Annotated in this window: 48 protein-coding genes and 2 pseudogenes (2 of these 50 cut by a window edge); 28 read left to right on the top strand and 22 right to left on the bottom strand. The window is 68.1% G+C overall.

What is annotated here, in order from left to right; genetic code table 11:
* A protein-coding gene (locus QF027_RS14780; RefSeq protein ID WP_307074983.1) for a prolyl oligopeptidase family serine peptidase crosses the window boundary here: on the bottom strand, positions 1-1,252 show its 5' portion. The gene continues 722 nt to the left of window position 1, outside the view; the window shows 1,252 of its 1,974 coding nt (coding positions 1-1,252); the start codon lies at positions 1,250-1,252; its stop codon lies beyond the left edge, outside the window.
* Positions 1,253-1,450: 198 nt separating this feature from the next.
* Here QF027_RS14780 and ilvC point away from each other — a divergent pair, with 198 nt between their 5' ends.
* The 5 genes from ilvC (at position 1,451) to QF027_RS14755 (ending at position 5,715) form a co-directional block, all read left to right on the top strand.
* A complete protein-coding gene (gene ilvC, locus QF027_RS14775; protein WP_307074981.1) occupies positions 1,451-2,449 on the top strand; it encodes a ketol-acid reductoisomerase in 999 nt (332 codons plus the stop codon).
* 55 nt (positions 2,450-2,504) lie between these two features.
* The gene (locus QF027_RS14770; protein ID WP_373431005.1) at positions 2,505-3,248 is read left to right on the top strand and encodes a PIG-L deacetylase family protein; all 744 of its coding nucleotides are present in this window, start codon (positions 2,505-2,507) and stop codon (positions 3,246-3,248) included.
* A 169-nt stretch (positions 3,249-3,417) separates the two neighbouring features.
* Entirely contained in the window at positions 3,418-4,242 is an 825-nt protein-coding gene (locus QF027_RS14765) for a hypothetical protein (RefSeq protein WP_306982178.1), read from the top strand.
* A gap of 41 nt (positions 4,243-4,283) precedes the next feature.
* Positions 4,284-5,246 carry a Dyp-type peroxidase gene (locus tag QF027_RS14760; RefSeq protein ID WP_307074980.1) on the top strand — a complete coding sequence of 321 codons (963 nt, stop codon included), beginning with the start codon at positions 4,284-4,286 and terminating at the stop codon, positions 5,244-5,246.
* A gap of 40 nt (positions 5,247-5,286) precedes the next feature.
* Positions 5,287-5,715: a VOC family protein gene (locus tag QF027_RS14755; RefSeq protein WP_307082369.1), complete on the top strand. Its 429-nt coding sequence runs from the start codon at positions 5,287-5,289 to the stop codon at positions 5,713-5,715.
* Between the two features lie 220 nt (positions 5,716-5,935).
* On the opposite strand, the gene QF027_RS14750 is transcribed toward QF027_RS14755, so the two are convergent.
* From QF027_RS14750 to QF027_RS14720, 7 genes and pseudogenes are all read right to left on the bottom strand, one after another.
* The gene (locus tag QF027_RS14750) at positions 5,936-6,154 is read right to left on the bottom strand and encodes a hypothetical protein (RefSeq protein WP_306982182.1); all 219 of its coding nucleotides are present in this window, start codon (positions 6,152-6,154) and stop codon (positions 5,936-5,938) included.
* Positions 6,155-6,392: 238 nt separating this feature from the next.
* Positions 6,393-6,827 carry a cupin domain-containing protein gene (locus tag QF027_RS14745; RefSeq protein ID WP_306982184.1) on the bottom strand — a complete coding sequence of 145 codons (435 nt, stop codon included), beginning with the start codon at positions 6,825-6,827 and terminating at the stop codon, positions 6,393-6,395.
* Positions 6,828-6,943: 116 nt separating this feature from the next.
* Positions 6,944-8,077 carry a low temperature requirement protein A gene (locus QF027_RS14740; protein ID WP_307082368.1) on the bottom strand — a complete coding sequence of 378 codons (1,134 nt, stop codon included), beginning with the start codon at positions 8,075-8,077 and terminating at the stop codon, positions 6,944-6,946.
* A 68-nt stretch (positions 8,078-8,145) separates the two neighbouring features.
* On the bottom strand, positions 8,146-8,745 hold the full coding sequence (locus QF027_RS14735; protein ID WP_306982186.1) for a YceI family protein: 600 nt from the start codon (positions 8,743-8,745) through the stop codon (positions 8,146-8,148).
* A 165-nt stretch (positions 8,746-8,910) separates the two neighbouring features.
* Positions 8,911-10,611 (bottom strand): L-aspartate oxidase, encoded by a 1,701-nt coding sequence (locus QF027_RS14730; RefSeq protein WP_307082366.1) that lies wholly within the window; start codon positions 10,609-10,611, stop codon positions 8,911-8,913.
* 206 nt (positions 10,612-10,817) lie between these two features.
* A pseudogene (locus tag QF027_RS14725) lies at positions 10,818-11,447 on the bottom strand (sigma-70 family RNA polymerase sigma factor); the annotation flags it as partial.
* Positions 11,448-11,743: 296 nt separating this feature from the next.
* On the bottom strand, positions 11,744-12,637 hold the full coding sequence (locus QF027_RS14720; RefSeq protein WP_307074978.1) for a sigma factor: 894 nt from the start codon (positions 12,635-12,637) through the stop codon (positions 11,744-11,746).
* 520 nt (positions 12,638-13,157) lie between these two features.
* Here QF027_RS14720 and QF027_RS14715 point away from each other — a divergent pair.
* Positions 13,158-14,000, top strand: a complete 843-nt coding sequence (locus QF027_RS14715; protein WP_307074976.1) for an alpha/beta fold hydrolase — start codon at positions 13,158-13,160, stop codon at positions 13,998-14,000.
* A gap of 222 nt (positions 14,001-14,222) precedes the next feature.
* Here QF027_RS14715 and QF027_RS14710 read toward each other — a convergent pair whose 3' ends face one another.
* Positions 14,223-14,975, bottom strand: coding sequence for an SDR family oxidoreductase (locus QF027_RS14710; RefSeq protein ID WP_307074974.1), 753 nt, complete (start codon positions 14,973-14,975; stop codon positions 14,223-14,225).
* A 279-nt stretch (positions 14,976-15,254) separates the two neighbouring features.
* Between QF027_RS14710 and QF027_RS14705 the strand changes: the two genes are divergently transcribed.
* Positions 15,255-16,529 (top strand): PP2C family protein-serine/threonine phosphatase, encoded by a 1,275-nt coding sequence (locus QF027_RS14705; RefSeq protein WP_307074971.1) that lies wholly within the window; start codon positions 15,255-15,257, stop codon positions 16,527-16,529.
* Between the two features lie 358 nt (positions 16,530-16,887).
* Here QF027_RS14705 and aceE read toward each other — a convergent pair whose 3' ends face one another.
* The 5 genes from aceE to QF027_RS14680 all read right to left on the bottom strand — a co-directional run bounded on the left by aceE (position 16,888) and on the right by QF027_RS14680 (position 23,658).
* Positions 16,888-19,611, bottom strand: coding sequence for a pyruvate dehydrogenase (acetyl-transferring), homodimeric type (gene aceE / locus QF027_RS14700; RefSeq protein ID WP_307074969.1), 2,724 nt, complete (start codon positions 19,609-19,611; stop codon positions 16,888-16,890).
* A 311-nt stretch (positions 19,612-19,922) separates the two neighbouring features.
* Positions 19,923-20,417 (bottom strand): cupin domain-containing protein, encoded by a 495-nt coding sequence (locus tag QF027_RS14695; protein WP_306982193.1) that lies wholly within the window; start codon positions 20,415-20,417, stop codon positions 19,923-19,925.
* 126 nt (positions 20,418-20,543) lie between these two features.
* Positions 20,544-22,094: an MFS transporter gene (locus QF027_RS14690; RefSeq protein WP_307074967.1), complete on the bottom strand. Its 1,551-nt coding sequence runs from the start codon at positions 22,092-22,094 to the stop codon at positions 20,544-20,546.
* A gap of 14 nt (positions 22,095-22,108) precedes the next feature.
* Complete coding sequence (locus QF027_RS14685; protein ID WP_307074965.1) at positions 22,109-23,056, bottom strand: alpha/beta fold hydrolase; 948 nt, start codon at positions 23,054-23,056, stop codon at positions 22,109-22,111.
* Positions 23,057-23,187: 131 nt separating this feature from the next.
* A complete protein-coding gene (locus QF027_RS14680; RefSeq protein ID WP_306982198.1) occupies positions 23,188-23,658 on the bottom strand; it encodes a carboxymuconolactone decarboxylase family protein in 471 nt (156 codons plus the stop codon).
* A 218-nt stretch (positions 23,659-23,876) separates the two neighbouring features.
* Between QF027_RS14680 and QF027_RS14675 the strand changes: the two genes are divergently transcribed.
* The 3 genes from QF027_RS14675 (at position 23,877) to QF027_RS14665 (ending at position 26,570) form a co-directional block, all read left to right on the top strand.
* Positions 23,877-24,827: an alpha/beta hydrolase gene (locus tag QF027_RS14675; protein WP_307074964.1), complete on the top strand. Its 951-nt coding sequence runs from the start codon at positions 23,877-23,879 to the stop codon at positions 24,825-24,827.
* A gap of 78 nt (positions 24,828-24,905) precedes the next feature.
* A complete protein-coding gene (locus QF027_RS14670) occupies positions 24,906-25,625 on the top strand; it encodes an alpha/beta fold hydrolase (RefSeq protein WP_307074962.1) in 720 nt (239 codons plus the stop codon).
* A 186-nt stretch (positions 25,626-25,811) separates the two neighbouring features.
* Complete coding sequence (locus QF027_RS14665) at positions 25,812-26,570, top strand: SDR family oxidoreductase (protein WP_307074960.1); 759 nt, start codon at positions 25,812-25,814, stop codon at positions 26,568-26,570.
* A 180-nt stretch (positions 26,571-26,750) separates the two neighbouring features.
* Here QF027_RS14665 and QF027_RS14660 read toward each other — a convergent pair whose 3' ends face one another.
* Positions 26,751-27,812: a ferritin-like domain-containing protein gene (locus QF027_RS14660; RefSeq protein ID WP_307074958.1), complete on the bottom strand. Its 1,062-nt coding sequence runs from the start codon at positions 27,810-27,812 to the stop codon at positions 26,751-26,753.
* Positions 27,813-28,135: 323 nt separating this feature from the next.
* On the opposite strand from QF027_RS14660, the gene QF027_RS14655 reads away from it, so the two are divergent.
* Positions 28,136-28,591 (top strand): cupin domain-containing protein, encoded by a 456-nt coding sequence (locus tag QF027_RS14655; RefSeq protein WP_307074955.1) that lies wholly within the window; start codon positions 28,136-28,138, stop codon positions 28,589-28,591.
* 190 nt (positions 28,592-28,781) lie between these two features.
* Here the strand turns inward: QF027_RS14655 and QF027_RS14650 are convergent, their stop codons facing one another.
* Entirely contained in the window at positions 28,782-30,524 is a 1,743-nt protein-coding gene (locus tag QF027_RS14650) for an FAD-binding protein (protein ID WP_307074953.1), read from the bottom strand.
* A gap of 215 nt (positions 30,525-30,739) precedes the next feature.
* Here QF027_RS14650 and QF027_RS14645 point away from each other — a divergent pair, with 215 nt between their 5' ends.
* From QF027_RS14645 to QF027_RS14615, 7 genes are all read left to right on the top strand, one after another.
* Positions 30,740-33,559: a helix-turn-helix transcriptional regulator gene (locus QF027_RS14645; protein ID WP_307074951.1), complete on the top strand. Its 2,820-nt coding sequence runs from the start codon at positions 30,740-30,742 to the stop codon at positions 33,557-33,559.
* A 185-nt stretch (positions 33,560-33,744) separates the two neighbouring features.
* Positions 33,745-34,479: a sigma factor gene (locus tag QF027_RS14640; RefSeq protein WP_306982213.1), complete on the top strand. Its 735-nt coding sequence runs from the start codon at positions 33,745-33,747 to the stop codon at positions 34,477-34,479.
* 143 nt (positions 34,480-34,622) lie between these two features.
* Positions 34,623-35,108 (top strand): MarR family winged helix-turn-helix transcriptional regulator, encoded by a 486-nt coding sequence (locus QF027_RS14635; RefSeq protein WP_306982215.1) that lies wholly within the window; start codon positions 34,623-34,625, stop codon positions 35,106-35,108.
* A gap of 286 nt (positions 35,109-35,394) precedes the next feature.
* Positions 35,395-35,850, top strand: coding sequence for a cupin domain-containing protein (locus tag QF027_RS14630; protein ID WP_306982217.1), 456 nt, complete (start codon positions 35,395-35,397; stop codon positions 35,848-35,850).
* Between the two features lie 162 nt (positions 35,851-36,012).
* A complete protein-coding gene (locus tag QF027_RS14625; RefSeq protein WP_307074948.1) occupies positions 36,013-36,783 on the top strand; it encodes a DUF427 domain-containing protein in 771 nt (256 codons plus the stop codon).
* Positions 36,784-37,030: 247 nt separating this feature from the next.
* On the top strand, positions 37,031-39,802 hold the full coding sequence (locus tag QF027_RS14620) for a helix-turn-helix transcriptional regulator (RefSeq protein WP_307074945.1): 2,772 nt from the start codon (positions 37,031-37,033) through the stop codon (positions 39,800-39,802).
* A gap of 197 nt (positions 39,803-39,999) precedes the next feature.
* On the top strand, positions 40,000-40,713 hold the full coding sequence (locus QF027_RS14615) for a sigma-70 family RNA polymerase sigma factor (RefSeq protein WP_307074943.1): 714 nt from the start codon (positions 40,000-40,002) through the stop codon (positions 40,711-40,713).
* Between the two features lie 236 nt (positions 40,714-40,949).
* Here QF027_RS14615 and QF027_RS14610 read toward each other — a convergent pair whose 3' ends face one another.
* On the bottom strand, positions 40,950-43,694 hold the full coding sequence (locus tag QF027_RS14610) for an AAA family ATPase (protein WP_307074941.1): 2,745 nt from the start codon (positions 43,692-43,694) through the stop codon (positions 40,950-40,952).
* Between the two features lie 89 nt (positions 43,695-43,783).
* Positions 43,784-44,980, bottom strand: coding sequence for a hypothetical protein (locus QF027_RS14605; protein WP_307074939.1), 1,197 nt, complete (start codon positions 44,978-44,980; stop codon positions 43,784-43,786).
* A 298-nt stretch (positions 44,981-45,278) separates the two neighbouring features.
* On the opposite strand from QF027_RS14605, the gene QF027_RS14600 reads away from it, so the two are divergent.
* The 5 genes and pseudogenes from QF027_RS14600 (at position 45,279) to QF027_RS14580 (ending at position 49,508) form a co-directional block, all read left to right on the top strand.
* Positions 45,279-45,521, top strand: coding sequence for a DUF5133 domain-containing protein (locus tag QF027_RS14600; RefSeq protein ID WP_307074938.1), 243 nt, complete (start codon positions 45,279-45,281; stop codon positions 45,519-45,521).
* Between the two features lie 220 nt (positions 45,522-45,741).
* Complete coding sequence (locus tag QF027_RS14595; RefSeq protein ID WP_307074937.1) at positions 45,742-47,664, top strand: N-acetylmuramoyl-L-alanine amidase; 1,923 nt, start codon at positions 45,742-45,744, stop codon at positions 47,662-47,664.
* A 210-nt stretch (positions 47,665-47,874) separates the two neighbouring features.
* Positions 47,875-47,958: pseudogene (locus tag QF027_RS14590) on the top strand (bifunctional 5,10-methylene-tetrahydrofolate dehydrogenase/5,10-methylene-tetrahydrofolate cyclohydrolase); the annotation flags it as partial.
* A gap of 145 nt (positions 47,959-48,103) precedes the next feature.
* Positions 48,104-48,973, top strand: a complete 870-nt coding sequence (locus tag QF027_RS14585; RefSeq protein WP_307074935.1) for a helix-turn-helix transcriptional regulator — start codon at positions 48,104-48,106, stop codon at positions 48,971-48,973.
* A gap of 133 nt (positions 48,974-49,106) precedes the next feature.
* Positions 49,107-49,508, top strand: a complete 402-nt coding sequence (locus tag QF027_RS14580; protein ID WP_373432106.1) for a DUF3099 domain-containing protein — start codon at positions 49,107-49,109, stop codon at positions 49,506-49,508.
* A gap of 17 nt (positions 49,509-49,525) precedes the next feature.
* On the opposite strand, the gene QF027_RS14575 is transcribed toward QF027_RS14580, so the two are convergent.
* Complete coding sequence (locus QF027_RS14575; RefSeq protein ID WP_306982241.1) at positions 49,526-49,864, bottom strand: ArsR/SmtB family transcription factor; 339 nt, start codon at positions 49,862-49,864, stop codon at positions 49,526-49,528.
* A 62-nt stretch (positions 49,865-49,926) separates the two neighbouring features.
* On the opposite strand from QF027_RS14575, the gene QF027_RS14570 reads away from it, so the two are divergent.
* Complete coding sequence (locus tag QF027_RS14570; protein WP_306982243.1) at positions 49,927-50,697, top strand: SDR family NAD(P)-dependent oxidoreductase; 771 nt, start codon at positions 49,927-49,929, stop codon at positions 50,695-50,697.
* Positions 50,698-50,788: 91 nt separating this feature from the next.
* Here QF027_RS14570 and QF027_RS14565 read toward each other — a convergent pair whose 3' ends face one another.
* Complete coding sequence (locus tag QF027_RS14565) at positions 50,789-51,358, bottom strand: TetR/AcrR family transcriptional regulator (protein WP_307074932.1); 570 nt, start codon at positions 51,356-51,358, stop codon at positions 50,789-50,791.
* 56 nt (positions 51,359-51,414) lie between these two features.
* Complete coding sequence (locus QF027_RS14560; protein ID WP_307074930.1) at positions 51,415-51,867, bottom strand: universal stress protein; 453 nt, start codon at positions 51,865-51,867, stop codon at positions 51,415-51,417.
* A 144-nt stretch (positions 51,868-52,011) separates the two neighbouring features.
* Here QF027_RS14560 and QF027_RS14555 point away from each other — a divergent pair, with 144 nt between their 5' ends.
* On the top strand, positions 52,012-52,500 hold the full coding sequence (locus QF027_RS14555) for a 2-oxo acid dehydrogenase subunit E2 (protein ID WP_307082364.1): 489 nt from the start codon (positions 52,012-52,014) through the stop codon (positions 52,498-52,500).
* A 498-nt stretch (positions 52,501-52,998) separates the two neighbouring features.
* On the top strand, positions 52,999-54,213 hold the full coding sequence (locus QF027_RS14550) for a carboxypeptidase regulatory-like domain-containing protein (protein ID WP_307074928.1): 1,215 nt from the start codon (positions 52,999-53,001) through the stop codon (positions 54,211-54,213).
* Positions 54,214-54,664: 451 nt separating this feature from the next.
* Here QF027_RS14550 and QF027_RS14545 read toward each other — a convergent pair whose 3' ends face one another.
* Positions 54,665-55,231 carry a TetR/AcrR family transcriptional regulator gene (locus QF027_RS14545; protein ID WP_307074926.1) on the bottom strand — a complete coding sequence of 189 codons (567 nt, stop codon included), beginning with the start codon at positions 55,229-55,231 and terminating at the stop codon, positions 54,665-54,667.
* A gap of 553 nt (positions 55,232-55,784) precedes the next feature.
* Here QF027_RS14545 and QF027_RS14540 point away from each other — a divergent pair.
* Positions 55,785-56,576 (top strand): SDR family NAD(P)-dependent oxidoreductase, encoded by a 792-nt coding sequence (locus tag QF027_RS14540; RefSeq protein ID WP_307074924.1) that lies wholly within the window; start codon positions 55,785-55,787, stop codon positions 56,574-56,576.
* 336 nt (positions 56,577-56,912) lie between these two features.
* Positions 56,913-57,671, top strand: the 5' portion of a protein-coding gene (locus QF027_RS14535) for an alkene reductase (protein WP_307074922.1). Its footprint extends 312 nt past the window's final position; only the first 759 of its 1,071 coding nucleotides appear in the window; its start codon is at positions 56,913-56,915; its stop codon lies beyond the right edge, outside the window.

Genomic DNA, 57,671 nt, shown 5'->3' with positions numbered 1-57,671 from the left:
CGGCGTTGCGCGGGGAATGAACCTGCGCGTGAATGGCATGTCCCGCACGGCCCTTGAACACCCGAGGGACGGGTACCGGCAGGTACGCGGTGTCCACCGCCATCCTGGGCGTACGACTCATGGCGCGGGTGGCCAGGGAGTCCGCGTTCACCTCCATCACCTCGTAGGGAGCGAAGCGTCCCGCCGCGACCCCGACGATGCGGTTCCCGACGGCATCGATGTGGGGCAGCCACTCGTCCTTCGGTCCGGGCACGTCGACGTACTGCCCCCGTGCGGGGTCCAGGACGGCGAGCCGCTGGCCTCCCACACCATGGAGGACGGCGAGTCGTCCGTCGGCAAGTGGCCGGAACCACCGGAGCCCCAGGCGTTGCAGACCGGCGAACTCCTCCTCGGCCCGGTGCAGCGGACGCTTGTCACCCGTGTCCGGGTCCACCTCGTACAGGTTCCACCACCCGGTGCCCTCACAAGCCACGATCAACGTGCCGGCGGAAGACCACTCGGCCTGCGCCACCGGGTCGCCCGGCCCTCCGGTCAGCGTCCGGGCACGCCGCAAGGAGCCGTCGTCGGTCACCTCGGCGATACGCAGTTCCGCCGCGTCCCAGGGCATGTGGGGGTGGTTCCAGGCGAGCCATACGGCACGTCGTCCGTCGGGCGAGAGGTGCGCTTGGGAGACGAAACGATGGTCTGGGGCCGACAACTCCCGGACGGCAGAGCGGTTCGCGGCGGCCGCGCCATTGAGCGGTACGGCAGCATGGAGCCTTCGTACATCGCTGGGGCCGCCCCCTGTGAACTCCTCCATGACGCAACGGACTTCGCCGCGTACCGGATCGAGCACCGGCTCGGCCCAGCGGATGCCTCCGCCCACCGGTGAAACGGGGGTCAGCGCGACGGGCGCGGTGCTGCGCCCCTCGTGCAGACGACATGTGTACAGCCGCTGGTCGGCATGGTTGACGAAGACGACGAGCGTGTCCGCGCCGTCCTGGGCGGCGGCCCAGGGCCGGCCGCCGTATTCGATGACCCGACTGCGCACGTCCCACGGGGCGGGCAGAAGCGATTCCGTCGTACCGTCGGCTCGGCCGCGCACGAGTGCCGACCGGCCTTCCTCCTGGGGACGCGGCTCCACCCACCACGCCTCGCCGTCGACCAGGCCGACGTACGACGGCGCCGCGATCTGTCCTGCGGCAAGACCTGTCGTCGCGGCCGCGCTGTCGACGGGGGATCCCCATGACCCGAAGGGCGCGGGTGTTGTCACGGGATCACCTTTACTGGCACTGGGGGCGTCGCGTTCACAGACACCATGTTTTCCCTTCATCCCCAAGCGGGTGTGGGCTTCTTCGACGGCATGTCTTCCCTCGTGACATGTGAAGACGAGCCTCGAACCTACACGAGCTGTGACAACACACAGTGCGATAGTGTTTCGCTCCTACCCCCCAAGTGAAAGGTGATTGCCGTGGCCGAGCTGTTTTATGACGCCGACGCCGACCTGTCCGTCATCCAGGGCCGCAAGGTCGCGGTCATCGGTTACGGCAGCCAGGGCCATGCCCACGCGTTGTCGCTCCGTGACTCGGGTGTCGACGTGCGTGTCGGTCTGCACGAGGGCTCCAAGTCCAAGGCCAAGGCCGAGGAGCAGGGCCTGCGCGTGGTGACGCCGGCGGAGGCCGCCGCCGAGGCCGACGTCATCATGATCCTGGTGCCGGACCCCGTCCAGGGCCAGGTCTACGAGGAGTCCATCGCCCCGAACCTCAAGGACGGCGACGCGCTGTTCTTCGGCCACGGCTTCAACATCCGCTTCGGCTTCGTCCAGCCCCCGGCCGGGGTGGACGTGTGCATGGTGGCACCCAAGGGCCCGGGCCATCTGGTGCGCCGTCAGTACGAGGAGGGTCGCGGCGTGCCCTGTCTCGTCGCGGTGGAGCAGGACGCCTCCGGCAACGCCTTTGCGCTGGCCCTGTCGTACGCGAAGGGCATCGGCGGCACCCGTGCGGGCGTCATCAGGACGACCTTCACCGAGGAGACCGAGACCGACCTGTTCGGTGAGCAGGCCGTCCTCGCGGGCGGCGTCACCGCCTTGGTCAAGGCGGGCTTCGAGACGCTGACCGAGGCCGGCTACCAGCCGGAGATCGCGTACTTCGAGTGCCTGCACGAGCTGAAGCTCATCGTCGACCTCATGTACGAGGGCGGCCTGGAGAAGATGCGCTGGTCGATCTCCGAGACCGCCGAGTGGGGCGACTACGTCACCGGCCCGCGGATCATCACGGACGCCACCAAGGCCGAGATGAAGAAGGTCCTCGCCGAGATCCAGGACGGCACCTTCGCCCGTGAGTGGATGGACGAGTACCACGGCGGTCTGAAGAAGTACAACGAGTACAAGAAGCAGGACTCCGAGCACCTGCTGGAGACAACCGGCAAGGAACTGCGCAAACTGATGTCATGGGTGAACGACGAGGCGTGAGCATCCTGCGGCTCGGGCGAAGCGGCCGGCACGCGTCGGAACAAGGGAACGAATCATGATCGAGTCGATGCCCGGTCAACTGCAGCCGATGCCGACCGACTGGCAGCGTGCCCTCGCGGTGGTGGCCCATCCCGACGACCTCGAATACGGCTGCGCGGCCGCCGTCGCCGCCTGGACCGATGCCGGCCGCGAGGTGTCCTATCTCCTGGCCACTCGTGGCGAGGCCGGCATCGACACGATCGCGCCGACCGAGTGCGGACCGCTGCGGGAACGGGAGCAGCGTGCCAGTGCGGCGGTGGTCGGCGTGTCAGCCGTGGAGTTTCTCGACCATCGCGACGGCATGATCGAATACGGCCTCCCGCTGCGCCGCGACATCGCTGCGGCCGTGCGCCGCCACCGGCCCGAACTGGTCATCACGCTCAACCATCACACGACCTGGAGTGCCGGGGCCTGGAACACCCCGGACCACGTGGCCGTAGCGCACGCCGCTCTCGACGCGGCGGCGGATGCCGGTAATCGCTGGATCTTTCCCGAACTGACCGAGGCGGGTCTCCAGCCCTGGAACGGGGTCCGATGGGTGGCCGTGGCCAATTCCCCGAACCCCACGCACGCGGTGCGTGCTGATCACGGTCTGGAGCGTGCGGTGCTGTCGCTTCGCGAGCACCGCACGTACCTCGAGGCATTGACCGCCGAGGACCCCGAATCGTATGCACGACGATTCCTGACCGAGAGCACCAGCGCCCTGAGCCCACGTTTCGGTGGGGTGCCGGCTGTTGTCTTCGAACTGTTCAGCCGGTGAGGCGTGGGCTGCCGGGTCATTGATCTCTGCCGGGTGCTGGGGACCGGTTGACACCTGCCATGCAGTGATAGTGTGGAAACCACTGTTGTGTTCCGGGCGGATCGTGTGACTGCGGCCGTCCGAGACGTCGAGCAGAGTCCCTTGAGACCGGCATGGAAGAGAATCGGCAATGACGACACTGCATCTCACTCTGCTCGGCGCGGTCCGCGAACTCCCGGCCGCGGAGCTGCCTGCCGTCGCCTCCGTCCACAACGGCCGTTCTTTGCGCCGCTTCGCGCTGGAGCTCCATGTGCCGGACGAACGGCACGAGGAACTGGACGCCGAGCTCCAGGCGGCCTCCACGGCCGATGGACCGCACATTCAGGGGACGGACGCGACCTGGCGCGTGTCGGAGGGCTGGACCGCGGTCTCCCAAGGACGCAGACCCGAGATCTACATCTACAAGGCGGAGATCCAGGAGGTGGAGGAGCTCCACGTCTCCGCTCTCGAGATCGAAGGACTCACTCTCGTTCCGATCAGGTACAGAGAGGACGTCGGCGAGGAGACGATCACGGCGACGTTCGTCACCGAGGTGTCCGACGAAAACGATGAGCGGCTGGAGGAGCTTCTCGGGAAGCCGCATGAGTTCTTCGACGTCATCCGCCGAGGCATCAGCGACGAACCTCTGCGTATGCGCTTCGGGCGCCGCGTGTGGCAGCGGGCCGGGGAAGGAGCCCGTCGTCACAACCTGGTGCTGATCGCCGACGAGGACACGTCACAAGCGGCGCCCGATCCTCTTGCTCTGGTGAACCAACCGCAACTCGAGCGGACCATGGAGAAGGCGTGCGCGAACACCGACGCGCTGGCCCTGCTACTGGAAGAGCTGCGATCCAAAGGTGTCCTGGACAAGGACGCCTTCGACGCGATCAAGCGTGCCGCTACCGCGCATCCGTTGACTCACCAGGAGAAACGCGAGTTGTCCCGGACCGATCGTCTGGACGACTACTGGCGTTGATGACACATCTGCCGCGGCCGGCGGCCGGAAGGGAAGCCCTCATGACCGGAGACGTCGCGGAACCGGTGCCTCAGATGGTTCTGTCCCCGCTGACCAGTGCGGCGATCTTTCTCGTCGTGACGATCGACAGCGGCGGCGAGACCACCGTCCGTGAGCTGCTGTCGGACATCGGCTCGCTGGAACGGGCCGTGGGATTCCGTGCCCAGCCCGACGGCAGGCTGAGTTGCGTCACCGGCATCGGTTCGCACGCCTGGGACCGCCTGTTCTCCGGGACGCGTCCGGCCCGGCTCCATCCCTTCCGGGAAGTGAACGGCCCGGTGCACCGAGCCGTCGCCACCCCGGGTGACCTGCTCTTCCACATCCGCGCCTCCCGTCTGGACCTGTGCTTCGCGCTTGCCACGGAGATCATGAGCCGACTGCGCCAGGCAGTGACGGTCCAGGACGAGGTGCACGGCTTCAAGTACTTCGACGAACGCGACCTGCTCGGCTTCGTCGACGGAACGGAGAATCCGACGGGTCCCGCGGCGCACGCGGCGGTGGTCGTCGGCGACGAGGATCCGTCCTTCTCGGGCGGGAGTTACGTCGTCGTGCAGAAGTACCTGCACGACCTCGACGCGTGGGAGGAACTGTCCGTCGAGGCGCAGGAGAGAGCGATTGGCCGACGGAAGCTGTCCGACGTGGAGCTCGCCGACAACGTCAAACCCGCGGATTCACACGTCGCCCTCACCAGCCTCACCGACGCGGACGGCAGAGAACTCGAGATCCTCCGCGACAACATGCCCTTCGGCGCCGTGGGCCGTGCGGAGTTCGGCACGTATTTCATCGGCTACGCCCGCACCCCCGAGGTGACGGAGACGATGCTGGAGCGGATGTTCCTGGGCACGGAGTCGGCGCCGTACGACCGCATCCTGGACTTCTCCGTCCCGGTGACAGGCTCCCTGCTCTTCTCGCCGGCTGCGGACTTCCTGGAGGACCTTCCCGAGCCGCCGACTGCTGGGACTTGACGACGACACCGTTTCTCCGTCCGTGAAAGTGATGACGACAGTGGATTTCAAACTGGAAGTTGTGGTTCTGCCCGTCTCCGACGTCGACCGGGCCAGAGCGTTCTACGAGGCGGTGGGGTTCCGCCTGGATGCCGATCGCGTCACCGATGACACCTACCGGGTGGTGCACATGACGCCCACCGGCTCGCCGTGCTCGATCCTCTTCGGCGTCGGGGTCACCACTGCCCCGCCGGGTTCGGCTCAGGGGCTCCACCTCGTCGTTTCCGACATCGTGAAGGCCCACGAAGAGCTCCTCGGCAGGGGTGTGGAGATGGGTGGGATCTTCCACGACACGAGCGAGCTGTTCCACCGCTGCACGGGTGAGAGGCGGGTCAGCGGCCCTGATCCGCAACGTCGCAGCTATTGCTCGTATGCGGAATTCAGTGACCCGGACGGCAACGGGTGGGTGCTTCAGGAGGCAACGAACTGAACCCGGCCGTTCTGTTCGTGGTGCCGGCTGTCGGAGACCGAGCCGGCGCGGGTTCGGCCCGCGCCTGCTCAGGTGCTCGGCGACCCGGCTCGGCTCCGGAACGTCCGGGTGCGCATCCCCTCATGGGCGCCGGTCGGCGATGAAAGCGGGCGGCCCCGTCAGCTCGCCTGCCGTGCCACGACGACCCGGGACGACACGCTCCGTCTGTCTGCTCGGTCCGTCAGTGGTGGTGCGTCGCCGAGTCAGACTCGCCGTCGTCGGACCCGGACGCCGTGTGGCGCAGCCGCCGGAGGGTCTCCGAGATCGACTCGATGCGTGCGTCCACCGTGTGGATGGCCTCTCTGAGCTGGCTCAGCCGCCCCTCGAGCAGGGCGGCCTCTGCCGCCAGCGACGCGGTGGCGGCGGCGGGATCGGCTTGCCGGTCGGTCCCTCGGAGCATCTGCCCGTCCTCCCTCGGTTCGTGCCGGAGCTCTGTCGGCGGGCTTACAGCGATCGCCCGAGTGCGTCGACTGACCTGGGTCCCTGCCATGTTGCCTCCTCCTCGCTGCGGGGCTCGGGTGGACGCCACCGCAAGCTGCTGACACCCGATTGACCGGGCAGCGGGAGGAGCTGTGACAGCTGTCGGCGATCGGCCGCGTCCGTACGACGGACGCGGCCGTAGTGCGGCGCGCGCCGGGCTACTGGAACGTGCAGCCGGGGTTGGGGGCGTCCTCGGCGAACGGGGCGCCGTGCGGCAGCACGTAGAGGACTTCCAGGACGACGTCCGTCGCGCCGCGGTTCTGGCCCAGGTGCACGTGGTCCGCGCCCGACGGCTCCTTCAGGGAGCTGCCCTTGTCGTAGACGCCGTCGGAGGCGCACGTGGCGTCGAAGTGGCTCAGCGTTCCCTGCTTGACGTACGCGTACAGCGTGCCGTCGTGGTAGTGCCAGCCCGTTCCCTGGCCGGGCGGAATGGTGACCTCTCGGAGGATGTAGTCCCGGTCCCCGATGGTCTTCTGGGCAAGGACCTTGCCGGTGACGCCGGGACCTCCGGGAGTCGCCTGGGCGACCGCGGAGGTGAGTGAAAGCGCGGTGCACGCTGCACCGACAGCTGCTGCACGCAGCATATTGCGCATGATGATCCCTTTCGGGCGCGAGGAGGTGGTGACCCCCAGGGGGGAGGTCACGTGGGAGTGTGTTTGACAGAACACACTGTAATGCCACTAAGTGTGAAGTCGTGCGGCGGTACCGTTCAGGACGCATGGGCTTCGCGCCGGGCTACGACGAGGGACGCACCGATCAGGAGCGACGCGATGACGCCGGTGCACAACACGGCGACCGTCGTGAAGGTGGTGGCGAGGACGGCGAGAGCCGCGACCGGGGGAAGGACGTTGGCCGTGGTGGGCAGTTGTACGGTCCGCCGGTGCAGCAGCCACACGCAGGCGATGAAGACGGCGACGGGCACCGTGTACGTGGCCGCGGCCTGGACGTCGGTGAGAGTGCCGTGGTCGGTGAGATGGGCGACGTTGACGGCCAGTCCGGCCCCTACGGCCGCTGCCGCGGCGAACACCGCGTAGTGCCCGTAGCCCCACATCATGGCCGTGCTCTGGGTTTTGAGGCGACGCGGTGCGTCCTGGGCGAAGTACAGCCACCACAGGGCGAAGACGGTCAGGATGCCACCCAGTGCGATGAGCAGGACGGAGCCGGCTTCCGCATCGGTGTCCAGGGCGGTGCGGACGGCAAGGACAGCGGCGGTGATGGACTCGCCGAGCACGATCAGGGTGAACAGCCCGTAGCGCTCGGCTATGTGGTGCGGGTGCCACGTGGTGCCCACGGCACGTTCGGCCCAGACGGGAACCGCGAGTTCACCGACCGCGAGGACGGCGAACGAGGCGATGCCGCCGTCGTGGGGCAGGGCCAGGCGGACCAGCCAGCCGATCTCCAGGACGGAGATGCCCAGGGCGTACCGCAGTGCCGACCGCCGGCGTTCCCGGTCCGTGTACGCGGCGCGCAGCCACTGGCTCACCATGGCGAGCCGCATGACGACATAACCCCACGTGATGATCTGGAAGTCCCCGTGCTCCAGGGCCTTGGTGGCCCCCGCGGCCATGACCAGAGCTCCGGTGATCTGGACCAGGGTGAGGAGGCGATACGGCACGTCGTCCGTGTCGTAGGCGGAGGCGAACCAGGTGAAGTTCATCCAGGCCCACCAGATCGCGAAGAACACGAGTGCGTAGCCGAGAAGGCCGTGACCTGGACGGCCCGCTGCGATTTCGTGCTCGAACGCCGAGGCGGTCTGGGCGACGGCGGCGACGAAACACAGGTCGAAGAACAACTCCAGCGCGGTGGCGGTGCGGTGTTCCTCACCGGCATGGCGGGCGAGCATCGGCCGGTGCCAGGCACCGGAGGGCGGCGAGGACACCAGAACTGTCACCCTCGACGACCTCACCGCCTTCACGCCGCCGCGTCCTGATCGATCCGTACCGCCGAGACGTCCAGGGTCAGAGTCACCTTGTCACTGACGAGTACGCCTCCCGCCTCCAGAGTCGTGTTCCAGGTGAGCCCCCAGTCCGAACGCCGCAGGGTGGCCGTCCCCTCGAAGCCGACCCGGTGCTGTCCGTCGACGCCGACGCCGGCTCCGCCGTAGACGAGATCGATGTCCAGCGGCAGCTCGACGTCCTTGATGCGCAAGTTGCCGGTGAGACGGAACTCGTCGTCGCCGCGCTGGACGATTCCCGTGGAGCGGAAGGCCATCAGGGGAAACGTCGCGGAGTCGAAGAAATCGGGTCCTCTCAGGTGCGCGTCGCGTTCCTGGATTCCCGTGTCGATGCTGTCGGTCTGGACACTCACGTACGCCGTTGACCGGGAGGGGTCGGAGCCGTCCAGCAGGAGGAGGCCCTCGAAACGGTCGAACCTGCCGCGAATGGTGGAGATCATGGCGTGCCGGACGGAGAATCCGACCGTCGTGTGGGCCGGATCGATGGTGTAGGCACCGGTGACCGCCGCGTAGGTGCCGGATCCGGGAGAAGCGGTTCGGTCGCGTCCTGTGAGCATGGTGAATGGCTTTCTCTACGGTTACTGCGGTGACAAGGCGCGTTGTCTCAGGGCCCGCTTCGGCCACTGTGGACGGGGGCCTGCCGTGCCGCGGTGCGGACGACAAGCCCCGCGCGGTCGATGTGCGCGTCCGGGGCGGGAAGCAGCGTGGTCTCCCGCAGCGCGCTACTCGACGAGCTTTCCGTCGGTGGAGACGTCCTCCATGAGTGAGGTGATCTCCTTCGGGATGGACGGAATGCTCTCGTGGGTGATTCCTGTGGTCGGGGACCACACGAGGTTGACGCGGAGGGCGGGATCCATGGCGGGGTAGTCGCTGCGGTTGTGGCAGCCGCGGGTCTCCCGGCGTTCGAGTGCCGCTTCGAGGGTGGCGCGGGCCGCCAGGGCGGCTGATTTGAGGTCGAAGGCATGCGCGAGGTCCTGGAACCCGGCGATGTCGGGGTGGACTCCGACGTTCTCCATGCGCTTCTCGATGGTGTCCAGTTCCGCCAGACCGGTGCGCAGGCCCTCTTCGTCGCGGACGACGCCCGCGTGTTCGGTCATGGTGTTGCGGATGGCGCGCTGCAGGGCGCGGACGTTCTCGGGTCCGTCGGCGGCGAGGAGTTCGTCGACCTCGCCACGGGCCTGGGCGACGGCTGCCGCGGACCGGGGCTGGGCGGTGAGTGACTCGGAGTAGGCGGCAGCGGCCTGGCCGGTGATGCGGCCGTAGACGAGAAGCTCGATGAGGCTGTTGCCACCGAGACGGTTGGCGCCGTGCAGGCCGCTCGACGCCTCGCCGATGGCGTACAGGCCGCGGACGTCCGTGCTGTGGTCCTCGCTACGGACCCAGACACCGCCCATCGAGTAGTGCGCCGTGGGCGCGATCTCGATGGGGTCGCGGGTGATGTCGAGCATCTGGAGGTCCAGAAGCGTCTGGTAGACCCGGGGCAGTCGATTCATGATCGTCTGCCGGGGCAGGTGGGAGACGTCGAGCCACACGCCGCCGTTGGGGGTGCCGCGGCCCTCCTTGATCTCCGTGTACGCGGCCAGGGCCACCCGGTCGCGGGTGGACAGTTCCATGCGCTGCGGGTCGTAGCGGGTCATGAAGCGCTCGCCGAGGGCGTTGCGCAGGATGCCGCCCTCGCCGCGGGCGGCCTCGCTGACGAGGGTGCCCGCGGCGTTCTCCGGCTCGATGATGCCGGACGGGTGGAACTGGACCAGTTCGGGGTCGCGCAGCCGGGCACCGGCCTCGACGGCCAGGCGGAAGGAGTCGCCGGTGTTCTCGTCACGGCGCGAAGAGGTGCGCCGCCAGATGCGGGTGTGGCCGCCGGCCGCGAGGATCACGGCGTCGGCGTGGATGAGGTAACGCTGTCCGTTGGTGAGGTCGAAGCCGTAAGCACCGAAGACGGCACCGTCATGCACGAGGAGGCGGGTGATGTAGACGCTGTCGAGCATGGGTATGTTCAACTGGCTCGCGCGTCGGATGAGGGTGCGCTGGATCTCCAGGCCCGTGTAGTCACCGGCGAAGGCGGTGCGCCGGAACTTGTGCGCGCCGAAGAAGCGCTGCGAGATCCGGCCGTCCTCCTCGCGGGCGAAGGCCATGCCGTAGCGCTCCAGGTCGTCGATGCCCAGGGCGGCGCCCTGGGTGACGATCTCGGCGGTGCGGGGATCGCCGAGCAGGTAGCTCTCCTTGAGCGTGTCCGCGGCGTGCTGCTGCCAGCTGTCCTCGGGGTCCATCGTGGCCAGGGCCGCGTTGATCCCACCGGCGGCCAGGGATGTGTGCGTGTCCTCTTTGGGGCGTTTGCCGACGGCCATGACATCGACACCGGCCTCGGCCAGCTCGATCGACGCCCTGAGGCCGGCCCCGCCGGTACCGATCACCAGCACCATGGTGGAAAGACGTTGTTCGGTGATAGCCACGATTGCTCCCATCGCTCCGGGTGGTCACTGACTAGGACCAGGTCCGGCCGTGGTTTGTGACACCGCGAAGGCGGCCTCAGCGCTCGGCACGCGGTTGCTCATGCGGGTGAGGACGGTGAGCGCGCGTCGGTGAAGCAGAGGTCCGAGCGACGTCTCGTTGGCCATCGTCAGCAGGGCAGGGAGACGGAGTCGGGTGTCAGGAGAGCCTCCAGGGACGCGATGTCCCCGGTACGCGCCGCCGAGACGAAGGTGGCGAGAAGCTGACGGTGCTCGGCCGCGTCCACGGTCTCCTGGTGGTCGCCCGACAGGTGCTTGCGGGCGCGGCTCACGATTTTGCGCACGTTGACGACGGTGAGCCCGAGTATCTCCGCGATATCGGCGTAGGCGTAGTCGAACGCCTCACGCAGCACGTAGGCGGCCCGCTCGGTGGGATTCAGCTTGCCCAGCACGAGGAGCAGGGCCAGTTCGAGGGCCTCTGCCCGCTGCGCGCCCACCTCCGGGTCGTTGCTCGTGTCTATGGGCTCGGGCAGCCACGGACCGATGTAGGTCTCACGCCGCACACGGGCGGACTGAGCCACGTTGATGGCCAGCCGGGTGGTTGCCTTGGACAGGAACGCGACGGGACTCACCACCGCCGAACGGTCAGTCTTCTGCCAGCGCAGCCACACCTCCTGGACCACGTCCTCGGACTCCACCGCGCTTCCCAGCAAGCGGTAAGCGATACCGAAAAGGCGTGGACGGAGCTCCACGAAGACAGAAACGGCCTCGTCCATCGTGTTCGCAGTGGAGGGCCTGTCAAGATGCATGTTCCTCTGTCTCCGTTCCTCTCAGGACCGGTGCTGTCGATAGCGCACTCGTCGGGTCACCGTGTGGCGGTCCTGCCCCCTGGGCACCCGTACACGGTTGTCTTGGCCGCACGCGTACAGGGGAGGGGCCGGCCGCCACGGAGTCCGGTGTCACCACGAGGCGGGCACCAGGTCGATCGCGTCGTCTCTTCGACCGGGCGCACCCTCGTTTCGTTACAGATCCGCCATGGTTTGTTGACTCCGGCGGGCATCACACTGTCGCCTTCGACAGAGTGGTCACACTATGGCGACCATGCTCAGTTCACCTGATGTACACCGGGAGAGGCATCCGGCCGGTTCCAGAGGCGCAGTTTGTCGGGGTTCAGAACGGCCCAGACCTGGACGACCTGGTGGCCGGCGATGTCGAAGCTGATCACGGCGGCGACCTGGCCGTCGTAGCGCACGACGATCCCCGTCTGCCCGTTGACGGAGTGGAGTTCCAGTGCGGTACGGGGGCAGTGGGAGAGCAGAGTGAGCAGGCTGCGGGCGACCTGGAGGGCACCGTGCACCGGCCGGACCAGAGCCCGCACCTTGCCGCCGCCGTCGAAGAAGGCCGTGGCGTCGGGGGCCAGCAGAGATGACAGGAGGGCCGAGTCGTCCGCGGCGCAGGCCTCACGGACCGCCCGGACCATCCGGTCGTGCTGCTGCGGCATCGTGGGACTCGAACGCCTGGTCCGCAGGGTGCGACGGGCCCGTTCGGCGAGTTCGGCACATTCCCGTTCCGTCTGGCCCACGATCTCGGCGACCACCTGTGGCGCCATCCCGAAAACATCATTGAAGACGAACGCTGCCCGCTCGGCCGGGCGCAGGGAATCCAACGCGTTCAGCAGAACCTCGCTGACCTCGTCCGCCAAAGACGGACAAGCGCTCACCGTCGTATCACCGGCCGGCCCTGCCGCACCCAGCCCTCGACGCTCGGGCAGGGCAAGGTACGTCAGGCAGATGGCGCCCGCCGTCTTCACCAGCCAGGAGAGCGGCTCCGCGATCCGCGCCCTCTCCCGATCGGGCAGGCCGTACCACCGTCGGTAGGTCTCGGTGACGACTTCGTCGGCATCAGGACCTGTGCCCACCATCCAATAGGCGACGGCCAGCAGATGCTGCCGCTCGTCAAGCATCTCAGCGATCGGCACCGCGTCATCGCCCTGGTCCATACGGCATCTTCCCTCTCACACGGCCGTCCATCGCCACCACCGCGACGTCTCGGCCGACGTCGGAACGGCCTCGGTGGACCGAGCGCGCTGTCCCGACCTGTCGTGTCCCACGTTGTTGTCACGCTGTTCTTGACAGTGCAGACCGGATGGGCATGGACCATGTGACACGGGCAGGGACGCGGGGGGAGGGAAGTGCCTGCGAAAGCGCTGCGGTCTCAAGCCCGTGGCGACGAGGGGCACATGTCACACATCAGATGAGCGTTCTGTCATAAGGGCGAAAGGCGGTAAGTGTGACCGTCGCGTCAACCCGCCGCCCCACCCGGCGCTTGGCACCCGGCACGTCCACGTTGCCGGTCGGCCTCCTACCTGGTTTCCGCGTCGCAGCAACGATGCTGACCGCGCCGCCGTACACGGCTCCAGCCCCGCCTCAGCAGTGGGCTGTCGTGGCCGCCGACCATCAGCGCCGCGCTCCTTCCACAAGAAGTCGGCGCGTCTGCGCAACCTCGAAAGGTGTCTGCACATGTTCCGTTCATCCCTCGCCCGCCGGTCCCGTACCCCGCTCACCGTTGTCGCCGGGGCCAGCATCGCCGCGGCCCTGCTGGCCACCGCGATCGCCCCCGCCTCCGCCGACAAAGGTGTCCAGGTACCAAGTCCCAAGCCGACCGTCGTCCTGGTCCACGGTGCTTTCGCCGACTCCACCAGCTGGAACGACGTCATCAGGAAACTTCACCACGACGGTTATCCGGTCGTCGCGGTCGCCAACCCGCTGCGGTCCCTGAGCGGCGACTCCGCCTATCTGAAGGACGTCCTGGCGGGCATCGACGGCCCCATCGTTCTGGCCGGGCACTCCTACGGCGGCTCCGTCATCAGCAACGCGGCCACCGGCAACAAGAACGTCAAGGCGCTGGTCTACCTCGCCGCCTTCCTCCCCGAGAAGGGCGAGAGCGCGGCCGACCTGTCGGGCAAGTTCCCCGGCAGCACCCTCGGCGAAGCCCTCCGCTCGGTGCCGTTCACCGAGGCGGACGGCTCCCAGGGCACTGACCTCTACATCCAGAACGACAAGTTCCGTCACCAGTTCGCCGCCGACGTGCCCCGTAACAAGACCGACCTGATGGCCGTCACCCAGCGACCTGTCACCAACGCCGCCCTGGCCGAGGGTGCGGCCGAGCCGGCCTGGAAGACCATTCCCTCCTGGGTCCTGGTTGCCACGCAGGACCTCAACATCCCGCCCAAGGCTCAGGAGTTCATGGCCGAGCGGGCAGGCGCCCACACCACGGAGGTCCGCTCGTCGCACGCGGTGAGCGTCTCACAGCCCGGAAGGGTCACCGACGTCATCGAGGACGCCGCGCACTCGGTGCGCTGACGCCTCTTACGCATGCCGGTCATGGGATCAGGACGGACCAGACGGTCCGTCCTGATCCCATGTGCGCCCGGTGCGGCCCGGTCACAGGTGGGGGACGGCGAGGACCCTTCCGACCTGGATGGGCACACCACAACGGCCGGTACCGGACAAGTGTCTCGGTACCGGCCGTCGTGCGGTCCGGTCGCGCGGGAGCGGATCCCGCGCCCTGGTCGTTCTCCGGAGTTACTTCCCCTGCCGCGCGATCCAGTCGGTGAACCGCGTCTCGCCGAGGCGCGCGTCCGGACAGGGCAGCAGCGTCTTCTCCTCCAACTGGGCGCCGAAGTACGGGGCCTTGGGATCGGAGACGACCGTGCGCGGGTCGTTCTTGGCGGCCAGGCCCTTGCGGATCAGCTCGTCCAGCTGGAACGTGTCAGGCCCGGCGACCTCGACGACACCGCCCACCGGCTCACCGACGGCAGTGCGGCCCACCGCGGCGGCGACGTCGTCGGAGTAGATGGGCTGGATCGCGATGGGGGCGAGGTGCACCGTGTTGTCGTCCTTGGTGGCGGAGTCCGCGATGCCCTTCATGAACTCGAAGAACTGGGTGGCGTGCACGATGGAGAACGGCACACCGGAGTCCCTGATCAGCTCCTCCTGCGTCTGCTTGGCACGGAAGTAACCACTTTCCTGGAGCCGCTCCGTGCCCACCACGGACAGCGCGACGTGGTGCGTGACACCGGCCTCCTTCTCCGCCTTGAGCAGATTCGTGGTGGACGTGCGGAAGAACTCCATGACCGCGTCGTCCGCGAACGAGGGGGAGTTGGATACGTCCACCACTACCTGAGCGCCCTGCAGAACCTCAGCCAGGCCCTCGCCCGTCAGGGTGTTCACACCGGTATTGGGCGCGGCCGGAACCGCCTCGTGGCCGTGTTCGGTGAGCTTGCCGACCACCTTGGAGCCGATGAGACCGGTTCCGCCGATGACTACGACCTTCATGATGGTTCCTCCTTGATTGTTTGGTTTCCGTACCCCCTAGTGACAGGACAAGGGAGGCAGGTGTGACATGGCACCGGGCGCATCATGTGCGGCGCGTAGTGGTGGCCGGGCCGAGACCCCGCTGCTGGACACTGTGTGTCACAGATCCGATGCCTTGCCTGTCTCATGTACGAACCGGCCCGGCCCACATCAAAAGGGGCGCTCCGCGCCGTGTGCCGCATCATCCCCCTGCACGGGGGTCTCGGGAGCAGTATCGACTCGCCGTATGAAAGACCACATATGATCAGCCCTTTCCCATGGCCGGATGTGCCTGCCGGCGATCCGTGCCGAGGGGATGTCGAGCAGGACGCCCGCCCGCTGGTGGACTTCACCTTCTGCCGTGACCTCACCCTGGTCCTGCTGTCGCAGGACGAGCAGGACGCAACCCTCGTCCGGCGCCTTCTGACCCCGAGTCGGCTGACCGAGTCGCTGGTCTGGCACCGTCACCTCCGGGACGCCCGCCACTTGTCCGCCTCGCGCGGCGCTCCGGTGTGCGTTCTGGTGGGAAGCACACCTGTGGGGCAGTCGTTGTCCGATGTCGTCGGCTCGATACGCCGCAGAGCCCCCCGTGCGGCCGTACTCCTCCTCGCCGGCATGAACAAGCAGGCCGCCAGGAATCCGCGCCTCGGTGCCAACCCCCTCGCGGGATGGGTGCAGGGCTGGATCGATCACCGGCGGACGGCACCCCACGAGTTCCGCCGGGAGATCTGGCTGGCCCTCCAGCGCGCCCACCGGGACACAGCACCGGCCGCCGTACGGGCGGAGGAGCTCATCGCACAGGACAATGCCCTGCTGGAGCGGGGCCTGCTTCCCGATGTGACCCTGCGCGGCGACGGCTTCACCACCGGGCTGCACTACGCGCCCGGTCGCTCGCACTCCCTGCTGGGGGGCGACTTCTGCGACGTGGTGCAGACCGATGACTCCACGGTCCACGTCGTGATGGGCGACGTCTCCGGGCACGGCGCTGCCGAGGCAGCACTGGCCGTCCATCTGCGCCTGGCCTGGCGCACCGCCGTCCTGTGCGGCCAGAGTCAGTTGGAACAACTGCATCTGCTCGAACGGATCCTGCTCGACGAACGGCTGGACGAGGACACCTACGCCACCGTCGTCTCCCTGGTGTTCCCGCCCGACGGACGGTCCGTCCGCGTGATCAGCGCAGGCCACCCGGGGCTGCTGCACCGGCACTCGGGCAAGGTCAGCTGGGTGGAGCCGCAGCCGGGCATCGCGCTGGGCCTCTTCCCCGGGCGGGGGGACTGGTCCGAGACCGAGATGGCCCTCACCGACCGGGACAGCGTGGTGCTCTTCACCGACGGGCTCTACGAAGGCCGCACCGCACGCGGAAGGCTCGGTGAGGAGGGGCTGCTTCGCCTGGCGGCCCGCTTGGCCCACCTGGAACCCCAGGCTTTCGTCGACGCCCTGGTGCGGGGTGCGTCGCTGCTGGCCGCGCCCTTCGGGGGACTGCTGGACGACGTGGCCGTCCTGCATCTGGGCTGGAACAGGTCCGGCCGGGTCTGAGCCCCGTGGACTCGGGCGGCGTGGGGAAGCCCGAACGCGTGCAGCCGGCCCCGGTTCCCCGGTGAAGGGAGCCAGGACCGGCAGGCGGGGCGGGAACCTCCTACCGCACAGACAGCCCTCGAGCGCCGCAGCCTCCAGAATGCCTACCGTCACCGGACAGGGGGAAACGTCTGCCGCGTCCACCAGCCGGTGCCGTGGTTGCCGGAGCGGCATCGGACGGTGGCGTGGGTGCGGACGCCGGGATCGTGCTCGGGGTGCCGATGACGGCGAGCTCGGCGCCGACCGCAGGGGTTCGTCCGCACCGAACCGGCCGTCCACGGCCGGCGTCACCCAGGTCCGGGTCGTGGCACCTCGCCGCTCACTGGTCGAGGCCGTAGCGCGCGCGGGCCTGCGCGACGGTCTCCGGGGCGACCTGCCCGGTCCTGGCCAGCCGGTACAGCGCCGTCACCACGATGGACTCGGCGTCCACCTGGAAGTGGCGGCGCACGTCCGCACGGGTGTCGGAGAGACCGAAACCGTCGGTGCCCAGGGAGTAGTAGTCCTGCTCGACCCATTGGCTGATCTGGTCGGGCACCTGCCGCATCCAGTCGCTGACGGCCAGCACCGGGCCCGGCGCACCGGCCAGCGCCCGGGTGACGTACGGGGTGCGTTCCTCGCCGCGCATGCGGGCGGCGTCGGTGTCCATCGCGTCGCGGCGCAGCTCGGTCCAGGACGTCACCGACCACACGTCGGCGTGTACGTTCCAGTCGGAGGCGAGGAGTTCCTGCGCTCGGAGGGCCCAGTGGATGGCCGTACCGGAGGACAGCAGCTGGAGCCGGGGGCCGGTCGCGGTGGGCTCGGCGGGCCGGTACCGGTAGATGCCCCGGACGATGCCCTCCTCGATACCCGGCAGCGCCGGCATGGCCGGCTGGTGCTTGGGCTCGTTGTACACGGTCAGGTAGTAGAAGACGTTCTCCGGCTGCTCGCCGTACATCCGGCGCAGGCCGTCCCGGACGATCACCGCGATCTCGAAGGCGAACGCCGGGTCGTAGCTGATCACCGCCGGGTTGGTGGAGGCCAGCAAGTGCGAGTGCCCGTCGCCGTGTTGCAGCCCCTCGCCGGTCATGGTGGTGCGTCCGGCGGTGCCGCCGACGACGAAGCCGCGGCCCATCTGGTCACCGAGCGCCCAGAACTGGTCGCCGGTGCGCTGGAACCCGAACATGGCGTAGAAGATGTAGAAGGGGATCATCGGCTCACCGTGCGTGGCGTACGAGGTCGCCGCGGCAGCGAACTCGGCCACGGAACCCGCTTCGGTGATGCCCTCGATGATCAGCTGCCCGGTCTTGCTCTCCTTGTAGTAGAGCAGTTGGTCGGCGTCGACCGGGTCGTAGTTCTGACCCAGCGGTGAGTAGATCCCGGCCGTCGGGAACATCGACTCCATCCCGAACGTACGGGCCTCGTCGGGGATGATCGGCACCCAGCGCGCCCCGGTCCGCTGATCCCGCATCAGGTCCTTGACCAGGCGGACCAGCGCCATCGTGGTGGCGACCTCCTGATGGCCGAAGCCCTTCTCCAGGGACTCGAAGGGCTTGGCGGACGGCTCCGGCAGGGGTTTGGCGATCACCCGGCGAACGGGGAGGGGGCCGCCCAGCGCCGCCCGCCGCTCGTGCAGGTACCGCACCTCCGGCGAGTCCTTGCCGGGGTGCCAGAACGGGACCTGCTCACCGGCGAGCGCGCTGTCGGGGATGGGCAGCTCCAGCAGGTCGCGCATCTCGCGGAACTGCTCCATCGTGAGCTTCTTCATCTGGTGGTTGGCGTTGCGGGACTCGATCGCCGAGCCGAGCGTGTGGCCCTTGACCGTCTGGGCGAGGACCACCGTCGGCCCGCCCCGGTGTTCCACGGCGGCCCGGTAGGCGGCGTACACCTTCAACGGCTCATGGCCGCCGCGGGAGTTCTCGAACAGCTCGACGACCTGGGCGTCGCTCAGAGAGGCGGAGACGGCGGACAGGGCATCGCCGGTGAAGAAGTTCTTGCGGATGTAGGCGGCGTCCCGCGCGGCGAGGGTCTGCATCTGCGCATCGGGCACCTCGCCCAGGCGCCGCACCAGGTCGCCGGTGGTGTCCTGGTTCAACAGCGGGTCCCAGGCTTCGCCCCACAGGGTCTTGACCACGTTCCAGCCGCTGCCGCGGAACCGGGCCTCCAGCTCCTGAACGATCTTGGAGTTGGACCGGACCGGCCCGTCCAGGCGCTGGAGGTTGCAGTTGATGACGAAGGTGAGATTGTCCAGGCCCTCGCGGGACGCCAGCGTGAGAGCGGCGATCGACTCCGGCTCGTCCATCTCCCCGTCACCCAGGAACGCCCACACCCGTGAGGCGGAGGTGTCCTTGATGCCGCGAGCCTGGAGGTAACGGTTGAACCGGGCCTGGTAGATCGCGCCGAGCGGGCCCAGCCCCATGGACACCGTCGGGAACTCCCACAGCCATGGCAGCCGGCGCGGGTGCGGGTAGGACGGCAGGCCGTGGCCGCCGGCCTCCCTGCGGAAAGCGTTCAGTTGCTCCGCGCTCAGGCGCCCTTCGAGAAAGACCCGGGCGTAGATGCCCGGCGAGGCATGCCCCTGCAGGAACAGCTGATCGCCCGAGCCTCCCCCACTCTCGGCTCCGCTCGAGCGGGAGGTGCCCCCACCGTCCTTGCCCTGGAAGAAGTGGTTGAACCCGATCTCGTAGAGCCAGGCCGCAGAGGCGTAGGTGGAGATGTGGCCGCCCAGTCCCAGACGCGAACCGCGGGTGACCATCGCCGCCGCGTTCCACCGGTTGAGCGCGGTGATCCTGGATTCCATCTCCAGGTCCCCGTCGAACTCCGGCTGCGCGGAGGCCGGGACGGTGTTGATGTAGTCCGAGGACAGCAGCCCCGGCAGGGACATCCCGGACCGCGCCGCGAACTCGTGCACCCGTCGCATCAGGTACACCGCCCGGTCCGGCCCGGCGTTCCGCACGACAGCGTCGAGGGAGGCCTGCCATTCGGCGGTCTCCTCGCGGTCACGGTCGGGTATCTGGTCGAGCTCACTGATCGCAGAGGAGTCAGTGGGCCGGGACGGATCACTCATGGCAGCCTTCCTGTCGCGGCGGGGAGAGGGGGGAAGTGCCGGCGGCGGAAAGGGTCGGTGTCGCACAGACGGCCGGCCGGCAAGCACGGGCGGCGACAGGTGCCGCCGCCCTGGTGGGGGCAACGCACGTTGAGCTACTGGGTCAAACCTGTGGTGGTCCAAGTCGTGCTCGGCCCGGAGGACGTCCGCTCAGCGGGCACGACGCCGACGAACGCAAGAACCCCGAACAACGGCATACGGCGACATGGCGACCGGCACGATCTCTCTGGACCTCTGTGAGAGGCGCGGAATCGATGCCGCTGATCACGCTGCTACTCGACGAAGTACGAGTCGTGCTTGTCGAAGAACGCGGCACGCTCCTCCTCGGAGGCGTGGGCCAGCTGCGACACCTGCTCGAAGTACTCCTCACGCGGTGCGCCCGGGGTGAACAGCAGCAGCATGTCGGCCGGGGCGTCGGAGTCGTTGCGGAAGGCATGCAGACCGCCCTGGGGCACATGCAGGAAATCACCCTTGCGCGTGTCGACCCACTGCACACCGTCGAACACACGCACCGTGCCGTCCAGGATGTAGAACGACTCCGAGATCCGCTTGTGGAAGTGCTTCTTAGGCCCGCCCGCCCTCGGCCTCATCTCCACCCGGTAGAGGCCGAACTCACCCCGCGTGGTGTCGGTGGTCGCCAGATAGTGGGTGGCGTCCTTGCCGGTTCCGCTCTCGCCGAGGGCCGGCGGTGTGGTGGCAGGCCGGTAGACGGCGCTGACCTCGCCGTCCTCTCCCCAGTACTTCTGCTCCGGATACGGGTACGACATGTCGCGATTCCTTTCCTGCGACAGGCACGCTGTGACGCGCCGGCGCGGGCCGCTGAACAGCGGTCCTCTCAACAGTGAGACCGATGAGCACCCACCGATGTGACACTGCCGCCCCTGGACGGGATGTCAGTCGACGACGCGGTGGTGGGCGAACCGGGACACCAGCGGGGGCTCCGCCAGCCAGCCGTGCGCCCGCCCGCGCAGTGGATGACGGACCGTGTCGGCCTGCCGCAGCGTGCCGAAGGCCACCAACGCGCCGATGGCCAACAGGCCCGCACACAGCGGCATGGCCCGGCTGAACGAGGCGTCGAAGGCGGCACCTGATCGGTAGGCGTCCGGCCCCATCCCCACCAGCAGCGGCAGCGCTGCCACGGCGACCAGGCCGGAGGCGCGGGCCGCTGCGTTGTTGATGCCACTCGCCAGCCCGGCGTTCGCGGCCTCCACCGACGACAGCAGGGTGACGCTCAGCGGGGCGACCATGATGACCATGCCGGTGCCCATCACCATCAGGGCGGGCAGGACGTCGTGGAGGTAGGACGTGCCGGGGCCGACCCGCAGCATCATCAGCATGCCGGCCCCGCACACCAGCGGGCCCACGGTGAGGGGGATGCGCGGCCCCAGCCGTTGGGCGAGCATGCCGGAGTGGGACGAGAACAGCACCATCAGCACCGTGTTGGGCAGCATGGCCGCGCCGGCTGCCAGCGCCGAGTACCCGACGACGATCTGCAACTGCAGAGCGGTCAGGAAGAAGAACCCGCCCGTGCCCGCGTACACGCACAGCGTGAGCAGGTTGACGGAGCGGAACGGGCGGGACGAGAAGATCGACAACGGCATCATCGGGTCGTTGCTGCGTCCCTCCACCACAAGGAACGCGAAGACCGCCACTGCGCTGCCCACGGCCGCGGCCAGGACCACCGGTCCGCCGTCCCGGGCCTCGGTCAGTGCGTAGGTGGCCAGGGCGAGCGTCACAGCGCCCAGCACGGCACCGGGGATGTCGAAGCCGAGCCGCCCTCTGCCACCGGCGGCGACCGCGAGACCGTCCTCGCGGGGCGTGCCCACGGACTCCGGGACATGACGTAGCGCGACGGGCAGGCACAGAAGCGCCGGCACAGCGCTGAGCAGGAAGGTCCAGCGCCAGCCGGGGCCGTCCACCAGCCAACCGCCCACAAACGGTCCGAGGGCCGCGCCGATACCGCCGAATCCCGACCACAGACCGATCGCGCGGGGCCGGTCGTCCGGATGGAACGAGGCCTCGATGATCGCCAGTGAGCCGGGGGTGATCAGGGCCCCGCCGACGCCCTGCAGCGCTCGCGCGGTGATCAGCGTGGTGGTGTCGGGAGCCAGACCGCACAGCAGGGACGCCACCGCGAACCACACGATGCCCACCACGAAGACGCGACGCCGTCCGAAACGGTCGCCCAGCGAGCCGCCCAGCAGGATCAGGGCCGCCAGAGTGAGCATGTAGGCGTTGGCGATCCACTGCAGAACGCCGAGGTCGGCGTCGAAGTCGGCGCCTATGTGCGGCAGCGCCACGTTGGTGACGGTCGAGCCGAGCATGACCACGCTGGATCCCAGAACGGTGGCCAGCAGGGTCCACCGGCCGCGCGCACTGGCGACACGGAGGGGACCCCGGTCGTCCGGAGACGAGGAGGAGGACGAAGACGGAGATGACGTCATGTCGCGTCCCGGCGTCAGGTGGCGAAGTCGTCGCGGCCGGCGTGTTCCTGCCGCAGGGCGCGCACGTCACGCACGGCGGCCGCGAACGCCTCCGGGCGTTCCTGCGGGAGATTGTGACCGGCGTCCGGCACCTGCCGGTGCAACCGGGGACCGGTGAAGTGGTGAGCGCTGGACGAGCCGTCCGTCGCCGGGAAGTTACCGTCGGCCAGGCCGTCGAGGGTGACGGTGGGAACCGTGATCGCGGGCAGCTCGGCGAGACGCCTCTCGAGGTCCACGTACGCCTCTGCGCCCGGCGCGAAGCCGAGCCGGTGCCGGTACGAATGGATGACGACGTCGGTGTAGTCGGGATTCCGGAAGCCCTCCGCGGCCCGCGCCAGATCTTCTTCCTCGAACGGCCACCGGGGGGAGTTCCGCTTCCAGATGACCCGGGCGACACCCGTGGGGTCGGCGGCCAGACCGGCCTCGCCTCGCTCGGTGAGGAAGTAGTAGAAGTACCAGAACCCGGCCTCCAGTTCGGGGGCCACGGGGGTCATCGCCGCACCGATGTCCTGGATGAGATAGCTGTTGACCGAGACCAGACCCAGGATCCGCTCGGGCCACAGGGCCGCGGCGATGTTGGCCGCCCGTCCGCCCCAGTCGTATCCGGCCACGTAAGCCCGCTCGACGCCCAGAGCGTCCATGAGCGCGATGACGTCGGCTCCCAGGGCTGCCTGCTGACCCGAGCGCGGGGACGCTTCGGACAGGAACGCAGTGGGCCCGTGTCCCCGCAAGTAGGGGACGACGACCCGGAAACCGTCCCGGGCGAGCAGCGGGGCCACGTCGACATAGCTGTGGACGTCGTAGGGAAAACCGTGCAGGAGCAGCACAGTGTCACCGTCCGCGGGACCCGTCTCGTAGTAGGCGACCTCCAGCACGTCGGTTCTGACTCGTCGCAGAGGGGCGAGTGCGGGGCGATCTGGCATGAGAGGCCTCTGGATTCCGGTACGAGTGGGGTGGCGACGGCGCGCCGTCCGTCTCCTGGTCGTCCTGGTCGAGGACCAGGACGACCAGGAGACGGGGGGCGGGTGTGCCCGGTGTGCCCCGAGCGGACGTCTCAGCCGAACATGCCGGGCTTGTAACCGCCCGCGGGCTGCTGGTTGATGATGTTGATGCGGTTGTAGGCGTTGATGAGAGCGATCAGAGAGATCAGCGCGGCGAGCTGGTCCTCGTCGTAGTGCTTCGCGGCGTTCGCCCATGCCTCGTCCGACACACCGTTCGCGGCGTCCGCGGTGCGGGTGCCCTGCTCGGCCAGCTCCAGCGCCGCACGCTCGGCGTCGGTGAAGACGGTGGCCTCACGCCACGCGGCCACGAGGTTCAGACGCTGCTGGTCCTCGCCCGCGGCGAGGGCGTCCTTGGTGTGCATGTCGGTGCAGAAACCGCAGCCGTTGATCTGGCTGGCACGGAGGTTCACCAGCTCCACGGTGGCTGTCGGAAGCGCCGAGCTCACCACTGGGGCGATCGAGTTCAGGTGCCTCATGACCTTGCCCGCAAGGGCGTTGCCGAAGTAGTTGATACGTGCGTCCACGGCGGGTTCTCCTCAGATGTTGGACCGTTACAACGCACTGACCGGGACCGCCCTCGATCTGTGACAGCGTTCGCCGACGACGCCGCCCTGCACGGCACAGTCGCGCCGTGATTCACCCGCCCTGGTCCCTTTTTCTTGGTGTGTCACACATCGGCTCCTGGCCCGGTCTGATGGTGTGGACGTCCTGTGAAACCCCACCCTCTCTGTAGGAGCACACTGTGAGTGACATCATTCTCGAGCCCGCCGCGCAGGAGTTCGCCGACGCGGCCGCCAAACCGCCGCTGCTGTACGAGCTCGGTGTCGACGGTGCCCGCAAGCTGCTCGATGACGTGCAGTCCCAGCCCATCGAGAAGCTCGACGTGGACGAAAAGTGGATCACCGTCCCCGCCCGCGTGGGTGACGTGAGGGTGCGCATCGTCAAGCCTGTCGGCAGCAGCGGTGTCCTGCCCGTGATCCTTTACGTGCACGGCGGCGGCTGGATTCTGGGCAACGCCGGTACACACGACCGTCTGGTGCGCGAGCTGGCGGTGGGGGCCAAGGCGGCCCTGGTCTTCGTCGAATACGACCGTTCACCTGAGGCGAAGTACCCCGTCGCCATCGAGCAGGCCTACGCCACCGCCCAGTGGATCACCACGAAGGGGAGCGAGGAATCCCTCGACGGGTCCCGCCTCGTCGTCGCCGGTGACTCCGTCGGCGGCAACATGACCGCGGCCCTCACCCACATGGCCAAGCAGCGCGGTGACGTGACCTTCCTGCACCAGTCGCTGTACTACCCCGTCACCGACGCGGCCCAGGACACCGAGAGCTACCAGACCTTCGCCCATGGCCCGCACCTGACGGCGAAGGCCATGGAATGGTTCTGGGACGCCTACACCACCGACCCGGCCGAGCGCGCCCAGATCACCGCGTCGCCCCTGCGCGCCACACTGGAAGACCTCCAGGGTCTGCCGCCGGCGCTCGTCATCGTCGACGAGAACGACGTACTGCGTGACGAGGGCGAAGCGTACGCCCGCAAGCTCGTCCAGGCCGGCGTGCCGACCACGAGCATCCGCTACAACGCCAGCCTGCACGACTTCATGATGCTGAACACGGTCCGCGGAACCCAGGCCTCGAGCGCGGCGATCGAGCAGGCCATCCACGTTCTGCGCAAGGCCCTGGGAACCAACTGACACCCATCGGGCGGTGACGCCCCCGCGGCAGCCCAGGTGTGCCGCGCATGCCGCACCGGCAAAGGAAAGGCCACTCTCGTGAGTGCACTGAAACCGACCATCGTCCTCGTCCACGGCGCCTTCGCGGACTCCTCCAGCTGGAACGGCGTCGTCGAAAGGCTCCAGTCCCACGACTATCCGGTGGTGGCCGCCAGCAACCCGCTGCGTGGACTGGCCGTCGACGCCGATCACGTCAGGCAACTCGTGGCCTCCATCGACGGCCCGGTCGTCCTCGTCGGCCACTCCTACGGCGGGTCGGTCATCAGCAACGCCGCGACGGGACTGAACAACGTCAAGGCGCTCGTCTTCGTCGCGGCCTTCCTGCCCGACGAGGGCGAGAGCGCGGTCACCCTGTCGGGCAAGTTCCCCGGCAGCACTCTCGGAGAGACGCTGCGCCCCGTGCCGGTCACGCTGCCCGACGGCAGGCAGGTCGCGGATCTCTATATCGAGCAGAGCAAGTTCCACCACCAGTTCGCCGCCGACGTCCGCGACGAGACGGCTGCGGTCATGGCCGCCACCCAACGTCCCGTGACCGATGCCGCGCTGGCAGAGGGCGCCGCGGCCCCTGCGTGGAAGGACCTTCCGGCATGGGTTCTCGTGGCCACCGAGGACCGGAACATTCCGCCGCAGGCGCAGATCTTCATGGCTGAGCGTGCGAAGGCCACGTTCGTGAGCCTCAACGCCTCCCACGCGGTCAGTGTCTCGCACCCCGGTGATGTCGCCCGCCTGATCAACGAGGCGGCGCAGGCGACCGCCTGAGCGGACGGCTTTCTGAGTACGGCACCGTCGGGTGGCCGGTCGCGCATGCGATCGGCCACCTGGTCGTACCGGCCGACTGCACCTCGGCCTCGAGTGATGCCCTGTCACAGGATCAGCGTCTGCCTTGTCTATAGGGCGTCTGTAGGGCCGTGGTCGGAACCACCGACGGGTACGAGGAGGAAGCGCATGCAGGTCGCTGTCGCCGGGGGAACCGGCCTGGTGGGGAAGTTCGTCGTAGCCGAGCTGCGAGCGGCGGGACATCAGCCAGTGATCCTCGCCCGCTCGCAGGGCGTGGATCTGACCACCGGCGTCGGATTGCAGGACCGGTTGTCCGGCTGTGACGTGGTGATCAACGTTGCGAACGTCGTCACGACGAGAGCGAAGGTCGCAGTCGACTTCTTCTCCCGGACCACCGGCAATCTGCTCTCCGTCGCCCGGCGAACAGGGGTCAAGCATGTGATCACCCTGTCGATCGTCGGCAGCGACGAGGTGGACTTCGGGTACTACATGGGCAAGCGCGCGCAGGAGGAACTGGTCCGCGACGGAGATCTGTCATGGACCGTGCTCCGCGCCACCCAGTTCTTCGAGTTCCCTGAGCCGCTGCTGGACAACCGGTCACCGGTGGTCCTGATGCCGAACATGCTGGCTCGCCCCGTCGCCGCCCGAGATGTCGCAAAACGGCTCGTCGACCACGTGACGCAGGACCCTGCGGGAATGGCACGGGAAATCGCCGGACCCCAGCAACTGGGCATGGTGGACATGGCGCGCCGTATCGTGCGCGCCCAGGGCCGGCACCGGATCGTCGTTCCTGTGTCGCTCCCGGGCAAGGTCGGCAAAGCCATGTCGGGAGGGGGTCTGCTGCCTCACGGGGACTACGACCAGGGCCCGTTGACGTTCGACGACTATCTCGCGGGCTTGGCGCGGCCCATGGCGACCGGTCGGTGAACGAGCATCCGGCGCGCAGGGTGGCCGAGATGTCGAGGAACAGATCGGCATCGTGAAGCGGCCGAGTGATGTCCGAGACGCCCGGCGAGCCCTGCGGCCGTTACGGAGTCCGGGAGCAGGCGCTCCATCGGATGCGGTTCGCGTACTCCCGGAACGCGGCAGCAGTCAGATCTCTCAGTCTCAGGACTGGGTTTCGACGTACTCGAATGTCGGGCCGGCCGTCGTGTCGTCTCCGTCGGGCATCGTCATCAGATTCTGCGCCTCCGCCTTGAGTGCGTACATCGTGCCCGTTGCGGCTCCGAGCAGCTGCGGACTGCCGTTGAAAGCCTGTTCGAGCTGCTGGAGCAGTTGGCAGTACGTCCGGTTGAACTTCTCCTGAGCTTTCCGGATGGGGCTGCCCAGGGGATGGTCTGCCAGCAGGGGGTTGGGGCGCATCGGCAGGACGCCGTCCGGGTCGATCACGACGGCCTCACCCGTGGGTCCGGACTGCGGTGTGTCACCGCGCAGGTAGCGGCGTCCGAGCTTCAGTTCCTGGAACCGGTAGTAATGAGAGACCTCATCGCGGTCGGGATGGAAGATGTCCCGGTCGCCGTCCCAGACCTCGCCACGTGCCGTCCCCTCACCTTGTTCGACGATTTCCTCCAGAGCCGCGAGCGCCGAAGCGAGGTCCGTGACCGCGGTCAAGGTGCCGCCGGTATGGGCGAAGGGACCAGCTGCCACCTGGCGCGCCCCGTCACCGCAGAAGACTTCTGTCTCCCCGAGTTCAGCGCACAGGTGACGCAGCCCTTCTTCGATCGCGTCATAGAACTGACCGATCGTCTCGTAGTCGTCACCTTCCGGCGGAGCGCTGGGCGCCGCCGGCTGTTCCAGACGGAGGAACATCTCGAGTGCCTCCGTCCCGAACGGAACGAGTGACAACCGCAGGGAACGGTCGCCATGGGGGAGAGGGCGAGGATGACGCTGCAGCAGCGTCGCCGGATCCAGCCGAGGCTCCCCGCCGACCGCGTTGAGCAGGTTCGCCGCCAGCGCCAGGTGGATCATCTCCTCGACGAAGACGCTGCCGACCGCTTGGGCAGCGTCCGGGTTGGCCTGCGGGTCGAGAGAGTAGAGAGCGCAGAGATAGGGCGGCAGGGTGGCGTGTTCCAGTTCGATCGCCCATTGAAGGTGCTCGCGAAGGCTGTCGAGCGTTTCGATCCGTGCTGCTGTTGCCTGGCTGACGTGTGACACTTCTTCGTTGTTCACGGGTTTCCCATTTCGGGTGCAGGGGTGATGGGCGTGATGCCGATGCTGCCCACTCGCGTCACCGGCTGGTCAGAACCGTCGGATGCCACTGCCGGCGGGAAAGCGCATCGCCGACCGACCGCTGGTTAAGACAGGGAAGACGTCCGTTCTGTGACATCGCCGGGTCCCGGGAAGCCGTGACGTCGGCCCCCTTCCCGGCTGTCACAGATCTGCCGCGTCCCCGGTCATATGGAACAACGGGATGAGCAACCAACTTTCACAACCATGTCTTCGGCTACTTCACAGCCTCATGACGTGGTGGACATCATGGAAGGTGCGACACAATGTCTGATAACGGACATCACGGGCATGGGCACGGTCATGGGGACGGCGGCGAGGACGGGCCGAGTTGGACCAGGGCGGCGACGCTGCTTCAGGACGCCGCGCCGATCACCGTTCCCGAGGGTGCCTCGGCCATGACCATTCACGTGCACTGGGAGCCCGGGGACCCCGGCACTCCGCCGCATCGTCACCCCGGCCCGGCGTTCGGGTACGTCACCAAGGGTGCGGTCCGTTTCGAGCTGGAGGGGGAGCCGGAGCGGGTCGTCGAGGCGGGCGGCACGTTCTGGGAGCCGGGCGGTGACGCGATCCATTACCAGGACGGCAACGCCCTGGCGGACGAGGCGACCGAGTTCGTGGTCACCATGATGTGCGCGCCGGGCAAGCCCATGGTCGAACTCGTCGACGAAGAGGAACTCAAGCAGCGCGCCCACCTCCGCGCCCCGCGACCCACCGCCTGACCCAGCGCGGCAGATCCTCTGGACGTCGAGTGCAGACGCGCCAAACCCCTACGACAGCACCGCCGTCGCCGAACCTGGCGACGGCGGTGCTGTCGTAGGTACGGCGAATCCGTCACGCGGGTGAGGACCGCACGTCGGCACCAGTGAACTCGACGACGTCCCCGGTGGCGGCGGCCCTCACGACCGGGTCCTATCCGAGCAACTCGGCCTCGGCCGAGACGTCGTACATCAGCTCGGCGATGTGAGTGGGGATGGGCGGGACGGGTTCGCGGCGCACCCCGGTCGTCGGGGACCACACCATGTTGACCTTCAGGTCCGGGTCGACATCGGGGTAGTCGGACCGGTGGTGACAGCCCCGCGTCTCCCGCCGTTCCAGGGCGCACTCAAGTGTCGCGCGAGCGGCGAGAACGGTGGACCTGAGGTCATAGGCGTACGCGAGGTCCTGGAAGCCGCCGACGTCGACGTGCACACCCACGTCCGCCATGCGGGCCTCGATCTCGTCGAGTCCGGCGAGTCCGGCGGCGAGCCCGGCCGCGTCCCGCACGACACCGGCGTGCTCCGTCATCAGGTGGCGCACCGACCGTTGCAGCGCGCGGACGTTCTGGTCGCCGTCGGCGGCCAGAAGCCGGCTCACGTCCGCCTCCGCGGCGCGAATCGCTGCCGGCGACCGCTGCTGGCTGGTAAGCCCGGCCGAGTACTCCGCGGCGGCCCGGCCGGTGATCCGGCCGTAGACGAGTAGTTCGATCAGCGAGTTCTCCTCCAACCGGTTCGCGCCATGCAGACCACTGGCCGCCTCTCCGATCACAAAGAGCCCGTTGACATCCGTGCTGTGGTCCTCGGGCCGCACCCAGACGCCGCCCAAGGAGTACTGGGCGGTCGGCGCGACCTCGATCGGGTCGCGGGTGATGTCGAGCATCTGCACGTCCAACAGGGTCTGGTGCACCCGCGGCAGCCGCGTCAGGACCGTCTCGCGCGGCAGGTGGGACAGGTCGAGCCAGACACCGCCGGCCTGGGTGCCGCGTCCCTCCCTGATCTCGGTGTAGGACGCCAGCGCGACCCTGTCCCGGCTGGAGAGCTCCATGCACTCGGCGTCGTAGCGCTTCATGAACCGCTCACCGAGGTTGTTGAGCAGGACCCCGCCCTCGCCGCGTGCCGCCTCGCTGACGAGCATGCCGGCCGCGTTCTCCGGCGTGATCAGCCCGGCGGGGTGGAACTGCACCAGCTCGGGGTCGCGCAACCGGGCACCGGCTTCGACGGCGAGGCGGAAGGAGTCGCCGGTGTTCTCGTTGCGACGCGAGGACGTACGCCGCCAGACGCGCGTGTGCCCTCCGGTCGCGAGGATCACCGCATCGGCGTGCACGAGATAGCGCGAGCCATCGACGACGTCGAATCCGTAGGCACCGAACACCGCCCCGTCGTCGACCAGCAGCCGGGTGACGTACACGCCCGGCAAAACGGGAATGGCGAGCTGCTTGGCGCGGTCGCGGAGCGCTCGCTGCACCTCGAGGCCGGTGTACTCGCCGGTGAACGCGGCGCGACGGTACCTGCCGTCGCCAAGCTGCCGCCGGGTGGGCCCACCGTCGCCTTGTCGGTCGAAACGCATGCCGTAGCGCCCCATGTCATGGAATCCCTGAGCGGCGTAGTGGGCCACGACCTGGGCGGTGCGCGGGTCGGCCAACAAGTGGCCCTCACGCAACGTGTCGGCCGCATGCCGCTCGCACGCGTCACTGCGCCCGGGGCCGGCACTGGGGATCGCGGGTACTCCCTCGGAACCACTGAATCCAGTAACAGTGTGGACATCGTCAGCCGGGCGCTTGAGTACCGCGATGACCGCGACACCGGCCTCGGCGACCTCGATGGCCGCTCGGAGGCCCGACTTGCCCGCCCCCACCACGAGGACGGACGTGGCGAGCTGGTGACCGAGCGAAGACATGGGACCTCCTGCGACAGCGGACAGACGACATCATGGGCAGTGGTCGACCGGATAGTGGCACCATGTGTGACAGCATCAGGGAATTTCTTGGCGTGGAGTCAATCACAGCAATCCGACACACGCGGCGGGGACCCCCCCCAGGTATCGTTGCAAGGATCGTTCCGAACAAACGTTGTGTATGTCTCCCCCCGGATTCCTCGAAGGAGCCGCGTCGCATGATCGCCAGCCCCCTTCCCGACCTGGTCGGGCGGCATCGGGAGTGTGCGGCGCTCGACGACCTGCTGGTCGGCTTGCGCGAAGGTGACTCCCGAGTAATGGTGGTCCGCGGCGAAGCCGGCATCGGAAAGTCGGTGCTCCTCGAGTACGTGGCCGCGCAGGCGTCACGGGTGAAGGTGACCTGGGCACGCGGCATCGAGGCCGACATGGAACTGCCGTACGCGAGCCTGCACCAGCTGTGTGCGCCGTTCCTGGACGAGCTCGAAGAGCTACCGGCACCCCAGCGAGACGCCCTCCGCGTAGCGTTCGGAATGGCGGCCGGCGACCCGCCCGACCGCTTCCTGGTCGGCCTCGCCGTGCTGACCCTGCTCACCCGGGCCTCGGAGACCCGACCGGTGCTCGTCCTGGTCGACGACGCCCAGTGGCTGGACCAAGTGTCCCTGCAGACCCTGGAGTTCGTGGCCCGGCGACTGCTCGCCGAGGCGGTCGCGATGGCCTTCGCGGTACGCGACCCCGAAGGGCAGGCCGCACTCAGCGGTCTGCCGGCGCTACGGCTCGCCGGTCTCGACACCGCCGCGGCCGGAGAGCTCCTGGAAGCCGCCGTCGGTGGACGGCTGGAGAAGCGGATCCGGGACCGGTTCGTGGCCGAGATGCACGGCAACCCGCTCGCGCTGCTCGAGTTCTCCCGCGGCCGCAGTGCTGCGGAGTTGGCCTACGGCCTGGACTCGTCGAGTTCCCCGATTGTCCAGGGGCCGGTCGTGAGCCGCGTCGAACGCGACTTCGCCAGCCGCCTCGCTTCGCTGCCCCCGGAGACCCGGACACTGCTCCTGATCGCCGCGGCGGAACCGGTGGGTGACGCGCGCCTGCTGGTCCGCGCAGCCGCCTCTCTGAAGATCACTCCCGATGCCGCACCGGCCAAGGCGGCCGGCCTGATCGAGTTCGGTGAGTCCGTTCGGTTTCGACACCCGCTGGTGCGTTCGGCGGTCTACCACCGAGCCGACCCCGAAGAACGCCGAGCGGTGCACCGGGCGTTGGCCGCGGCCACGGACCCGGTCCTGGATCCCGACCGGCGCGCCTGGCATGCCGCGCAGGCCGCCGACGGGCCGGACGAGGAGGTCGCCGCGGGGCTGGAGCAGGCCGCCGGCCGAGCGCGGCAGCGCGGCGGCATGGCCGCCGAGGCGGTACTTCTGGAGCGCGCGGCCGAGGTGACGCCGGACCTCTGGCAGCGGGGCCGCCGAGCCCTCGCGGCCGCGGAGGCGTACTTCTCGGCCGCCGCGCCCGACCGCGCCACGGAACTGGCGACGCTGGCCGAAATGTGTCCCCTCAGCCCCTTGGACCGCGCCCGCCTGGCGCGCCTGCGTGCCAGGATCCTCTTCGCCCGCCACCGCAGCGACGAGGCGGCACCTCTGCTCCTTGACGCCGCCGTACAGTTTGCTGCCGCCGACTCGCCACTGGCACGGGAGACCTACCTCGAGGCGATCAGCGCGACCATCTTCGCAGGCAGGCTCCACGGTCCGACGGGCGCCCGCGCCGCGGCGATCGCGGCCCGCGGGTCCGGGGCACCCTCCTCGGGCTCCGAGGCCGCCGACCTGCTCCTGGACGGTGTAGCCACGCTCCTCACAGGCGATTACGAGACCGGTGGAGCGGCGCTGCGCCGCGCGCTGGAACCTCTTGTACACGAGGACGTCGGCACCCGGGAGGCGACGATGCGTTGGCTTCTCCTGGCCCCGGTCGCACTGGAGGCGTTCATTCACCACGCCTGGGACCTGACCGCGTGGGACATGCTCGCGACTCGTGCGGTGCGCCTGGCTCGTGACATCGGAGCGCTCGGCGCGCTGCCACCGGCACTGGTCTACGCAGGCGGGGTGCACATCCACACCGGCGACTTCGCCGAGGCGGCCCGGATGATGGACGAAGCCGACGTGCTCGCCGCCGCGACGGGCCACGCCCCGCACAAATACGCGACGCTTGTTCTGTCTGGGTGGCGAGGCGACGAGGACGCTGCCATCAGCCTCATCGAAGACGCCAAGGCGACCGCCTCACTGCACGGCGAGGTGGGCCTCCTGGGCGTCTCGGGCTATGTCCAAGGCGTGCTGTTCAACGGCCTGGCGCGCTACGACCAGGCTCTGGTGGCCGCTCGCTCGGGCATCGACCACGACGGGTTCAACTTCACCGGCCTCTCGCTGGTCGAACACGTCGAGGCCGCGACCCGGTGCGGCGAGCTCGGCCAGGCCCGTGCCTCGCTTGCCCGGCTGGTCGAACTCACCCGCGCCGCCGATACCGGCTGGGCCCGTGGCGTCACCGCACGCAGCCATGCTCTCCTCACCGACGGGGACGAGGCCGATGGTCTGTACCGGATCGCGATCGAGGAGTTCGGCCGCGACCGCGTGGCCGTGAAGGTGGAGTTGGCACGCACCCACCTGCTGTACGGCGAGTGGCTGCGCCGCAACCAGCGCCGTGCGCTCGCCCGGAGGCACCTTCGCACGGCCCACGAGATGTTCGACGGCATGCGGGCGAACGCGTTCGCCGAGCGTGCTCGCCGCGAGCTGCTCGCCACTGGCGAGCACGTCCGGGCGCGGGAGGTCAAGCCGACAAGCGCCCTCACCCCCCAGGAGTCGCAGGTCGCGGCGCTCGCCGCCCGCGGCATGACGAACGCGAAGATCGGCGCCGAGCTGTTCATCAGCCCACACACCGTGGAGTGGCACCTGCGAAAGGTGTACACGAAGCTCGGGATCAGCTCACGTCGCGCGCTGTCGGGTGCCCTCGCGAGCGCCCCGGTCAGGGACACGACAGGCGCGGGCGCGGCGCAATCCGGCTGAGGTCGCGGGCCCGGAGTTGTCCCGGGTCCCCCGGTTTCCCCAGGGGACCCCCAGGGGACCCCCAGGGGACCCCATGGGGTCCCTACGGACTCGACCACGGGCACCAAGGGCGCGGTGAGCAGTGCTGCGGACCGAGGGTGGAACCAATGCCCTCGATGGGCGCCGCCCACGAAGAGGAGTCCTCGATGTCCGCGCCCAGCACGGAGGCGACGACGCACGCCGAACCGCCTGCCGCCCAGTCAGCCGAGGACGACCTGGACCTTGCCCTCGACGACTTTCTGGCCCAGCGGACACGGCTGTTCCGCATCGCCTACCAAATCCTCGGCGACGTTTCGGGAGCCGAAGACGTGGTCCAGGAGGTGTGGCTGCGCTGGCAGCTCACCCACCGCGCGTCGATCGAGAATCCCGCCGCGTTCCTGACCACGGCAACGACCCGTCTGGCGATCAACGTGATTCAGTCCGCGTGGCACCGCCACGAAACCCCGGCCGAGTCGCAGTTGGTCGGCCGCGGCGACCGGGCCGCCCAGGATCCCGTGCTGCGTGCTGAACAAGCCGTGGCCGTCGAGGCGGCATTGGCCCTGCTCATGGCGAGGCTGACGCCGGAAGGGCTGGCCGCCTACGTACTGCGGAAGGGCTTCGACTACGCCTATGCCGATCTTGCGAGGTTGCTTCGGATCAGCGCCCCGAACGCACGGGTCATGGTCCACCGCGCGCAAGCCCGCCTGGAATCTGACCGCGAGCGACCAATCCCTGCTGAGTCACACCGTCGCCTCGTCGCCGCGTTCCGGACGGCGGCCGGCACCGGTGACCTGGAGGGCCTCATACAACTGCTGGCCCCTGACGGCACTGTGCACCGCCTGCCGTCACAGGCCCCTCGATCGCTTCGTCCGGATCACCCATCCGCGCGACAAGCGGCATAGGGAACATGGCTGTCACAACGATGGCCGCTGGCTTGTCTACTCGGTATGGGCAAGCGGCGGCGGCTCAACGCCGCTTCCTCCTGCTGGGACGTCGTTCCGGCAGAAGCGGTCGGGCGCTGCGGACAGCATGGAGGCCATCCCCGATGAGTGACGATGCCACGTTGATCACGCAGTGGAACACACTGACCCTTGTCCATCGCCGGATCGAGACCCGGATCGAGCGACACCTTCATCAACATCTTGGCCTGGGGGTCAGCGAGTTCTACGCCCTTCGCGCCTTGTGGGAGGGCATGCGGGCGGGGACGGGCTTGCTCTACCTCAACGACCTGGCCAACGGGATAGGGCTGAGCCAGTCCGCCACCAGCCGTCTCGTGGCGCGTCTGCGGGATCGCGGCCTGATCACCACGCACACCTCGTTGCACGACCGTCGGAGCGTCGAGACCGAACTCACCGCCGTCGCGCACGACGTACTGCGGGTGGGTTCGCCGCTCCTCCACCAGGCGGTCGAGGAGGCCGTGCGGGAACTCGACGCCGGGGACACCGACGAAGATCTGCTCCGCTATCTCCGGGGGAGCGCGTACGGCACGGCCCCTCGACCGGACGAGGAACATATCCCCGCACTGGGATGAGAGGCGGCCCGGTCTCGAGACACCACCGTGTGCGTGACGACCCCGTGGAACGGCGGCAGATGACGGGGCTCGGGGCTCTGCCGAGCGCGGTGCCCGAACTCCAGTCGGCGAGATGCACACATGATCCCGGGTCGGACTTCGACTGCGATTGGCTGGAACCGTCGGCTCCGCTGTCACACATCTGGGCGTCGCTCGGTCTGGATGTACGAGCCGTTATGACTATGCGGTCACGCTTGGGGCGGACGGCATGGCGTCCGCTCGTCGACATCATGGAAGGTGCGACACAATGTCGGAGAGTGCGCTTCACGGGCATGGGCACGGTCATGGGGACGGCGGCGAGGACGGGCCGAGTTGGACCAGGGCGGCGACGCTGCTTCAGGACGCCGCGCCGATCACGGTTCCCGAGGGTGCCTCGGCCATGACCATTCACGTGCACTGGGAGCCCGGGGACCCCGGCACTCCGCCGCATCGTCACCCCGGCCCGGCGTTCGGGTACGTCACCAAGGGTGCGGTCCGTTTCGAGCTGGAGGGGGAGCCGGAGCGTGTCGTCGAGGCGGGCGGCACGTTCTGGGAGCCGGGCGGTGACGCCATCCACTACCAGGACGGCAACGCCCTGGCGGACGAGGCGACCGAGTTCGTGGTCACCATGATGTGCGCGCCGGGCAAGCCCATGGTCGAACTCGTCGACGAAGAGGAACTCAAGCAGCGCGCCCACCTCCGCGCCCCGCGACCCACCGCCTGACCTCGACTCCGCACGTGTGACCCAGCGGATTGCATCGAGTTGGGACACCATGTGACAACAACCTGGTGACTCACCACCAGGCCCAGCCCATAGCATCGACTGAGTGGATGTGTGGCCCCCTTGGGAGGGCGCACAGCCGGCGAATCAATCAAGGTGATCACCATGGCAACCGAGAGTGTTCTGCATCCAAGCCTGATCGTTCCGATCGGGCACGTCGAGCCCGTGCCCCGCCGTATCCGCGGCACGATCGGTGGCCGCGTCGCCTTCGACACCCGCCGCGCCCTGTACGTGTGGGAATGGCGGGCCTACCCTCAGTTCAGCATCCCGATCGAGGACCTCGTGGACGGTGTGCTCGAAGACGACAACCACACGGAACAGCTCGGTGCCGGCCCGGCACACCGGCACACTCTGCGGGTAGGCCCTCACGTCCGCGCGGGCGCGGCCTGGCTCTGGGGCGAGGGCGCCCCGGGACCCTTGCACGACACCGTGCGCTTCGAGTGGGAGGCCCTGGACGCCTGGTTCGAGGAAGACGAGCCCGTCTTCGTTCATCCCAGGAGCCCCTACTCCCGTGTGGACGCTCTGCGGTCCACCAGCAGCGTTCGGGTGGAGCTGGATGGTGTGGTGCTGGCCGAGGCCCCCAATTGTGTGAAGCTGTTCGAAACGGGCCTTCCCACCCGTTACTACCTTGATCGCAACTGCGTCGACTGGACCCTGCTGCGGCATTCAGACACCGTGACCCGATGTCCCTACAAGGGGACGACGAGCAGTTACTGGTCTTTCGACAGCGACAGGGCCTCCCATGAGGACATCGCCTGGGGCTACGACTTTCCGACCATTCATGCCAACCGCATCGCGGGGCTGACTGCGTTCTACAACGAGCACGTCGACCTGTACGTCGATGGTGTCCTGCTGCCGAGGTCCACTCGCGGCTGACCAGTTCTGGTTTCGGCTCTTCTGCTTGAGGAGACGCAGGGGTCGGTGGTCGACCACCGGCCTCCCGTCGGCCGCGGCTCGGAACCACCCTGATCGCGGGGAGGGCGAGCTGATCGAAGGAGGCGACCGCAGACCAGAGCTGACGGAAACGGCTCGCGGACGCTCGTTGTCCTGTCGCGTGGGCAGTGAACGATTTTGAGACAGCGCCTACACGAGGCGGAGGTATGGTGGCAGCCGGGAGGCTGCCATGGGGAGAGACGGAGTGCGGGCCGGGCTCGTCGGGCGCCGGAACGAGTGCCGATATCTCGACCACCTCTTGGCAGAAGCCAGGGCCGGGCAGAGCGGGGTCCTGGTGGTGCGTGGTGAGGCAGGCATCGGGAAGACCGAACTGCTGCACTACCTGATCGAGCGTGCCATCGGTTGCCGCGTCGTCCGGGCGGCCGGCGTCCAGTCCGAAATGGAGCTCTCCTACGCTGGACTGCACCAACTCTGCGCTCCGCTGCTGTCCCACCTCGATGATCTTCCCGAACCGCAGCAGAACGCGCTGCGCACGGCTTTCGGGATGCGGGCCGGTGACGCGCCGGATCGTTTTCTGGTGGGGTTGGCCACTCTCAGTCTGCTTGCCGGCGCTGCCGGTGACGAGCCGCTCGTCTGTCTCGTGGATGACGCGCAATGGCTGGACCGCGTGTCGGCCCAGACGCTGGAGTTCGTCGCTCGTCGGCTGCTTGCGGAATCGGTTCTGCTCGTTCTCGCCGTCCGCGAGTCCGGGCCTGGCGAGGCTTTCACCGACCTGCGAGAGCTGCACGTGCGCGGGCTGAGCGACAGTGATTCCCGCAGGCTCCTCGAATCGGTGATCACCGGCCCGCTCGACCGGCGCGTGCGGGACCGGATCGTGGCCGAGACGCACGGCAATCCGCTGGCACTCGTGGAGCTGCCGAGGGGCCTGACCGCAGTCGAATTGGCAGGAGGGCTCGCCGGGCTCGAGCGCGGCCCACTGTCCAGCCAGATCGAGAACGGTTTCCTCCGTCGCGTCCAGTCGCTCCCGGCGGAAACGCAACAACTGCTGCTCATCGCCGCTGCAGAGCCGGTCGGTGATGTGGCCTTGCTGCGGCGGGCTGCCGAACGTCTCGGAATCGCTGTGAGCTCTGCCGAGACCAGCGCCGAAACGTCCGGACTCATCTCGTTCGGTACCTGGGTTCGCTTCCGGCACCCGTTGGTTCGGTCTGCGGCGTATCGCGCCGCAGACTTCGAACAACGGCGACGGGTCCACAAGGCCTTGGCGGACTCGATCGACGCGCAATTCGATCCGGAACGCCGTGTCTGGCACCTGGCGAGCGCGACGACGGGACCGGACGAAGCCGTGGCCTCCGAATTGGAGAGATCGGCCGGGCGCGCGCAACTGCGCGGCGGAATGGCCACGGCAGCGGCCTTCCTCCAGCGAGCTACCGAACTGACCTCGGACCCCACACGCTGGGGGCACCGGGCGTTGGCTGCGGCGCAGGCCAAGTATCGAGCAGGCGCTTTCGACGTTGCGCGGGAGCTGGTCGACGCGGCGGAACTGAGCCGCCTCGACGACGTCAGGTCCGCGCAAGCCATGCTGCTTCGCGGGCAGATCATGTCCGTCTCCCAAAGCGCCAGTGCCGGACTACCACTGCTGCTCGAAGCAGCCGAGCGGCTCCAGCCGTTCGACGCCAAGCTCGCCCGTGAGACCTACCGGGACGCTCTCTACGCGGCATTGACCGCAGGCCGACTGGCCGCGGGGGGCGTCCGCGACGTTGCAGAAGCGGTGCTGAGCGCACCGCCCTCGACGCACCCCGCGACCCGTGAGGATCTCCTCTTGCAGGGGGTCGCACGGGTGATCACCGAGGGTTACGCCGCTGGTGCGCCGGTTCTCATGGAGGCCGTGGCCGCCTTCCGCACGGAGGAGGTCGCGCCGGAGGACGGTCTTGGGTGGCTCCCGCTCGTGTGCCGTATGGCACACACGACGTGGGACTTCGACGCCTGGTCAGAGCTCTCCGCACGACTGGTCGACATGGGCCGCGACACAGGAGCCCTGGCTTTTCTGCCGTCGTCCCTCCTGCTCCGTCTGTCGAATCGGGCATTCGCCGGCGACCTGCGGGGCGCCGATTCCCTTGTCGCGGAGGCGAACGCGATCGGTGAGGCGACGGGCAGCAGTTTCTTCGCGCACTACGGCGCACTGGTTCTGGAACCTTTCAAGGGGCGGGAGTCCACGACCTATCAGGCGATCGAAGCGCTCACGCAAGACCGTCTCCTGCAGGACGAGGGAAAGGTGACGACAGCCACGCAATGGGCCTTGGCGGTGCTCTACAACGGCCTTGGGCGATATGAAGAGGCCTACGCGTGCGCAGAACGTGGAAGCGAGAACCCGCAGGAACTCGGCTTGTCCCTCCAGTCCAGGGTGGAATTCGTCGAAGCCGCCGTACGGTCGGGGCGAACAACCAGGGCGGCCGAAGCCGCGCGGATGATCGAAGAGATGGCCCAGGCCAGCAAAACCACCTGGGCACTCGGCATTTCGGCCGCTACCCGTGCCCTGGTGAGCGACGGACGGGCAGCCGAGGATCTGCACCGAGAAGCCATCGAGCTGCTCGACAGGACGCAGACCCGGATGGACAGCGCCCGCGCCCGACTCAGGTACGGTGAATGGCTGCGAAGTGAAGGCCGGCCGGCGGACGCTCGTGAACGGCTGAGCGAAGCGCACGAGATGCTCAGCGAGGCGGGCGCCGAGGCATTCGCGGAGCGCGCACGACGTGAGCTCCAGGCTGCGGGAGCGAAGGTGCGCAAACGAGCCTCAGTCGCGCCGGCGATCCTCACGGCAAAAGAAGTCGAGATCGCGCGGCTTGCCAAGGAGGGTTTCACCAACCCGGAGATCGGCGCCCGACTGTTCCTCAGCCCTCATACGGTCGATTGGCATTTGCGCAAGGTGTTCGCGAAATTGGGTATCTCCTCCCGCAAAGAGATCTCTTCGGTGCGGCCGGAAGGCCTGACGGCCACACGTTGACCGTGCCCAACGCGTCGCCCGCGCTCGGTGTAGGGCCTGTCCAAGTCCACGGCCGAGTGGGGCGGCCACGGACTCACCACGGCATCACCACGCAGTCCCCCACGGAGTCTTGAAGGCGCGGGCCACGCGGTGTCGGCGCGAGGTTGGTCGCAGCTCGAATTTCCAGGTTGCTGACCCACCCAGCGGAGGATCCGACCATGGACAGGTACCTGCTCGAAGCCAGACGCTTGCCGATGGACGGGGGCCACGCATCGCCCTCGACCATTGATGATCTGGAGGATGCGGCGTCCATATACCTGCGGAATCGGCCGGCACTCCTCAAGATCGCCCATCGCATCCTCGACAACGAGAACGAGGCCGAAGAGGTGGTCCAGGAGGTATGGCTGCGACTGCAGCGCGCCGATCGAACGTCTGTACGATCCCCGCAGGCGCTGTTGCGGACGATCACCGTCAGGTTGGCGATCAACTCGGTTCAATCGGCTTACAGACGCCGGGAACAAAGTGCCACCCCTTGGCTTCCGGAGGCGTTGGACCCGGGCCCCGGCCCGGAATCAGCAGCCGAGCAGCAAGACACCGTGGAGCGAGCGGTCTCGCTGCTTCTGGAGACGTTGACACCTCCGCAGCGCACAGCGTTCGTCCTCCGGGAGGGGTTCGGTTATCCGTACGAGCGGATTGCCGGCCTTCTGCATCTCAGCGTCGCCAACGCCAGGCAGCAGGTCACTCGCGCACAGCGGCGACTGGGCGCGAAGCGTCACCGGCAACCGGTGGACTCCATCAGCCATCGCCGTCTTGTGCAGGCCTTCCTCGCGGCGGCACAGGGAGGCGACCTGGACCGCCTGGAGCGGGTCCTCCTGTCGGAGACCGGCCCGACAGTTCGAGCCGCGAGGACGGCCGGGGCGCGGGCGGCGTAAGAACGTGGTCGGACTCATCGGCGCCGTTTCTGGTCTACCCCATGGATTGATTACCGTCCCTTTTCTTAGAGACCCGGGGCGTTTGCAGTGTCGACCGGACTGAGCCAGCGATTTCCCCCTTGAAGGGGGGCTGACATCAGGTTCACGCAGAGAGGCACCTGGTCGCGCCCTTGACAGGCCGTAGGTGTCTCCGTGGTCACCCCGTGGAGAGCCCCTGGGGCCGGTCCGTCAATCAGTCAGAGCACCGTGTGCAGGAGCCGGCGAGAAGTGATGTTGAGTTTGGCGTACACCTTGCGCAGGTGCCATTCCACGGTGTGCGGGCTGAGGAACAGCTGTGCGCCGATCTCGGTGTTGGTGAGCCCCGCACGGGCCAGCTGCGCGATCTGCGTTTCCTGGGGGGTCAGCGTCGCCGCGGCGACACCGGTCCGCCGGGTCACGGTCTCGCCGGCGGCCCGTAGTTCACGGACGGAGCGCTCGGCGAACGCGCCGGCGCCGAACTGACTGAAGAGGGTGTGCGCCACGCGAAGTTGCTCGCGGGCGTCGACGCGGCGGTTCTGCCGGCGCAGCCATTCGCCGTACACCAGGTGTGCCCGTGCCAGATCCGTCCTGACCCGAGTACGTCCGAGTCGCTCGATAGCCTCGCGGTAGAGCTCTTCGGCAGAGTCCTCCTGGCCGAGCAGAGCCTGCGAGCGTGCCTGAACCCCCAAGGCCCAGTCCGTGCCCGCGGCTTCGGTGGCCCGGGTCAGTTCGGCCAGTGCGGCCTCGGCCGCCTCACGGTGACCGCTGCGAACTGCGGCCTCCACCAGTTCAGTCAGTCCCCAGTTGTATACGGCGACATCCTGCGGGTGCGCGCTCGCCTGACGGGCGGAGTCCAATGCCTCCTCGTATCGGCCCAAACCGTTGTAGAGCACTGCTGCGGCCCGATGGCCGACGGACAGGCCGGCGCCTTCACCGCGATTGATGGCCTCGTCCTGGCTGGCCCTGATAAGCGTTACGGCCTCGCGTTCCCTTCCTTGCCAGGCGGCGAGGGTAATCGTTCCGTAGGGCGTGAAGCTGTTGCTGCCGGCGGCCTCCTGGACGCTGAGGCTCTCCGCGAGGAGTAGTTCCGCCGCGTCCAGTTCACCGGCGAACGTGTGGACGACTGACCGTGAGTGGAGCGCGAGGGGCAACTCTGTCAGCGCGCCGACGGTGCGGGTGGTCTGCACATGGCGTGTCGCCAGCTCAGTCCAACCTTCGTCGTCCCACATATCGGCAGCGAGGGCGCCGCCCAACCATGACCAGCGCAGGACCTGCTCGGGGTCGGTCTCCTGACGGAGCCCGGTCACCACGTCACGCGCGCCGGCGACGGCGGCACGGTACCCACTGGTGAACCGGGGGGCCAAGGCGTCCATGAGAAGGTCGACGTTGCGTGACAGCCGTGTGCCGGACGGTGACGTCCTCTGCGCTGCTTCCGCCACCTCTCGCACCGTCGCCCCGACAGCGAGGCGCCCTGCGAACATGGCCGCTGACACGGTGTCCAGAAACGTCTCGCGAGCCAGGTCGACGTCGAGCGGGACCAAGCGCTGCGCGGCGGCCAGCAGGAGGGGGAGCGCTTCGGCGCCGCGGCTGCCGACGAAGGCGATCTGAGCGTGGGTGAGGTGCACGCGAGCGCGACCGGTCTCGTCCAGGACTCCGCTCTCGGCGAGGGACAGCAGATCACGCGCAGCGGCTGGTGCACCGGCCCGAAGCTTCGCTTGAGCTGCCGCGAGGGCGCGCGTCGCTTTCCGTTGTGGCTGCGGAGACAATACAGCCGCGTGTGCGAGAAACGCCGCGGCCGCGGCGGTGCCGCCGCGCGCCTGCGCCCGCACGGCGGATGACTCCAGTTCGGCGGCGATCGCCTCGTCGGGCCGCACGGTTGATCGTGCCAGGTGCCATGCACGACGGTCGGGATCGTGGCCGGGGTCGGTCACCTCTGCCAGGACGCGGTGGATCTCTCGCAGCTCCGCGAGATCGGCCGACCGGTAGATTGCCGAGCGCAGAAGCGGATGCTTGAAACGCACCAGAGCACTGATGTCGAACAGCCCCGCTGCCACTGCCGGGGCTGCCGCTTCAGGACCGATGTCCAGGAGCGCCGCTGCGCGTCTGAGGAGTGTCACGTCGCCGATCGGTTCGGCGGCGGCTGCCAGCAGCAGTCGCTGCGTCGCGGGCGGAAGCGAGCGGACCCGCTCGAGGTAGCTCCGCTCGATGCGGCCGGTCACCGGCCCGGGGTCCGGCAGGCCGAATCCGTCAAGGGGTTCCGTCTCTTCCCGGCTGTGCGGAAGTTCCAGAAGCGCGAGGGGGTTGCCGCGGGCTTCTGCGAGGATTCGGTCGCGGACTCGCTCGTCCAAGGGACCGCCGGCATCCGAAGCCAGAAGCGCGAGGGCGTCGCTGTTGTCGAGGCCGTCGATCGTCAGTTCAGGCAGTCCGGCGAACTCGTCGCGTGCCTTCAGTTCACGCGTGGCGAACACCAGTGCGAGGGGTTCAGCGAGCATCCGCCGTGTCACGAAGGCCAGAGTCTGTGCGGACACCCGGTCGAGCCACTGCGCGTCGTCCACCAGGCAGAACAGCGGCTTTTCGGCGGCCACCTCGGTCAGCAGTCCGAGCACGGCGAGACCGACCAGGAACCGGTCCGGTGGTGGGCCGGTGCTGACCCCGAACGCCGTGGTCAGCGCTTCTCGCTGCGGGAGCGGAAGGGAGGCGGCGTGACCGAGGAATGGCGCACACAACTGGTGCAGGCCTGCGAACGGGAGTTCCATCTCCGACTCGGCACCCGCACTGCGGGCGACGCGGTATCCGGCGACGTGCCCGGCCAGATGATCGAGCAGAGCGGACTTTCCTATTCCGGCCTCACCGCGTAGGACAAGAGCTGAGCTCTGTCCGGCCTCGACTTTCGACGCCAGCTCTTCAAGCGCATTGCACTCGTGGCGCCGACCGCGCAGTTGCTTACGACCCTGTCCGCTCACCTTGACCCCCGTAGGCGAGCATAACAACGCCGTAGTCGATCAAGGCCGAAATGATGATGTCACGGTGAGCTCCGGTTCTGTGCAGCCGGTCACGGCACAGGCGCGGTCATACCCTTCAGCGGCCAACGGCGGCTGACACCCACATGCAAAAGCACGCCCGCGCCCAGGGCGTTCACGCAGACATGGGACACCCATCCCTCGGCACTCGAGGTTGTCCAGGTGAGCGTGCCCGCATAGGTGATCAGCCCGCCGAAGAGCCCGGCACCCACAACCACTGAGACAAAGAGAGTCGTCGCCCGCTCCCACGACGCGGACATCCCGGAGCGGAAGGCTCCCTCGAAGAGCATGGCCACCAGCAGCCCGGCTGCGCTGAAACTGGTAACGGTGGCAAGGATGGTACGTGCCGCCACGCCGAACAAACCGTCGAGCAGTGCGAAGCTGAACGCCGTGCCGGCGAACACGAGCAGATTCCCCAGAGTGATCCGAAGCCATCGCCGGCCGAGTTCGTTCAACGGCCAGCCACGCCAAACGATGAAGAACCAAACCTGCCATGCCCCGCACAGTGCGAACACGGCACTGAGGTCCTCGTGCGAGAAGGGACCGTCCTGACTGATCAGGCCGGAGCCCGCCGGCGCGTGAAATGTGTACGCCGTGTACTGCACGAGGAGAGCCAGCCCCCAGGAGAGTGCCAGCGCCGCGAAACCCGCGACCAGCCTGGGCAGTCGCTTGAACGGCCAGCCCTCGCACACGAGGGTGAGCTGCAGCATCGCGGTGAAGACCGTGAGTCCCAGCGGTATTGCGGCGGGGTACAACGGTGTGCTGCCGAGTTCCGGGGTGGGGTCGAAGAGACCGGACACGTCGAAATGGCCCACGATCATCTGGCCGACGGCAGCCAGGGCGACACCCGCCGCTGCAATGAGAAGCGTGTCCACAAGGGCCGACCAACCAGGGCGCAGGGTCGAACCCGGCCAGTCCTCCCACCAGAACGCGACCATGGAGAGAACCGGCAGTGCGAACGTCATCAGTGGCGAGAGGATGACCACTGCGCTCTCGGCGCCGTCCGGTCCGAAGGCGAGCAGTGCGGCCAGTGGAACGACTACCAATAGTCCGGCAAATCCAAGACCCGGCTGGGCGGCGAGGCGTGCACGTTCGGCGTCGAGGAAGGCCTCGGAATGCCGGAGCCGGGGGGTCGTTATCGTCGGCTGGTCGGGCAGCCTCTGGAACCAGATGCGTCTCGCGAAAGTCCCGCGCCTGGATTGGACCTTTGATGTATCCATGAAACGCACCAAGAGATGTTGTTCCGTGTGTCCCTGCCGTCGAGTATCGGCCGTGCCCCGGTAAATCCGCAGACAGGGACGGACTTTGAACGGCCGGGCTGCCCGACCATAGAGACCGAGTGCCTGCCCCAGGTGTGACACCGTGTTGGCGAGCGGCCAGCGCGTAAAACTCGTCCCTCCCGCCGTGGTGTCACAAACAGGTGCTCTGAGTGGTCCTCTGCTGGGGGAGTTGGCGTGCGGTGGGCCAACGTGCCGGAGGAATAAGGGCGCCTGAAGGATGGTGCTGCAAGAGGGAGAGGGAGCCGCAGTGATCGTTCCTGTGGAGAAGCAAGTGCGTATTGCGCTCGCCAGGTTCGCGCAAGCGCGGATCGAGTACGACATCTGTCCCACGGGCCGGACCAGCCGGGCTCTGGAGGACGCCAAGTACACGCTGTGTGTCATGACCGGAGTGCGCACCGCCGAGCAGGCGCTGATTGCGGCGGACACACTGTTGCAGCAGTACAGCACTCGCCGGAGGGGAAGCGACCGCCCCGACCGGCCCGATCGCTGAGGGGTGGCCTGGCACCCGTGCCGCTGGGTCGAGAAGGATCGTGGCCTCGCGGACAGATCACGGCACTGATACCTTCCGGTCCGTGGCATCGTTGTCACAACTCGCCTGGCTGGCCTGTCATGTTGGCATCGGCGCCTCCGGACCGTTCCAGCGATTGGGCTGCTCGACCGCCCGGCGGTGGCTTCTTCGACAGGTTTTCAACCGCATAAGGATCAGCATCTTGCACAAAAGAAGAGTGCGGCTCCGTCCCTCGGTCGTCCTTGCGATCGGCGCGCTGGTAGCAGGGGGCCTTGCTACCGTGCCGTTCACCGCGCTGGCCGACGGTGCCGGCGACTCCCACGGCGACTCCCGGCAGCAGGACTTCACAGCGGCAGCCGCCGAGTACCACGTTCCCGTCAGCGTCCTGCTCGGCGTGGCCTACCAGGAGTCGGGGTGGCAGTCACACGGCGCACAGCCCAGCACCGACGGCGGTTTTGGGCCCATGCACCTCACCGACGTCACCCCGGCCATGCTCGCCGGCGGTGACGCGGGTGCCGCGGGACGCAGTGACCTTGCCTCCCTCGCCTCGAATCCGGCCCTGCACACGCTGCAGGCTGCCGCCAAGCTCACCGGACAGAGCCCGGAGACACTGCGGAAGGACCCCGCAGAGAACATTCGAGGCGGTGCGGCGCTCCTTGCCTCCTACGCGAAGCAGGTAACTGACGGCACGCCGGAAGATCCGTCGCAGTGGTACGGCGCTGTGGCCCGCTACAGCCAGTCGACCCAGAGGCAGGGCGCCGTTCGCTTCGCGAACCGTGTCTACGGCACCATCCGCAGCGGAGCTGCCCGTGCCACCGAGGACGGTCGGGTCCAGCTGAAAGCCAGCCCTTCGGTGCGGACCGCGGATGCGCAGATCGACGAGTTGCGGCTCAAGGCCACGACAGACGCCGCCACTGAATGTCCGTCGACCGTGGCCTGCACGTTTGTCGCCGGCTCTCCGGCCGGCGGCCAGGTCTCGAACCGGCCCGCCAACGGCATACGGATCGACACCATCGTGATCCACGACCTGGAGGGCTCCTACGACGCCGGGGTCGCGGGACTCGCAGACCCGAAGAACGTCGCCTCGACGCACTATGTGATGCGGTCCTCGGACGGCGCGGTGACGCAGATGGTGCCCACGAAGAACATCGCCTTCCACGCGGGCAACTACTCCACGAACCTGCACTCCATCGGTATCGAGCACGAGGGATACGCCGTGCAGGGCGCGACCTGGTACACCGAGGCGCAGTACCAGGCCACGGCCGACCTCGTGACGTACCTTGCGGACCGTTTCGACATCCCCCTGGACCGTCAGCACGTCGTGGGCCACGACAACGTTGCCGGGCCGAACTCCTCGCTGGTGTCCGGCATGCACTGGGACCCGGGCAACGGCTGGGACTGGGACCACTTCATGCGCCTGCTCGGCCGCCCCATCAGCGGACTGCCCAGCGTCCCGTCCGAGGGCTCGGTCGTATCCATCGACCCGCCCTTCGACGACAATGTGCAGACGGTCCAGGTCTGCCCGTCCGACGATCCGACCGGCGCCACGACGTCCTGCACGGACAAGCAGCAGGCGTCGAACTTCGTGTACCTGCGCACCGCTCCCGACGCGCAGGCACCTCTCTTCGGTGACCAGGCGATCCATGGGACCACTGCCGGCACGAATCGAATCAACGACTGGGGCAGCACCGCACAGGCCGGCCAGCAGTTTGTCGTCGCCGAGGTTCAGGGCGACTGGACTGCCGTCTGGTACAGCGGCGCCAAGGTCTGGTTCCACAACCCCGCGGGCAAGAACACCCGGCCCGTCTACGGCGTGAAGATCATCAAGCCCGCAGGCACCACACCCGTGGCCGTCTACGGATCCAGCTACCCGGACAAGTCCGAGTACCCCGCCGGTCTGGGCGCGTCGACGCAAGCACCGTTGAGCATGTACTCGGTCCCGGCGGGCCAGGCCTACGTCGCCACCCAGCCGGCGACAGCCACCGACGACTACTTCGCCTCATCGGGAACGGTCGTCATCGGCAGCAAGAAGATGTACACCATCCAGTACAACCACCGCGTGGCACTCGTCTACGCCAATGACGTCACCGCGACCACCGCCACGCGGCACTGGGAAGACAACTAGACCGTGTCTGCGGGAACTTCGACCGCGTGACACAAGCACGTCCGACTGCCGCCAGCAAGGTCATCCTGCGGTGATCATGCTGGCGGTGGCTTCGTTCACTTCCAGCACCGACGTCACCGCGCAGAGGTGGGAGGCGTACGGGACGTCGGCCTCGCCGGCAAGCACGCAGTCGTGGGGGGATTCCCGGCAAACCGGCCGGGATGCTCCTTCACCCCGGTTGTCGGCGGTGTCGGGCCGATGACCATTGCCGTCCTGCTCGCGCAGACCGTGGAAGCCGCCGCGAAGCGGCTCGGCGCGCGGCCCCCCACCCACGCGCCGGCCGCAGCCGCCTTCCACGCACCGGATCCATTCAGGCCGGCCCACCCCCGGCACCCCGGCATCCCGGTGCCGACACCCCGTGGAAGTCGGCACGGCCCCGTAAGAAGGAGAAGGGGAAGCCATGGCAGACCGAGCAGCACTGGCAGCGTTCCTGCGGGCGCGCCGAGAGTCACTGCAGCCTGAGGACGTGGGTCTGCCCCGTGGACGTCGCCGGCGCACGGGTGGACTGCGCCGCGAGGAAGTCGCGGCACTGTGCGACATATCAGTCGACTACTACGGCCGGCTCGAACAACCGCGGGGCCCTCACCCGTCTGAGCAGGTGCTTGCCGCAATAGCCCGAGGTCTGCATCTGTCGTTGGCAGAGCGAGATCATCTGTTTTGGATCGCCGGCCACACCGCACCTCGCCGGGTGCGGCGCGGTGACCACATCAGTCCAGGAATGATGCGCATCCTGGACCGTCTGGAAGACACCCCCGCCCAGGTGATGAACCACCTTGGCGAAACTCTGAAGCAAACACGGCCCGCGGTTGCGCTCCTGGGCGACGAGACCGCCTACACGGGCTTGGCGCGCAGCGCCCACTACCGCTGGTTCACCGACCCGGCCTCCCGGCTCGTACATCCCGAGAGCGACCACGCCGCACACAGCCGTCTGATGGCAGCGGACCTCCACGTCGCCTACACACACGACGGCGAGAACTCCCGTGCCGCGAAGCTGGTCGACGCACTCAGCCAGGAGAGCACCGAATTCGCCGCACTGTGGCACGAACACCTCGTGTTGGGGCCCCACTGCGCCTCCCAACGCTTTCTGCACTCACAGGTCGGGGCGCTCGAACTGCACTGCCAGACGCTCGTGGACCCGGAGCAGTCGCAGCGGCTCGTCGTCTACACAGCGGTACCGGGCACGGAGAGCCACACCAACCTGCAACTCCTGTCCTTGCTGCCCATCGCGGAGGGGACGGCGAGTTCGGTCAACCCGGCCCGCCCCTGGTGAGGACCTTCGCGGGGACTGCTGTCACAGATGCGGCGGCGATGCTGTCAATACGTACAGCACGACCGTCCACGACGTTCTCCTGCGAGAGACGCGGGCTGAAGGAAGTGCCAAGACAGGCAGGCGATGAAGCGTGATCAGCAAGCAGAACAAGGTCCAGGTCTTCCGGATCACCGCGGCGCGGAAGGGGCTGAACGAGGACGTCCGCGGCCGGCAGCGACGCTACGTCATTGCCATGTCGGTGCGTACGGTGTCGGTGATCCTGGCTGCCACTCTGTGGAACGTCGAACGGCCCGTTGCGCTTGTCGCGCTGGTCCTCGGTATCGGCCTGCCCTACATCGCCGTCGTCATCGCCAACGGCGGCCGCGAGAAAGCCCCGGCACCCCAGGCGTCGTTCGTCCCCGCACCGTCCCGTCTCGTGATCGCTCCGCCGCGGAACGCGGGTTCTGCGGCGTCGGCCCCCGAGGACATGGCCACCGAGGACATGGCCACCGGGGCGCCCACGACCTTGCGATCCGAACCGAATGATGCGAACTGAGTGGCCCCGGACGACCGTCACTTGGTCGCGGTGACGTCTTCGCCGATACCGTCGGCGGCCGCCACGGAGAGCAATGCTGCCATCAGGTGCGGAAACCGGGTGTCAAGGTCGGTACGGCGCAGTTGGACGAAGCAGCGGGTGCCTTCCTGACGGGTGCGGGTGATGCCCGCGTCCCGCAGGACTTTCAGATGGTGACTCAAGGTGGATTTACCCACGGGTGTCCGCAGTTCTCCCCAGCCACGTTCCTGGCCATCGGACAGTAGCCGCACGAGACCGAGCCGGATCGGGTCGCTGAGCGCGCCGAGCACGCGGATGAGCGTGATGTCGCCGGGGTCGGGGTGCTGCGGGTCTCTCATACCCACATGTTAACGTCAATCGACATTCGACGAACATCGAACATCGAACATTGGAGTTTGCTGTGTCCGCACCAGAGCCGATGAACAGTCACTTCGCTGATCAGGTCGTGGTCGTGACCGGAGCCGGATCGGGGATCGGACGCGCGACCGCGGCCATGTTCGCCGGCGCGGGCGCTCACGTCCTGGGGGTCGGCCGCCGACCGGACGCCCTCGCGGAGAGCGCCGCGCAGCATCCGTCCATCGTGCCGTTTTCCGTCGATGTCACCCAGGACGACGCACCCGAGGCGGTTGTCCAGGCCGCCCTCAGCCGGTGGGGTCGCATCGATGTCCTGGTCAACAACGCCGGAGCGTTCGCCGCGATGCCGCTGGAGCAGGCCACAGCGGCCCGTATCACCCAACTGCTGGCCGTCAACGTCGTCGCGCCCAGCCTGCTGGCCGGCGCGGCCTTGCCGTATCTCAAAGCCTCTCGCGGGGCGATCGTCAACGTCTCCAGCACCTTCGGGCACCGACCTGCGGCCGGTGCCGGTCACTACGCCGCGTCCAAGGCCGCGCTCGAACAGCTCACCCGCAGCTGGGCCCTGGAGCTGGCGTCCGACGGTATCCGGGTCAACGCAGTGGCCCCCGGGCCGACCGAAAGCGAAGCCCTGACCGCCGCCGGTCTCCCGGACGCGGCCATCAACCAGATCAAAGCCGACGAGGCCGTACGAATCCCGCTGGGCCGCCGCGGTGACCCCGCTGAGATCGCCGCTTGGATCCTGCGGCTCGCAGGCCCCCACACCGCTTGGCTCACCGGGCAGGTGCTCACCGTCGACGGCGGACTCGAACTGTCCTGACGCCTCAATGCGACCACCCTGGGCCCCAGTGCTTACCCGTTTCCGATGGGAGACGGGTTCCGGGGGAGCGGTGGGTGATCAGCGCCGTGGGTCAGCGAGGCGCTGCGGTGGCTCCGTCGATGAGACGATCGGCTGCCGCGTCGGTACGGGCGACGTCATGGGTCACAAGGCGGTCCTGGCACAATCCGCGCAAGCCGGAAACAAGCAGCGTGGCTGCGGCTCGTGCCTGCTCCGGTGGGTGGCCCAGCCGGACGTACGCGGCGGCGATGGGCCCGATCACGACCTCAACGGTGTCGGCGGCCAGCTCGCCGTACTGCTGCGGGTCGGTGACGGCCAGGCTCAACAGCTGCAAGAGCATACGAATCGGTCCGGACTGCTCCCCGACGGTCATCGCCTCCCACAACGTGCGGGCGGCCCGACGCAGGTCGGCGACGTCGTGGACGTCGTCGAACATCGCACGGGCATCGGGTCGGTTGGCGATCAGTGCCTGCGCCAGCAGATTCTCACGACTGCCGAAGTAGTACAGAAGCATGCGTTTCGTGGTGCCGATGGATTCGGCGAGCGGGCTCAGCGACATCTGCGCGAGTCCGTGGTCCTGAAGGTGCGCCACCACTTCCCGCAGCAACTCGGCGCGCTTTTCGACATTGACCGGTCGAGGCATGCCCCGGACTGTACCGGTCGGTACGCATGGGGTCGCGCTGTCGGTGTCCCGACTGATCAGGGCACTACCGTCACCGGCCACCGCCCGGCGCGCACCAACCGAACCGCGAGCGAGCCTACGATGCGGTGTCCGGTGTGTGCCGACGCGCCCACTACGATCGCGTCCGCTTCGAGTTCGTCGGCCACCCGGACGAGCTGTCCGTATGGGTCGCCGTCTACGGCGACGAAGTCGATGTTCATGCCGACATGCCCGGCGCCTTGCTGTATTTCGCCCCTGACCTCCTCGGTGATTTCCCGCAGTGTGCCGCGCAACTCCGCCTCGACCAGCGGAGCGAGGTGTGCCGTGACCGGTGGATGGGCGACGTGGACGGCGACCAACCGGGCTCCTTGGCGGCGCGCGAGCCCTGCCGCGTAGGCGGCCGCCCGCAGTGAGGTCGGCGAGCCGTCCACGCCGGTGACGATGGTGCTCGGGCCGTCGCCGGCCGGTCGGTGTGCTGGCGAAGTATCCACCGGACCATCATCCCTCGGCCGGGGCGACCGCGACGTCCATAGCCGTCAAATTCGAACCTGAGTCGCGCCCTGTGCCGGGGGCTACGGGCCGGCGGCGGGAAGGCCTGCCCGCAGCCGGCACTGTGAAATGAGCCCGGTCGGTGGCTGTCCGTCAGTGCCTGTGGCCGTGGTCGTGGTCGGCGCTGCCGTCGGTGGGCGGGAAGAACACCACGTGCGGCTCGACGTTCTCGTCCAGGCGGAGGCTGTGCCCGCGGACTGGTCACCCCCGTGCTGCGCGCGGTCGGCGACAAGCCCATCGGCGCGGTCTCCGCAGAAGTGCGCGGCCTCGTCCGGCAGGCCGACGAGGGCTCACTGAGCCAACGCGACCTGGAGGGCGGCTCGATCACCGTCACCAATCTCGGGATGTACGGCGTCGACGAGTTCGCGGCCGTCATCAACCCCCCGCACTCGATGATCCTCGCCGTCGGCGCCGTGCGCCCCACCCCGGTGGTACGCGAGTCGGAGGTGGTCGCCGCCTCGGTCCTGGCCCTGGTGGTCTCCGTCGACCATCGCGCCGTGGACGGTGCGCTCGCGGCGCAGTGGCTGGACGCGCTGGTGGACGCCGTGACCCACCCCTACCGACTGCTCGTCTGACGCGTGGTCTGCGCCAGTGGTTCGGCGTTCGACGCCGGCGGGTCCAGGCGCGTTTTGACTGTACCGATCGGTACGCGTAGGCTCCGCTGAGCATAGATGTTCCGATCGGTACAGTAACGAATGTGTGCAATGGCGGCAGTCAGGTGCGAGGAACGGAGAAGGCGCCATGGAGCTGGCTCCACCGCAGAGGAGCGCAACGCATGGGGTCCGCATGCATGAACCCTCGCTGAGTTTGCGAAGGCCCGGCGACAAGCCCGGCAATGAGGCCCGCAAGTACGGCCTTCATCGATGCGTCCCGGGTGTGGATCTGTGAGGCACCGGATCGAACGCCCCCAGGGGGCACACCCGGCCAGGACTCTGGCCGAAGCCTTGTGGTTCCCCACCATCCTCTTCCTCGGCCTCCTGTTCTGCATGGCCCCGGCTCTGCATGCGCCTCAGCCTCACCATGCGAAGGTCGTAGTCGCTCACAGCGCACTGGACTCCGGTGTCGAGGCAGTCGTGCAGCGACAGCACCCCGGCGGATTCGACGTCACCGATGTGGCCGGCGGCCAAGAAGCCCGCCGAGCAGTACTCGACCGTGATGCCGTGGCGGGCTACGTCCCCGGGCGCACACACGGTGTGCTCTACGTGGCCAAGGCCAACGGAGCCTCACTCGAGCAGGCTCTCATCAAGGACTTCGGCGCAATTGCCGCGCATGACCGCGTGAAGCTGCAGGTCGAGGACGTGGCGCCCACTGTGGCAAAAGACCAGATGGGAACCACCCTGGTCTACTTCGGAGTTGCCTGGAGCATTCCCGGCTACATCCTCGCGACCACGCTGCTGCGAGCGGTGACCTTCAACCGGCGCCGGAAATTGCTGACTGTCGTAGGCCTCTCCGCCCTCCTCAGCTCCGTGGGCTTCCTGGCCGGGGTGGGGCTGGACTACCTTCCCGACGACCCCTCGGCCATGGTGGTCGCCTTCTTGCTCACCACGGCGGTGGCCACCTTCTCCTCCGGTGTCGCACCCTTCACCAAGCAGTTCTTCCCCGCAGTGGGCATGGGCCTGTTCATCGTGCTCAGCGTTCCCAGCAGCGGTGTCGCACCCGTCGCGATGCTACCGACGTTCTTCCAGTACCTGCACGACGTCATGCCGCTGGGGAACGCGGTGGACGCTCTGCGCGGATTCCTGTACTTCGACGGTGCCGGGGTGCTCAGGCCGATCCTCGTGCTCTGTGCATGGATCACGGTAGGCCTGGCTCTGTCGGGCCTCGATGCCTGGCGGCATCACCGCCAGATTGCGCGACAGGGCTTGGACACCGAGGAAGATGTCGAGGAGCCACCGGTCGAGGACCCCTCCGTGGAGACGCCCACGCCCACTGCGCTCCCGGTCCACCATCATCACCACTTCGGCGAGTCGGTGCCCATGCTTTTCGGCACCGTCCGCAACGCCCAGCAGCGACCCGTGCGCCATGCCGCGGTAACGGTCATCGACACTCGCGGTCGGCAGTTGGTTCGGACCACGACAAACGCGGAGGGGGAGTACGCCGTGACCGGGCTGCCAGAGGGGTACATCAGCGTTGTGGTCTCGCATTCCGGACAAACACCGGTAGTGCACCAAAAGCTGCTCCAGTCCGGTGCGGCCGTGCAAGCCGACTTCGTTCTACGCGGTCGACTCGGCGGCACTCCGTTCGGCAGCGCATTCGACGAGGCTGACACAGCGACGCGTCGTGGGTGACTCAGCAAGTCAAGCTGTGACCCAGACGTTGACATGACGGGAGCACAGGACGCCGAGGGCGCCCTTCGCTCACTGAACTGACCCACAAGCTCAGGAGCGAGGGGGCCCGCGATCGTCCCAGGAGCTGTTGGAGGCGGACCGGGGCCGGTTGCCGCAGCGGGACATGGAGCGCCAACGGCGGTTGTGGACGAGGAGAGCGGTCCAGGAAGCACAGGGCGCACATGTCCGCGCCGCAGAGGCGTGCACACCGGATCCCGGCGGCTCGGTCGACCGTCTCGCACAGTCGTGGCCCGACGCCAGGACAGCGGCAGCAGCGGGCCTCCGCAAGATTGGTCACGGGAAGCACGTCCTTGCCGACGCATGGAAAAACAAGCCCGCCGTGACGAGCCCAACAGCCCCTTAACCACGCGGCGTTGGGCCCAGTCGCATAGCTGGTGTCCAGGATTCCAGGTCACTGCCCGTGTGGTGCAGTCAGGGCTTTGCGGGTCGACTCCAGGATTTTCTCCGACAGTTCAGTGCCCGCCGTGGCCCGTGCGAGCAGGATCGCCCCGACCAGAGTGGCCACCATGGGAAGGCCGTCGTTGGCGTCGGTGGACATCCAGGTGGCGAATTCCTCGACTCCGGCAGCGTATGTTTCGCGCACCTCTTCAGCTGTGCGCTCGCGAGCCATGTCCCCTGCGAATCCCGCGGTGGGGCAACCGGTGCCGGGCTGGTCTCGGTGCTCGGCCGAAAGGTAGTAGTCGACCAGGGCGCCGCGCGCGGTGTCGTGATCGCCGTGGGCCTTGTCGAACTCGGCCAGGAGGAGGTCAAGGTCCCCGAAAGCGGCTTGAGCCGCCTCGGCGATCAGGGCCTCCTTGGAGGGAAACTGCTTGTAGAAGCCGCCCGTGGTCAGCCCGATGGACTTCATCAGATCGGCGACGCTGATGCCGTTCACGCCGCGCTCCCGGAAGAGCTGGGAGGCCGCGGCGACCGCGCGCCTGCGGTTCTCGAGCGCTTGAGCCTGCGAAACGCGACTCATCAGTCACCTGCCCCTGTTAGATAGTGAAGCGCATCTATCATATGTGAAGCGTCGGGGGTCGGTCGCAGTGCCCTCTTTCTCGCAGCTCTATCTCGCTGCCGCAGGACGAGAAGCTTGTGGGCCCGCATCGGGGCGTCGATGCCCAGTCTCGTGGAACCCGCGCACGGTGCGTGACGGAGCCTGTTCGAGCCCTTCGGCGGCAGTCCCCGCGGCTGAGCGTCTGAGTCACGCAAGGCGGCTCGCGAGGTGCTCCGCGTCCGCCGAGGTGTCGTTCGCCGTACCCGCGCATGCGGCGTGAGGGGGATACCCGAAACCGTCCGAGGTGACCGTGCACCCGATGTGTCTCCATCCGTACCTGATCGACCGCCGAGCCTTAAGCCTGGCATGCGCGTCGAGCAGCCTCAGGCGCCGAGGGCGGTGACCGCGGGCATCGGGAGGGCCGTTGACTGGACGGCATTAGATACCTATCGTAATCTAAAGCGGGTCAGACGCTTGGACCCCTGCTCAGACCCTTGGGCCCCTACTCACACGCCACGAGAAACGAGATCCACCCATGACCACGCAGAACAAGACCGCCGTCGTCACGGGCGCTTCCGCCGGCCTGGGCACCGCCTACGCGCAGCGGCTTGCCGACCGGGGCTATGACCTGATCCTGGTGGCCCGCAACGCTGCGCGGCTGGAAACGCTGGCGTCGGACATCCGCAGCCGCACGGGCCGCGCGGTGGACATCATCACCGCCGACCTCACCGATGCGGCGCAGATCTCGGTGGTCGAGGAGCGTCTGCGGACCGACGAGAGCATCGCGGTACTGATCAACAACGCCGGCGGGGCGCTGTTCTCCCCGCTGGCAACCTCCGACGCGGCGGTCTCCGAGGCACTGATCAACCTCAACGTGACCTCGCTGACCAGGCTGACCACCGCGGTCCTGCCGGGCCTGCTGGCCCGCGGCCACGGCACCGTGGTGAACATTTCCTCCGCCCTGGCTCTCAACTTCCTGCCCGGCGGCGCCGTCTACAGCGGCACCAAGAGCTACGTGCTGACGTTCACCCAGGCTCTGCAGCAGGAACTCGCCGAGAGCCCCGTCACGGTGCAGGCCGTGCTGCCGTGCGCTGTCCGCACGGAGCTCTGGGACGGCTCCGGCATCGAACTCGCGGCACTTCCCGACGAGTCGGTCATGAGCGTGGACGACGCCGTCGACGCGGCGCTCGCCGGCCTCGACGCCGGGGAGCCCGTCACCATCCCGTCACTGCCCCGGATCAGCGACTGGGAGGCGTTCGAGAAGGCCCGTCAGGCGCTCGTCCCGAACCTGTCGCAGCGGGTCCCGGCTGATCGATACCGCGGCTGAAGACCGCACCGGCTCAGGTGCGGAAGTCCTCCCTTTGTGACAACCCTTTGTGACAACGGAACGGTCGCCACTGCACACGACCGATACGTCCTCCGGCGCGGAGAGAAGACCGACGCGCTCACCATCCTCCCCCAGTCCTGACAGCCGCGACCCACCACCGCGATGGCGGCGGTCATGTTTGCGCGGCAAGCCCGACCGCACCGCCATCTCCCTCCACGCAGTCCGGCCGCCTCGGTGCAGGTCACCGGGCCCATCCCGCCGGTCACCGCGTAGGCGCTCCTGCGGGGCAGCCCACCACCCCGCAGCTGTCTCACCCTTTTACTTGAGGAAACCTCCATGCTGAACGCCCTGTGGAACCCGATCGTCGCCGGGGAGATCGCCCTGCCGCACCGCCTGGCGATGGCCCCCCTGACGCGGAACCGGTCCACCCCGGACGGCGTGCCGACCGAGCTGAACGCCGAGTACTACGCCCAGCGCGCCTCGCACGCCCTCATCATCACCGAGGGCACCCAGCCCTCCGCCGACGGCCAGGGGTACCCGGTGACCCCCGGCATCTACACCGACGAGCACATCGACGGGTGGCGCGAGGTCACCGACGCCGTACACAAGGCCGACGGACGCATCGTCATCCAGCTCATGCACGCCGGCCGCATCGCCCACCCCGACAACACCCCCCACCACCGGCAGCCGGTCGCTCCCTCTCCGGTCCAGCCGACGGGTGAGATGTTCACCGCGTCGGGGCTCCAGGAGATGCCGGTACCGCGCGAACTGTCCACCGAGGAGGTCGCCGCGACGGTCGACGACTTCCGGCGCGCCGCTGCGGCCGCCATCGCGGCCGGCGCCGACGGCGTCGAGATCCACGGCGCCAACGGCTACCTCCTGCACCAGTTCCTCTCCACCAACACCAACCAGCGCACCGACCAGTACGGCGGCTCCCTCGAGAACCGCATCCGTTTCGCCGTCGAGGTCGCCACCGCCGTGGCCGACGAGATAGGCGCCGCCCGCACCGGCATCCGGATCTCTCCCGGCAACCCGTTCAACGACATCGCCGAGAGCGACACCCACGAGCTGTACCCCGCACTCCTGCGCGCCCTC

The sequence above is a fragment of the Streptomyces canus genome, from assembly GCF_030816965.1.
Lineage (GTDB): Bacteria > Actinomycetota > Actinomycetes > Streptomycetales > Streptomycetaceae > Streptomyces > Streptomyces canus_E.
This window is presented reverse-complemented; position numbering and strand designations above follow the sequence as displayed.

What these genes read in the sequence shown, in the direction of transcription:
- QF027_RS14765 (WP_306982178.1), top strand. Translation starts at nt 3,418, where the DNA reads ATGACGACACTGCATCTCACTCTGCTCGGCGCGGTCCGCGAACTCCCG.
- QF027_RS14770 (WP_373431005.1), top strand. Translation starts at nt 2,505, where the DNA reads ATGATCGAGTCGATGCCCGGTCAACTGCAGCCGATGCCGACCGACTGG.
- QF027_RS14710 (WP_307074974.1), bottom strand. Translation starts at nt 14,975, where the DNA reads ATGAAGGTCGTAGTCATCGGCGGAACCGGTCTCATCGGCTCCAAGGTG.
- QF027_RS14585 (WP_307074935.1), top strand. Translation starts at nt 48,104, where the DNA reads ATGGCAGACCGAGCAGCACTGGCAGCGTTCCTGCGGGCGCGCCGAGAG.
- QF027_RS14745 (WP_306982184.1), bottom strand. Translation starts at nt 6,827, where the DNA reads ATGCGCAATATGCTGCGTGCAGCAGCTGTCGGTGCAGCGTGCACCGCG.
- aceE (WP_307074969.1), bottom strand. Translation starts at nt 19,611, where the DNA reads ATGAGTGATCCGTCCCGGCCCACTGACTCCTCTGCGATCAGTGAGCTC.
- QF027_RS14715 (WP_307074976.1), top strand. Translation starts at nt 13,158, where the DNA reads ATGTTCCGTTCATCCCTCGCCCGCCGGTCCCGTACCCCGCTCACCGTT.
- QF027_RS14655 (WP_307074955.1), top strand. Translation starts at nt 28,136, where the DNA reads ATGTCTGATAACGGACATCACGGGCATGGGCACGGTCATGGGGACGGC.
- QF027_RS14690 (WP_307074967.1), bottom strand. Translation starts at nt 22,094, where the DNA reads ATGACGTCATCTCCGTCTTCGTCCTCCTCCTCGTCTCCGGACGACCGG.
- QF027_RS14620 (WP_307074945.1), top strand. Translation starts at nt 37,031, where the DNA reads ATGGGGAGAGACGGAGTGCGGGCCGGGCTCGTCGGGCGCCGGAACGAG.
- QF027_RS14705 (WP_307074971.1), top strand. Translation starts at nt 15,255, where the DNA reads ATGATCAGCCCTTTCCCATGGCCGGATGTGCCTGCCGGCGATCCGTGC.
- QF027_RS14720 (WP_307074978.1), bottom strand. Translation starts at nt 12,637, where the DNA reads ATGGACCAGGGCGATGACGCGGTGCCGATCGCTGAGATGCTTGACGAG.
- QF027_RS14575 (WP_306982241.1), bottom strand. Translation starts at nt 49,864, where the DNA reads ATGAGAGACCCGCAGCACCCCGACCCCGGCGACATCACGCTCATCCGC.
- QF027_RS14650 (WP_307074953.1), bottom strand. Translation starts at nt 30,524, where the DNA reads ATGTCTTCGCTCGGTCACCAGCTCGCCACGTCCGTCCTCGTGGTGGGG.
- QF027_RS14665 (WP_307074960.1), top strand. Translation starts at nt 25,812, where the DNA reads ATGCAGGTCGCTGTCGCCGGGGGAACCGGCCTGGTGGGGAAGTTCGTC.
- QF027_RS14685 (WP_307074965.1), bottom strand. Translation starts at nt 23,056, where the DNA reads ATGCCAGATCGCCCCGCACTCGCCCCTCTGCGACGAGTCAGAACCGAC.
- QF027_RS14625 (WP_307074948.1), top strand. Translation starts at nt 36,013, where the DNA reads ATGGCAACCGAGAGTGTTCTGCATCCAAGCCTGATCGTTCCGATCGGG.
- QF027_RS14730 (WP_307082366.1), bottom strand. Translation starts at nt 10,611, where the DNA reads ATGGTGCTGGTGATCGGTACCGGCGGGGCCGGCCTCAGGGCGTCGATC.
- QF027_RS14735 (WP_306982186.1), bottom strand. Translation starts at nt 8,745, where the DNA reads ATGCTCACAGGACGCGACCGAACCGCTTCTCCCGGATCCGGCACCTAC.
- QF027_RS14540 (WP_307074924.1), top strand. Translation starts at nt 55,785, where the DNA reads ATGACCACGCAGAACAAGACCGCCGTCGTCACGGGCGCTTCCGCCGGC.
- QF027_RS14640 (WP_306982213.1), top strand. Translation starts at nt 33,745, where the DNA reads ATGTCCGCGCCCAGCACGGAGGCGACGACGCACGCCGAACCGCCTGCC.
- QF027_RS14760 (WP_307074980.1), top strand. Translation starts at nt 4,284, where the DNA reads ATGACCGGAGACGTCGCGGAACCGGTGCCTCAGATGGTTCTGTCCCCG.
- QF027_RS14545 (WP_307074926.1), bottom strand. Translation starts at nt 55,231, where the DNA reads ATGAGTCGCGTTTCGCAGGCTCAAGCGCTCGAGAACCGCAGGCGCGCG.
- QF027_RS14615 (WP_307074943.1), top strand. Translation starts at nt 40,000, where the DNA reads ATGGACAGGTACCTGCTCGAAGCCAGACGCTTGCCGATGGACGGGGGC.
- QF027_RS14635 (WP_306982215.1), top strand. Translation starts at nt 34,623, where the DNA reads ATGAGTGACGATGCCACGTTGATCACGCAGTGGAACACACTGACCCTT.
- QF027_RS14630 (WP_306982217.1), top strand. Translation starts at nt 35,395, where the DNA reads ATGTCGGAGAGTGCGCTTCACGGGCATGGGCACGGTCATGGGGACGGC.
- QF027_RS14565 (WP_307074932.1), bottom strand. Translation starts at nt 51,358, where the DNA reads ATGCCTCGACCGGTCAATGTCGAAAAGCGCGCCGAGTTGCTGCGGGAA.
- QF027_RS14645 (WP_307074951.1), top strand. Translation starts at nt 30,740, where the DNA reads ATGATCGCCAGCCCCCTTCCCGACCTGGTCGGGCGGCATCGGGAGTGT.
- QF027_RS14750 (WP_306982182.1), bottom strand. Translation starts at nt 6,154, where the DNA reads ATGCTCCGAGGGACCGACCGGCAAGCCGATCCCGCCGCCGCCACCGCG.
- QF027_RS14740 (WP_307082368.1), bottom strand. Translation starts at nt 8,077, where the DNA reads ATGCTCGCCCGCCATGCCGGTGAGGAACACCGCACCGCCACCGCGCTG.
- QF027_RS14695 (WP_306982193.1), bottom strand. Translation starts at nt 20,417, where the DNA reads ATGTCGTACCCGTATCCGGAGCAGAAGTACTGGGGAGAGGACGGCGAG.